This window comes from Tetzosporium hominis (assembly GCF_002265435.1).
GTDB classification, from domain to species: domain Bacteria; phylum Bacillota; class Bacilli; order Bacillales_A; family Planococcaceae; genus Chryseomicrobium; species Chryseomicrobium hominis.
The window spans coordinates 1-42,280 of sequence record NZ_NOKQ01000141.1; the positions used below are offsets into that span (position 1 = coordinate 1).

The 42,280-nt window shown below is 45.1% G+C and carries 42 protein-coding genes and 1 rRNA gene; 9 read left to right on the top strand and 34 right to left on the bottom strand.

Annotated features, from left to right (window positions below; translation table 11 throughout):
• A partial coding sequence (locus CF394_RS03175; protein ID WP_165767438.1) for a helix-turn-helix domain-containing protein occupies positions 1-530 on the bottom strand: 530 nt, incomplete at its 3' end.
• 207 nt (positions 531-737) lie between these two features.
• On the opposite strand from CF394_RS03175, the gene CF394_RS03180 reads away from it, so the two are divergent.
• Complete coding sequence (locus tag CF394_RS03180) at positions 738-1,319, top strand: hypothetical protein (protein WP_094941828.1); 582 nt, start codon at positions 738-740, stop codon at positions 1,317-1,319.
• Between the two features lie 69 nt (positions 1,320-1,388).
• On the opposite strand, the gene rlmH is transcribed toward CF394_RS03180, so the two are convergent.
• From rlmH to CF394_RS03290, 22 genes are all read right to left on the bottom strand, one after another.
• Positions 1,389-1,868: a 23S rRNA (pseudouridine(1915)-N(3))-methyltransferase RlmH gene (gene rlmH / locus CF394_RS03185; RefSeq protein WP_094941829.1), complete on the bottom strand. Its 480-nt coding sequence runs from the start codon at positions 1,866-1,868 to the stop codon at positions 1,389-1,391.
• Between the two features lie 87 nt (positions 1,869-1,955).
• Positions 1,956-2,123 carry a CxxH/CxxC protein gene (locus CF394_RS03190; RefSeq protein WP_094941830.1) on the bottom strand — a complete coding sequence of 56 codons (168 nt, stop codon included), beginning with the start codon at positions 2,121-2,123 and terminating at the stop codon, positions 1,956-1,958.
• Positions 2,124-2,289: 166 nt separating this feature from the next.
• Positions 2,290-3,519: a S1C family serine protease gene (locus tag CF394_RS03195; protein WP_094941831.1), complete on the bottom strand. Its 1,230-nt coding sequence runs from the start codon at positions 3,517-3,519 to the stop codon at positions 2,290-2,292.
• Positions 3,520-3,637: 118 nt separating this feature from the next.
• Complete coding sequence (locus CF394_RS03200) at positions 3,638-4,426, bottom strand: MBL fold metallo-hydrolase (RefSeq protein WP_094941832.1); 789 nt, start codon at positions 4,424-4,426, stop codon at positions 3,638-3,640.
• Positions 4,427-4,432: 6 nt separating this feature from the next.
• Entirely contained in the window at positions 4,433-5,248 is an 816-nt protein-coding gene (locus CF394_RS03205) for a two-component system regulatory protein YycI (protein ID WP_094941833.1), read from the bottom strand.
• Positions 5,235-6,569, bottom strand: a complete 1,335-nt coding sequence (locus CF394_RS03210; RefSeq protein ID WP_165767439.1) for a YycH family regulatory protein — start codon at positions 6,567-6,569, stop codon at positions 5,235-5,237. The genes CF394_RS03205 and CF394_RS03210 overlap by 14 nt, the downstream gene beginning before the upstream one ends.
• Positions 6,566-8,389: a cell wall metabolism sensor histidine kinase WalK gene (walK, locus tag CF394_RS03215; RefSeq protein ID WP_094941835.1), complete on the bottom strand. Its 1,824-nt coding sequence runs from the start codon at positions 8,387-8,389 to the stop codon at positions 6,566-6,568. The genes CF394_RS03210 and walK overlap by 4 nt, the downstream gene beginning before the upstream one ends.
• A 5-nt stretch (positions 8,390-8,394) precedes the next feature.
• Positions 8,395-9,102 carry a response regulator YycF gene (gene yycF / locus CF394_RS03220; RefSeq protein ID WP_094941836.1) on the bottom strand — a complete coding sequence of 236 codons (708 nt, stop codon included), beginning with the start codon at positions 9,100-9,102 and terminating at the stop codon, positions 8,395-8,397.
• 197 nt (positions 9,103-9,299) lie between these two features.
• Positions 9,300-9,494, bottom strand: a complete 195-nt coding sequence (locus CF394_RS03225; RefSeq protein WP_094941837.1) for a hypothetical protein — start codon at positions 9,492-9,494, stop codon at positions 9,300-9,302.
• Between the two features lie 154 nt (positions 9,495-9,648).
• Positions 9,649-11,124, bottom strand: a complete 1,476-nt coding sequence (locus CF394_RS03230; RefSeq protein WP_094941838.1) for a M23 family metallopeptidase — start codon at positions 11,122-11,124, stop codon at positions 9,649-9,651.
• A gap of 290 nt (positions 11,125-11,414) precedes the next feature.
• A complete protein-coding gene (locus CF394_RS03235) occupies positions 11,415-12,701 on the bottom strand; it encodes an adenylosuccinate synthase (protein ID WP_094941839.1) in 1,287 nt (428 codons plus the stop codon).
• A gap of 181 nt (positions 12,702-12,882) precedes the next feature.
• Positions 12,883-13,257: a hypothetical protein gene (locus CF394_RS03240; protein WP_094941840.1), complete on the bottom strand. Its 375-nt coding sequence runs from the start codon at positions 13,255-13,257 to the stop codon at positions 12,883-12,885.
• Between the two features lie 69 nt (positions 13,258-13,326).
• Positions 13,327-14,685 carry a replicative DNA helicase gene (dnaB, locus tag CF394_RS03245; RefSeq protein WP_094941841.1) on the bottom strand — a complete coding sequence of 453 codons (1,359 nt, stop codon included), beginning with the start codon at positions 14,683-14,685 and terminating at the stop codon, positions 13,327-13,329.
• A gap of 12 nt (positions 14,686-14,697) precedes the next feature.
• Positions 14,698-15,144: a 50S ribosomal protein L9 gene (gene rplI, locus CF394_RS03250; RefSeq protein WP_094941842.1), complete on the bottom strand. Its 447-nt coding sequence runs from the start codon at positions 15,142-15,144 to the stop codon at positions 14,698-14,700.
• Positions 15,141-17,117, bottom strand: a complete 1,977-nt coding sequence (locus CF394_RS03255; protein WP_094941843.1) for a DHH family phosphoesterase — start codon at positions 17,115-17,117, stop codon at positions 15,141-15,143. Before CF394_RS03255 ends, rplI begins: the two co-directional genes overlap by 4 nt.
• Positions 17,118-17,129: 12 nt before the next feature.
• Entirely contained in the window at positions 17,130-18,068 is a 939-nt protein-coding gene (locus tag CF394_RS03260) for a YybS family protein (RefSeq protein ID WP_094941844.1), read from the bottom strand.
• 149 nt (positions 18,069-18,217) lie between these two features.
• Positions 18,218-18,454 (bottom strand): 30S ribosomal protein S18, encoded by a 237-nt coding sequence (gene rpsR, locus CF394_RS03265; protein ID WP_094941845.1) that lies wholly within the window; start codon positions 18,452-18,454, stop codon positions 18,218-18,220.
• Positions 18,455-18,505: 51 nt separating this feature from the next.
• Positions 18,506-19,018 carry a single-stranded DNA-binding protein gene (ssb, locus tag CF394_RS03270; RefSeq protein ID WP_094941846.1) on the bottom strand — a complete coding sequence of 171 codons (513 nt, stop codon included), beginning with the start codon at positions 19,016-19,018 and terminating at the stop codon, positions 18,506-18,508.
• A 36-nt stretch (positions 19,019-19,054) separates the two neighbouring features.
• Positions 19,055-19,345 carry a 30S ribosomal protein S6 gene (gene rpsF / locus CF394_RS03275; RefSeq protein WP_094941847.1) on the bottom strand — a complete coding sequence of 97 codons (291 nt, stop codon included), beginning with the start codon at positions 19,343-19,345 and terminating at the stop codon, positions 19,055-19,057.
• 335 nt (positions 19,346-19,680) lie between these two features.
• A complete protein-coding gene (gene ychF, locus CF394_RS03280; RefSeq protein WP_094941848.1) occupies positions 19,681-20,781 on the bottom strand; it encodes a redox-regulated ATPase YchF in 1,101 nt (366 codons plus the stop codon).
• Positions 20,782-20,840: 59 nt separating this feature from the next.
• Positions 20,841-21,044: a DUF951 domain-containing protein gene (locus CF394_RS03285; RefSeq protein ID WP_094941849.1), complete on the bottom strand. Its 204-nt coding sequence runs from the start codon at positions 21,042-21,044 to the stop codon at positions 20,841-20,843.
• Positions 21,031-21,912 (bottom strand): mechanosensitive ion channel family protein, encoded by an 882-nt coding sequence (locus tag CF394_RS03290; protein WP_094941850.1) that lies wholly within the window; start codon positions 21,910-21,912, stop codon positions 21,031-21,033. Before CF394_RS03290 ends, CF394_RS03285 begins: the two co-directional genes overlap by 14 nt.
• Positions 21,913-21,992: 80 nt before the next feature.
• Here CF394_RS03290 and yyaC point away from each other — a divergent pair, with 80 nt between their 5' ends.
• Complete coding sequence (gene yyaC / locus CF394_RS03295; RefSeq protein ID WP_207761670.1) at positions 21,993-22,592, top strand: spore protease YyaC; 600 nt, start codon at positions 21,993-21,995, stop codon at positions 22,590-22,592.
• On the opposite strand, the gene CF394_RS03300 is transcribed toward yyaC, so the two are convergent.
• The 11 genes from CF394_RS03300 to rpmH form a co-directional block, all read right to left on the bottom strand.
• A complete protein-coding gene (locus tag CF394_RS03300) occupies positions 22,531-23,235 on the bottom strand; it encodes a DUF554 domain-containing protein (RefSeq protein ID WP_094941851.1) in 705 nt (234 codons plus the stop codon). The genes yyaC and CF394_RS03300 overlap by 62 nt on opposite strands.
• Before the next feature lie 84 nt (positions 23,236-23,319).
• Positions 23,320-24,165 carry a ParB/RepB/Spo0J family partition protein gene (locus CF394_RS03305; RefSeq protein ID WP_094941852.1) on the bottom strand — a complete coding sequence of 282 codons (846 nt, stop codon included), beginning with the start codon at positions 24,163-24,165 and terminating at the stop codon, positions 23,320-23,322.
• Positions 24,158-24,919, bottom strand: coding sequence for a ParA family protein (locus CF394_RS03310; RefSeq protein ID WP_094941853.1), 762 nt, complete (start codon positions 24,917-24,919; stop codon positions 24,158-24,160). The genes CF394_RS03305 and CF394_RS03310 overlap by 8 nt, the downstream gene beginning before the upstream one ends.
• 124 nt (positions 24,920-25,043) lie before the next feature.
• Positions 25,044-25,928: a nucleoid occlusion protein gene (gene noc, locus CF394_RS03315; RefSeq protein WP_094941854.1), complete on the bottom strand. Its 885-nt coding sequence runs from the start codon at positions 25,926-25,928 to the stop codon at positions 25,044-25,046.
• A 73-nt stretch (positions 25,929-26,001) separates the two neighbouring features.
• Positions 26,002-26,718 (bottom strand): 16S rRNA (guanine(527)-N(7))-methyltransferase RsmG, encoded by a 717-nt coding sequence (gene rsmG, locus CF394_RS03320; RefSeq protein WP_094941855.1) that lies wholly within the window; start codon positions 26,716-26,718, stop codon positions 26,002-26,004.
• 10 nt (positions 26,719-26,728) lie between these two features.
• Positions 26,729-28,618 carry a tRNA uridine-5-carboxymethylaminomethyl(34) synthesis enzyme MnmG gene (gene mnmG, locus CF394_RS03325; RefSeq protein ID WP_094941856.1) on the bottom strand — a complete coding sequence of 630 codons (1,890 nt, stop codon included), beginning with the start codon at positions 28,616-28,618 and terminating at the stop codon, positions 26,729-26,731.
• Between the two features lie 19 nt (positions 28,619-28,637).
• On the bottom strand, positions 28,638-30,023 hold the full coding sequence (gene mnmE / locus CF394_RS03330; protein ID WP_094941857.1) for a tRNA uridine-5-carboxymethylaminomethyl(34) synthesis GTPase MnmE: 1,386 nt from the start codon (positions 30,021-30,023) through the stop codon (positions 28,638-28,640).
• 256 nt (positions 30,024-30,279) lie between these two features.
• Positions 30,280-31,086, bottom strand: a complete 807-nt coding sequence (gene jag / locus CF394_RS03335; protein WP_094941858.1) for an RNA-binding cell elongation regulator Jag/EloR — start codon at positions 31,084-31,086, stop codon at positions 30,280-30,282.
• On the bottom strand, positions 31,083-31,850 hold the full coding sequence (gene yidC / locus CF394_RS03340; protein WP_094941859.1) for a membrane protein insertase YidC: 768 nt from the start codon (positions 31,848-31,850) through the stop codon (positions 31,083-31,085). Before yidC ends, jag begins: the two co-directional genes overlap by 4 nt.
• Positions 31,851-31,868: 18 nt before the next feature.
• Positions 31,869-32,225 carry a ribonuclease P protein component gene (gene rnpA, locus CF394_RS03345; RefSeq protein ID WP_094941860.1) on the bottom strand — a complete coding sequence of 119 codons (357 nt, stop codon included), beginning with the start codon at positions 32,223-32,225 and terminating at the stop codon, positions 31,869-31,871.
• Positions 32,226-32,506: 281 nt separating this feature from the next.
• Positions 32,507-32,641, bottom strand: coding sequence for a 50S ribosomal protein L34 (gene rpmH, locus CF394_RS03350; protein WP_094941861.1), 135 nt, complete (start codon positions 32,639-32,641; stop codon positions 32,507-32,509).
• A 531-nt stretch (positions 32,642-33,172) separates the two neighbouring features.
• Here rpmH and dnaA point away from each other — a divergent pair.
• The 7 genes from dnaA to CF394_RS03385 form a co-directional block, all read left to right on the top strand.
• On the top strand, positions 33,173-34,525 hold the full coding sequence (gene dnaA, locus CF394_RS03355) for a chromosomal replication initiator protein DnaA (protein WP_094941862.1): 1,353 nt from the start codon (positions 33,173-33,175) through the stop codon (positions 34,523-34,525).
• Between the two features lie 168 nt (positions 34,526-34,693).
• Positions 34,694-35,830 carry a DNA polymerase III subunit beta gene (gene dnaN, locus CF394_RS03360; protein WP_094941863.1) on the top strand — a complete coding sequence of 379 codons (1,137 nt, stop codon included), beginning with the start codon at positions 34,694-34,696 and terminating at the stop codon, positions 35,828-35,830.
• Positions 35,831-35,931: 101 nt separating this feature from the next.
• The gene (gene yaaA / locus CF394_RS03365) at positions 35,932-36,153 is read left to right on the top strand and encodes a S4 domain-containing protein YaaA (protein WP_094941864.1); all 222 of its coding nucleotides are present in this window, start codon (positions 35,932-35,934) and stop codon (positions 36,151-36,153) included.
• Between the two features lies 1 nt (position 36,154).
• Complete coding sequence (gene recF / locus CF394_RS03370; RefSeq protein ID WP_094941865.1) at positions 36,155-37,282, top strand: DNA replication/repair protein RecF; 1,128 nt, start codon at positions 36,155-36,157, stop codon at positions 37,280-37,282.
• Between the two features lie 37 nt (positions 37,283-37,319).
• Positions 37,320-39,242 (top strand): DNA topoisomerase (ATP-hydrolyzing) subunit B, encoded by a 1,923-nt coding sequence (gyrB, locus tag CF394_RS03375; protein WP_207761671.1) that lies wholly within the window; start codon positions 37,320-37,322, stop codon positions 39,240-39,242.
• A gap of 82 nt (positions 39,243-39,324) precedes the next feature.
• The gene (gene gyrA, locus CF394_RS03380) at positions 39,325-41,841 is read left to right on the top strand and encodes a DNA gyrase subunit A (protein WP_094941867.1); all 2,517 of its coding nucleotides are present in this window, start codon (positions 39,325-39,327) and stop codon (positions 41,839-41,841) included.
• A 375-nt stretch (positions 41,842-42,216) separates the two neighbouring features.
• Positions 42,217-42,280: ribosomal RNA gene (locus tag CF394_RS03385) — 16S ribosomal RNA — on the top strand; the annotation flags it as partial.

A 42,280-nucleotide genomic window follows, 5' to 3' on the forward strand; every position in this document is an offset into this window, starting at 1 on the left:
ATAGAAAGGACGCACCCAGATTTCGCATCAATGACCACTGTCGCGTAATGATGACCTTTGCGCGTAGCGAACTCATCGACCAAGACATGCTTTGCCGTTTTAGTCTCCAACTGGCACGAAGCGTATTGATAGAACCACCTTTCAACGGTCGTGTACGGAACACCATATTCACGTGAGACATCAGAGATTGTCCTACCATGACAACGTTTTGCAATCTCCACTCTATAATGTCTGGTTGAAGAACGAACAATGCCTAAACCAAAGTCATGAACAAACGTGATACCACATTTTTTACATACCTGTCGTGGGACATCTATCTCGATCCAGATCGTCCCTACGCCCCAGGCGTAGGAATGTCTAAAACGGCGACGTTCCTTTGAGTGGCGGACTGTCTGATTTGAACAGACAACACATGGGACTTGACGGTTCAGCGCAGAAATTCGAAACACGTTTGGTTCGGTGTCGGATGACGGATGAATTTTAAAAAATGATGGAAGTGGAAGGACTAATTTGATAAACTGTTGGGACAAGGCGAAAACTCCTATCGTGGTTTGTCTAGACAACAATTACGATACAGGTGTTTTCGCTTTTTTTCTATTTATTTACATTCTCAAATCAACTTAATGTCAACCACGACTTATGGTGATGAACCCTAATTATACAATATTCAACAAATACCCTTTAATTTTACCAGTATTTTCATATATTATAAAATTAGGAATGAAGGAGGTTTTAAAGTGTCCATTACTACGGTTATAGCTATTGCTGGTTTAGGATTGGGAATTATTAACACTAGTACCACTATTTATAAAGAATTTATTAAAAAAAATCCTTCTCCAAGTTTAGAAGTACATTGCGATAAAGCACTTTGGAGATATTATCCTGGAAATGATAAAACTCAATGCCAAATGTTGATAGATTTAACTGTAATACCAAGAAACTCTACGAATGGAATTAAGAAAATAGTATTTATCAATAAGAAATATGATGAAGTTTTTGGTGGCATGGGGGACAAGCAAAATTGGGTAACATTTTACAAAATTGAAGATAATGTTTACGGAGATAACTTATTTTCAAAGTTTAATCATGATGAATTAAAAGAATTTATAACGGAAAAAAACAAAGGTTATCGTAGGGATGTTAGAAATATAAATCTTCCAAAGGATAATGCATATAGCTTTTCTCTAGTAGAAAAATTTGATGGACAGAGATATCCTGATGGTTATGAAGACATTCCTATTGATGGATGGTGGATAGAAATATACGACTCTTCAAACAAGAAATTTGAAATAGAAATTGAATTTACCCTATCTAAATAGCATTTAACAAACCAAAGACCAAATTGGTCTTTGGTTTACATAAGTGCTATTCTTTACAAAAAACCTCATTTACTTATGGTACGGTTCCCCCTTAATAATCCGAAAACTCCGATAAACCTGCTCCAAGAGCACAAGCTTCATCAATTGGTGAGGCAACGTCATCTTCCCAAACGAGAGCTGCTCGTTCGAACGCTTCAAGACGTCGTCGTGAATACCAAGGGATCCTCCGATCACAAAGGCGATTTTGCTCGTGCCGTAGGTCATTAAGGAATTGAGATGTGCAGCCAGTTCTTCTGAGCTGCGCGTTTTGCCGTTGATGGCGAGGGCGATGACATGGGCGTCTGGATGGATCTTGGCTAAGATGCGCTCGCCTTCTTTGCGTTTGACGATTTCCATGTCGGCATCACTTAAGTTTTCAGGTGCTTTTTCGTCTGGTACTTCGATTTGTTCGATTTTGGCGTAAGCGCCGAGTCGTTTGGCATATTCTTCGATACCCATTTTGAGGTATTTTTCTTTTAGCTTTCCAACGGTCACAATTGTGATATTCACAGGTTATCCACCTTTACAGTTCATTTACAAACACGTTATACACAGAGTTTATCCACATATCCACATGTGTTATCTACATATTGTGTCTTAGTTTTTTCCACCTACGATATATATAGCTGGCTGTTCACAATGCTCACAGCGTGTGGATAAGTTTTCATCAGCTTCGATTTTTTCGAGGATCGGAAATTCTCCTGTCGAAGCCGTCACCTCGTCAAGTACTTGATTTACATGGGTTTCGCATGCGTATTTCTCCATTATTCTTCCTCCTCTGACAATTTTGATTATACACAAAGTTATTCACAATTCGCACTAGTTTATCCACACCCTATTGTAACAAATAAAAAAGAAGCAGGAAAGACGCCATTCCGTCTCCCTGCTCCCTGTGTAAATCTTTTGTGAAGCGAATTTAGTTATCCACATCTTACAATGAGTTGTTGTCGGTCAATTCGAGTGTGAATTCTACAATCTCACCTTGACGGTAGACTTTCACGTTCATGGAGTCTCCAACTTCTTTTTCAGTATAGAGATGTTGGCGAAGCTCGAGCATGTTTTCAACCTTTTCACCGTCAAGTTCCACGATGACATCGTATTGTTGCATTCCTGCTGCTGCTGCTGGAGAATTTTCAATCACGTCATCTACTACGACACCTGTTGTGATATCTTCAGGCAGTTTCAAAGTTTCTTGTTGGTGGAACGATGGTACTTGCTCTACATCCACCAATGTTACTCCCATCGTAGGACGCTGTACTTCCCCGTTCTGCTCCAAGTCTTCGATGATTGGAATGGCAGAATTGATTGGGATCGCAAGACCGATTCCTTCGACTGTTGTTTGCGAAATCTTCATCGAGTTGATTCCAATCAGTTGGCCGGCGACGTTGATTAGTGCACCACCACTGTTACCAGGGTTAATGGCTGCGTCTGTCTGCAGTACTTCTGTCTGCCAGTCTTGCTGACCGTCTTCATTCAAGTCGACTGGGATGACACGTTCTTTACCAGACAAGATTCCTGTTGTCACAGAACCAAAGAAATCAAGACCAAGTGGATTCCCGATAGCAATAACCGGTTCCCCTTGTTTCAAGGCATCGGAATCTCCAAATTCGATAACCGTCTCGACGTCAGCGGAATCCATTTCAAGTACAGCTAAGTCTGTCCAGACATCACTACCAACGAGTTCCGCGTTTACTTTTTTACCACCTTGCAGCGTTACTTCGATAGAAGTCGCTCCGTCCACGACGTGGTGGTTCGTCACGACAAATGCTCGGTCCCCATCGACTTTGTAGATGACACCAGATCCTGTTCCTGCTTCTTGCTCGCCTTGTTCGCTGCTCCAGAATTCATTCACTTCTTGCAAGTTTGTGATCCCGACGACAGCGGCCGAGGTCTTTTCAACTGCGGCGGTCACATCTGAAGTGACATCTGTGCTGACTTGTTCGGTGGATGTAATGTTTCCAGAACTGTTGCGGGTGCCGTTATCCGGAAGAGCGCTTTGCAGGCTCGGCATCATGAACCAAAGTAGCAAGGCTCCGACTAGTACTCCCGAAAGTCCTGCTAAAAAGTAGCCGGCGATGCCTCGTTTTTTCTTCGGTTCTTCTGATCGTTTCGGTGGCTGTGGTTCTTCTGCATATGGATTATATGGTTTGTAATCGTCCATGAATTTCCTCTCCTTTTTGTATTCTATACGTATACTATACCCAAAGAAGATGAAAATTTGATGAAAATCGGATAAAAGTTTGCTAAAAAACCAGCCTCCCAAAAAGAGGCTGGTCCCATTAGACTTCGACGAGTGGTGTCGGGATGTCAGTATCAGTCTCATGCAAGTGCACGAATTCTCCGGTGATGATCCCGCATGAGCGGAGGGTTTGGTCCACGCTCATATGCGCCAAGTCTTTCATATTGTTGTCTTTGCTTAAATGCGACAAGTAGATCTGCGTCGGCTTGATCTCGACGACTTCGCTCATCGCGACGGCTGCATCTTCGTTGGATACGTGACCGACGTCTGAGAGAATGCGGCGTTTGACGGACCACGGGTAGCGTCCCATCTGCAGCATGCCGACGTCATGGTTGCTTTCAAATACGAAGGCATCCGAACCACGGATGTGACCTTTCATTCGGTCACTCACATAACCTGTGTCGGTGATCAGTGCAAGCTTTCTACCATTCTCGTGAAAGACATAGAACATCGGCTCGGCTGCATCGTGAGACACTTGGAACGACTGGATATCGATTCCGCCGAATGACTTCACCGTCTCCATATCGAACTGGAAGCGCTGGTCGGTAGGGATGACTCCTAGATGATGATCCATTGCCTGCCACGTCTTAGCATTCGCATAAATCGGCACTTTGTATTTACGGGCCATGACACCAAGCCCTTTTATATGATCACTGTGTTCATGCGTCACGAGGATGCCGCTTAGTTCGCGCGCATCGCGGTCGATCTGCTGAAACAGCTGCTCCATTTTTTTACCGCTTAACCCGGCATCGACTAAAAAGGAGTGCTCGTCGTTTTCAACGTAAATGGCATTGCCGCTACTGCCGCTCGCCAATACACTAAATCTCATGATGGTCTACTCCTCTGTTTCTTCTGACTCTACTGCGTCAATCGGGATGTCGAGGATCCGACTATCGATTGCGTTGACGAAGTACTCTTCCATTGTACCATCTGCGAGCTCAACCTTCACGGACCAGGTCGGTGAAAACACCTGCGTCTCGCCGAGCTGTGCGAGAGTTGAGTAGCCCAGATTTACTTCGGTCACCGTCGACTGTGGTAACAATAAAGCTCGGTTGTAGAGTACTTCGATGGCACTCATGTAGCTGATCAAACTGCGTTCTTCGTTATAATCTTCGAGATCATCGAGATATGTCTGCGTAAAGCTCGTCACTTCGTTGTTCTCGTTCCAGGTGACGACGATGTTGGCGCGAGAGTTATGATACACACTGCGCTCATTCACTTGTTGGAACAAAAGAGCCGTGCGTTCTTCAGCATCAGTCGACCAAATCTTGTAGTCGTTTCCGCGGAAGGCGTGCTCTTGAATGATTTCTTCAAGTGACGTGTCTTCTGTAACAGCGACAGGTTCGAGTAAGACAGCTTCTAAAATGCCTTCACTCTCTGAACGAGCTGCAACATTTTCAAGCGACTCTAGTTCGTCCTCTGTAAACATGTGAACCGTCCCGGAAACATAGGCGACTTCCTGTGGCATGTTCGTCAATCGAGGGAACTCGATCGATTCGGTGCCTAAGCGGTCTTCAATGGTCGTTGTACCGTCAAGCGTACTCTGTAATCCAACAGATTCGTTGTAGCGGTCTAAGTAAAGCGACATCAAGAAGACGTTCAGGATGGAAAACACTATGATGAAAATCGTCTTCGTTCTACTCCAATCCAATTGCGCCACCTCCTGTTGCTTCCGGTACGATCCGTACCCATGTCTCGCCGACTTGATAGAACCAGTACGGCTCTAGAATGAGGATGGGCTGAGCGGGATCTCGTTTCACATAGTAGCCTGGCTTGATATCGGTGACGAGATTCATATCAACCGTCTGTTGAGTCGCCAAGTAGTCATAGATGAATTGTCCGGATGGCAACTGTTTGCGAGTAGTACGGAATGGTGATGATTGGTTGAGTGTGTAATACGGTCGGATGTAGCGATAGACCTGCTCAATACCCCAGTACTGAATCATATCAGTTGCCATTGTATCGCTGTAAACAGGTAGTCCTTTCAAATGCATCTGGAAAGAGATCTGCTGTCCGACTTCGTTGATACGAGTCAACCGGTAATCGTCCGTCCAGCCTTCATGTTCATTGACGAACTCGATGCTGTTGGCAAGGAGTGTCGCAGAATCCCCAGGTAGTTCGGTTTCTGATGCCGGGTGCACGTAACTGATGCGGCGCGGTCCGTACTCGATGTTCATCAAAGCACTGTCATCTGTGTATTGCTGCGATGAGGTGCCGACCGGATTGCTTCGCACGAGATTCGGATTCGTAAATAGCGCGTTCTTGAATTTTTCAGGTGACACTTCTTCCATTCCAAACGTGTACTCTTCGAGCGGTACTTGAACAGAAGATACGTAAAGGGACTGAATCCCTTCGCGCGTAATCTCATTGAAGATTGGCAGACGGCGGTCCATGTCTTCGACGCGGCTCAAAAATTCCATGACATCCACTTCTAACACGTTCGAGCGGAAAATACGCTGCGAGACTGAGTTCAAGAAGTTAATATGCATATCAATGTCGCCCTCATCGTTTTCCCAGTGGACGATCAAATGGTTAAAGGAAAAGTCGGGAACTGCCTGATCGTTGAACGACAGCACCTGACGGAAACTTTGAATCGGTATTTCTGTAGGGTAGTAAAACACCAACTGGTTCTCTTCGCGAATGAAGGCGTTGATTTCTTCCACAGTCGGTTCGTTGTCGACAAGGCGCGGCATATCGAGAGACCACGTCCGCATGAGGCTTGTCAAATTCTCCATCTCTGTAGATTGCAGGGAACCTTTGACACCGGCTGCGCCGCTGTTGCTGACGAGCATGCGATACGGCTTGATGATGTCACTTGTTCGTTTCTTCTCTGCGATGGCAATATCGACGACAGGAGTATCTCCAACCGTCGCGTAAGGCGGTGTATAGGTCCAGATCGAGAACGTGAGCAACACGCTGAGCGCAATCAGAATGACCAGAACAGCACTTTTCAAATGTTCAAGGTATCTCATTCCCATTCACTCTCCTCTTCTGGTTCGACATGAAGAGTGAAGAAAATGGTCGTTCCGTAGCCTTCTTCACTCTCCGCCCAAATTCTACCGCCATGAGCTTCAATCATTTCCCGGGCAATAGCGAGACCAAGTCCAGTTCCTCCCATAGAGCGGGCACGTGCTCGGTCCACTCGGTAAAAACGTTCGAAAATCTTGTCGACGTTTTCTTTCGGAATCCCCATCCCGTCATCGGAGATCATGACTTGCATCATTTCGTCTTTTACAGTGAATCCGAAACGGACCGTTCCCCCGTCTGGCGAATACTTTAGTGCATTGGAGATGATGTTGTCGATGACCTGAGTCAGTTTGTCCGGGTCAATCGCAACAAAGTACTCTTTGTCGGGAAGCATCCGAGAGAACGACACGTTTTGTGACTTCGACATCTCGAAACGGTCGATGATGCGGTGGAAGAACTGGTTGAAGTTCACCACTTCAATAGTCAAGTCGTAGTCACGGCTGTCCATTTTCGAAAGCTGCAGCAGGTCATTGACGAGGCGAATCATGCGAGCCGTCTCCGTCTGCGTGACTTGCAGGAAGTTCGGAGCAATCGTCTCGTCTTTCCATGCACCTTCCGCGAGAGCTTCTAAGTAGCTGCTCATTGTTGTTAGCGGAGTACGAAGTTCATGCGACACGTTCGCCACGAATTCGCGGCGTTCCATATCGATTTTTTCTTGTTCCGTGACGTCGTGAAGAACGGCAATGAGACCGTTGACGAAGCCCGTCTCTTTTTGAATTACGGAGAAGTTGGCCCGTAAGATGTACGGCATATCTTGTGTGCTGTAATCGAGCGACATCGGTTCTTGCTGATGGATCAAGTCTTCAAAAGTGGCGTCTTCATCAATCGTCAGTACCGAAGTAATCGGACGGTTGAGGACGCTGTCTCGGTTGACGTTCAATAGTTCGAGTGCCGGATCGTTAATGAGGATGACGCGGCCTTTGCGGTCTGTAGCAATAACGCCGTCAGTCATGTTAGCAAGTACCGAGGCGAGCTTTCGTCGTTCGGCATCTGTCGTCGACTGGGCTTCTTGCAAGCGGTTCGTCAGATGGTTGAAGGCGATGGCCAGCTGGCCGATCTCATCGTCTCCATATACTTTAACTTTCCGGGAGAAGTTCCCTCTCGCCATCGCCTGCGCTTGTTTTCGCATGTCCGAAATCGGATGCGTGATCGTCTGAGCAATAAAGATCCCGAGGATGACGGTGATAGCTAGGGACACTGCAGTTCCTCCGGCTAAGATCTGATTGATCTCATCGACTTGGCTAAAGACGCGTTCAATATCCGACTCTACGTAGAGCGCCCCGATGACGTTTCCTTGAGACGTGATCGGTGTTGCGAGGATCCAGATGCGTTCGCGAGTCTGTTCATCAAGAGAGATCATGCTCTCTGCATTTTCTGAACTGATGGCACGACGCACCAAATCATCAACGGACCGCTGCCCAACAATCGCTTGGTTGTCGGAGTCCGAGGTCCCAAGGATCTGGTAGCGGTCATCGATGACGCGAATTTCATTAATATCTGTGGAATTTAAGCCAGCCAAAATAGAACGCAGACTTTGTTCCTTTGTCGCGTCCTCTTCTGTCCGTTCGCGAATCAGTTCTTCCCGCACACTAAATTCCATGAGTCCGACACGCTCGGTGACGGACTCTTGAAAGTTGGTGCGAAATGACTCTTCGAGCTCTCTTACAAAGTACAGCCCGATGATCTGCATCGCGATCATGATTAATAATATATAGATCAACACGATTTTGACGTGGATCGATTTGAAAAAGCCAACTCTTTGCATTGCTCCTACTCCTGTTCAGGACTGCGCAGGTAATACCCGACTCCACGGCGTGTGACGATCCAGTTTGGATGACTTGGATTGTCTTCAATCTTTTCACGTAGACGACGAATGGTCACGTCGACGGTACGCACATCCCCGAAGTAATCATAACCCCATACCGTTTGCAGCAAATGTTCCCGTGTCATCACTTGACCTGTATGTTTCGCCAAGTAGTGCAGCAATTCGAACTCACGATGTGTCAGCTCAATCGCCTCATCGCGCTTCATCACCATATAAGCGTCTGGCTGAATCGTGAGAGGTCCGATGTTAATATCGTTTGAGCTCGGCTCGACGTCTTCTGCAGGAACGACTTGCGAGCGACGCATATTGGCTTTCACGCGCGCAATTAATTCACGAGTTGAGAACGGCTTCGTGACATAGTCGTCTGCCCCGAGTTCCAGTCCAAGGACTTTATCAATCTCGGAGTCTTTCGCTGTCAGCATGATGATCGGGAATTCGTATTTCTTCCGGACCTCACGACACACTTCCATTCCGTCACGCCCTGGAAGCATGATATCTAAAAGCATCAGATCTGGTTGGAACGCCTCAACTTTCTCAAGCGCCTCGTCTCCATCATAGGCACACTCGACCTGGTAGCCTTCTTTTTTTAAGTTGAACTGCAGAATGTCTGCAATTGGTTTCTCGTCATCGACGACTAAGATTTTCTTACTCATAGGTTTCTCCTCCATGTTCCGTTCCGATTTCCCCTGCATTTTCTAGTAATCTATTACCCTTAACAATACCATGACCGCGCTATTTTCGCATTTTATTTCCCATAGCTGTCGAAATGACGCGCTTTATTTCCCTCATTTCGTCGAAACTTATCGGATTATTTCCCGGGAAATACTTCTTAGATGTGGAAGGCGTTCGCTCAGAAATGCTTCGAAAACCAGGCGCCCCAATTGAGGCGCTCTTTGCCTCGGTTGGGGTGAATGGTTTTCGAATGTATTTCTAACGCCTGCAACTCGATTCCATTTAGATGTGGATGGCGTTCTTCTTCATCATCTTTAATTTCTTCTACATGATCTAGAGCGTTCTTCTCCATCAAGCTCCATTTCTTCTCCATACCCTCGATTTCTTCTACAATACTAGTTAATTCTTCTTCATAAACTGTTATTTCATCTGCATCTTAATCCTTTTGTTCTTCAAGGGGAAATAACTTAAACACGCATTCCCCCTACAACAAAAGCCGCCCATGCCGGGCGGCTTTCCAATGAGGTTTAGTTTAAAACAGATAGTGGGTTGATATGCGCACCGTTTTGAATCACTTCGAAGTGAAGGTGAGTGCCTGTTGATCTTCCCGTGTTCCCCATGATACCGATTTGCGTGCCTTGTGGAACCGTCTGACCAACAGCTACATTAATAGAAGCTAAGTGACCGTATACAGTACGGTAGCCGTTGTTGTGATCAATGATTACTCGCTGACCAAGTCCACCGTCCCAACCGGCTGCTACTACGACACCGTTATCCGATGCCAAGATGCCGAAACCGCTTGGGCGGGCAATGTCGATTCCTTCGTGCATGCGTCCCCAGCGTTGGCCACGCTCACTTGAAATGTAGCCACCTTGTGCAGGCCATGCGAATGACCCATTCCCACGAGAAGGCATTACCTTCGTTCCCTTTAAAGTAACTTGATGTTGCACTTGCTTCGTGATTTCTTCTTCTACTAATTCTTTAGACGTTAACACGCCATTTTGTTTCGTAAGTGTATAAGTCGCTACTCGTTCTCCGTTAGCGCCTTTTGTCTTCATTTTTGTGTCCCCTTTGTACATCGTGTCTGTTTCTTCCACGATCTTATCAAACGGGATTTCTTCTTTAGCTCTTTTTTCGTACTGTGCTTCAAAGTTAAGGGCCGGTTTTAGTACCGTCACATTCAGTTCTTGACCGATTTTAAGTGTACTGTCTTCTTGTAGCCCTTTATTTAAATCAAGCAATTGCTTGGTAGAAAGATCATGGGCACTTGCGATTTTTGAAATGACGTCGCCTTGTTTCACTGTGTAGGTCTCTTCTTTCTCCACACCTGTGAGTAAGCGTTTGACCGCTTGGTCGACTGTCACGACTTCTTCTGGTTTCACAGACATCGTTGCACCAGTAACGTCTTGTTTTACAGTTAAATCGACAATCCGGGTTTCACCCGGCTTTAATTCGGGTAATGTATCTGTAGCACTTTTTCTAGCTTCCAAAAAGTTGAGCTCTTTTTCCGAAACGTAGTTCAACTTCACTTTTCGAAGTACTTCATTGTAAGCTTCTAAATCTGTAACGTAGGCTGCCACCTCGTTATCGATTGAAATAGCGAATGCGTTAGCATTGACTTCAATGAGGTCCTCTACTTGTTTTAAAGTAGCGGCGTCATCTGTAGCAGGTGAGAACACTTTCTCTTCAACCACCGAGAAATTGTTGCCAGCTGTTAAAGAGAGACCTTCGAATTGTGATTTGGAAGCTTCTACTTTGTCTTTCATTAGTTGAGTGATTTCTTCTTTATTTGAGACGGCACCAATGTATTGATCGTCCGTGTAGATATGATAGATTGTTGCCAATTCGCTATCCGCTGTTTCGTCAGCGAAGGCAAAGTTAAATGACAAGCCAGAAAGCAATACGACCGAGATGGCTGCTTTCTTTATCACATTGGTCCTCTTCCCCGAAAGCCCGTCTGTTGCTAGAACAGCCGTTTCTTCCTTCGATTTATTCCAAAACATGATAAAGCTCCTTCCGTTTGTAAACACATTATGGCATTTTTCATGCCCTTCTAATTTACCATATTCATTTATACAAAGTGAACGAATAGACCCGTTTGTAATCAAAACGTGAAATTACTTCCAATTACTTCTAATAAATAGGATTATTTGGTTTCACACTATGAATTTCATACTATTTTATATTTCAATTGTTTCAGTAATTATCTAAATTGCGCGAAATTATACATAATTCAACACAAAAAACACACCTGTTCCGCGTGAGAACAAGGTGTGTTTTCATTAAGCATGACTTATCGCCATACACTAGATACGATATTCGTTTGCGTACGGTCAGGACCTACTGAGAAAATCGAGATTTGAACACCCGTCAATTGTGCAATTCGCTCTAAATAGTGACGTGCATTGTCCGGTAGTTCATCCAATGATTTACAGCCTGTAACGTCTTCTGACCAACCTGGCATTTCTTCATAGACTGGTTCACAATCTGCTAGCATACGAAGGTTCGCTGGATATTCTGTGATCAGTTCGCCTTTATAACGGTATGCCGTACAAATCTTCACCGTCTCTAAGCCAGTCAATACGTCAATTGAGTTCACCGTTAGATCTGTTAACCCACTTACGCGACGCGCGTGACGGACTACCACTGAATCGAACCATCCGATACGGCGTGGACGGCCTGTTGTTGTTCCGTACTCTTTTCCGACTTCACGAATCTGATTGCCTACTTCATCAAATAGTTCTGTAGGGAATGGACCGTCTCCAACGCGAGAAGTGTAAGCTTTACATACCCCTACTACATGAGAGATCTTCGTTGGGCCAACACCCGCTCCGATTGTTACGCCCCCAGCGACTGGGTTCGATGATGTAACGAATGGGTACGTTCCTTGGTCGATGTCGAGCATGACGCCTTGTGCGCCTTCGAACAAGACGCGACGGCCTTCATCAAGTGCATCGTTCAATACTTTAGAAGTATCTGTTACATATTTCTCGATTTCTTGCCCGTATGCGAAGTACTCTTCTAAGATTTCTTCTAGCTTGAAGCCTTCTGTCTCATAGAACTTTTCAAACATGCGGTTCTTTTCTTGCAAGTTATGATCGAGCTTTTCTTTGAACGTCTCATAGTCCAATAAGTCCGCCATACGGATTCCGACACGTGCCGCTTTGTCCATGTAAGCCGGTCCGATGCCTTTTCCTGTTGTACCGATTTTGTTAGCACCACGACGCGCCTCTTCCACTTCGTCTTGTTTCAAGTGGTATGGCAAGATGACATGCGCACGGTTTGAGATACGCAAGTTGTCTGTGCTCACTCCGCGATCGTGAAGACCTTTTAGCTCTTTTACTAAAGCTTTCGGGTCTACAACCATTCCGTTTCCGATTACTGAAATTTTATCTTTATAGAAAATACCTGATGGAATCAAGTGCAGCTTGTATGTCTCACCACCAAAGATGATAGTATGGCCTGCATTGTTTCCTCCTTGGTAACGTGCAATAACTTCTGAATGCTCCGAAAGAAAGTCGGTGATCTTTCCTTTTCCTTCGTCTCCCCACTGGGTTCCTACAACTACGACTGATGGCATGATCAGCACCTCCGCTAGACACTGTGTGTCCTATTTCAAACAGTATTAGTGTATCAGCGTATGGCGCCCACGTCAACCGAAAACCGCAGAAAAAGCGAACATCTTAATATTTCGGATATCTAATGTTCGTGTTTAGATACTTATTCTTCATTGAATTCTCATTTTTATGCCGGATTTGGTACTATTCTTCTCCCACTGTAAGGGTGACTCGTCTTGTCTCCTGGTCTCCATCTAGAATGATAATATCCGCTACATTGTCTTCTTTCCATTCCACGTCTGCTGATGGAGTACCATACTCTTCAACAGGAAGGTAGATCATGCTCATAGTCTCTACTTCCTCGTTAATGGGTCCGTAGTACACCTTAAACGGCTCACCACCGCCAGGTTCTCTCACTTCAATTAGCCATTTGCCATCTGGCGAGGTGCTAATGACGCTGGAGAGATAGCCTTCTTCGATTCCTTCCTGAGGTGAGATAGTAAAAAATGCAAAGATTCCAATGATACCTAAAATGATCACGACGACGACGGTAATAAGACAACCTGCCAATCCTTTCATTGCATTCACTCCTTTTTGTTACCTGTCATACGGCTGATGTACTAAAAAGTTACAAAAAAAGCCTCCCTGTTAGGAGGCGGGCGGAGCCGAATGCTGGCTCCAGTCAATATTAACGAACTTGTTGAACTCTTTCACGAACGCGAGCGTCACCGTACCTGTTGGGCCATTTCGCTGCTTCGCAATGATGATCTCAATCATATTCTGATTCTCTGTCTCTTTGTCATAGTAGTCTTCCCGGTACAGGAACGACACGATATCGGCATCTTGCTCAATCGATCCCGATTCACGTAAATCGGACATCATCGGGCGCTTGTCTTGACGTTGCTCTACTCCACGAGAGAGCTGAGACAAGGCAATGACCGGCACTTGCAGTTCACGGGCCAGAGCTTTCAAAGAACGGGAGATTTCCGAAACTTCTTGCTGACGGTTCTCTCCTTTTCCTCCAGACCCTTGGATGAGCTGCAAGTAATCGATCAAGATCATACCAAGACCGTACTCCTGCTTCAGACGACGACACTTTGCACGAATCTCCGTCACTCGGATACCTGGTGTGTCATCGATGAAAATCCCTGCGTTTGACAGGCTTCCCATCGCCATCGTCAGCTTCTTCCAGTCCTCGTTTGTGAGGGCACCGGTACGAAGCACCTGGGCATCGATATTGCCTTCCGCACACAGCATACGCATGACCAGCTGCTCCGCACCCATCTCTAGACTAAAGATGGCCACGTTCTCGTCGGTCTTCGTAGCAACGTTCTGTGCAACGTTCAATGCGAAGGCGGTCTTACCTACAGAAGGTCGGGCAGCTACAATGATCAAATCGTTGCGCTGGAATCCCGCTGTGATGCGGTCGAGGTCCCGGAATCCTGTTGGAACTCCCGTGATGTCCCCTTTACGCGAATGCAGCTGCTCGATGTTGTCATATGTCTCGACTAAAACATCTTTAATATTTTTAAAGTCTCCAGCGTTCTTTCGGCTGGAGACGTCCATCATTTTCTTCTCTGCTTCGGACAGCACCGCTGCCACTTCATCTTCACGTGTGAAGCCGTCTTCTACGATGCTCGTAGCTACGCGAATCAGTCGACGCAACAGCGCCTTCTCTTCTACGATGCGGGCATAGTAGACGATATTGGCTGCAGTAGGAACTGCGTTGGCAAGCTCACTCAAATACGCGATGCCTCCGACGTCTTCTAATTCCTTCTTCGCAGACAGCTCTTCCGTGACCGTGACGACGTCAATCGCCTTTCCTTGGTCACTGAGACGGATCATTGTGTGGAAGATCCGCTGATGGGCTGTACGGTAGAAATCCTCAGGAACGAGGACTTCGGCCGCTGTGATCAGCGCTTGGGGCTCTAAAAAGATGGCGCCGATCACCGATTGTTCAGCTTCGTGATTATGAGGGGGTACTCTGTCCATGAACGGCTCGCTCATCTTGTTCGCTCCTTACTCTTCCGTTACGTGTACTTTAAGTGTTGCAGTCACGTCGTGGTGCAATTTCACCGGTACATTCGTGTAGCCTAGTGTGCGGATGGCATCGTCTAGCTCCATCTTGCGTTTGTCGATCTTCATGCCATGTACTTTTTCAAGCGCTGTTGCGACTTGTTTCGTTGTGACAGAACCGAATAGACGGCCGTCAGCTCCTGACTTGGCTTTCAACTCTACCGTCACAGCCTCTAATTTCTCTTTCAGTGCTTTCGCATCTGCAAGCTCTTGAGCCGCTTGTTTTTCTGTCAGTTTCTTTTGCCCTTCTACTGCAGAAAGCGCAGAAGCCGTTGCTTCTACTGCATACCCGTTCTTAATCAAGAAGTTATGTGCATAGCCATCTGCTACGTTTTTGATTTCGCCTTTTTTTCCTTTACCTTTAACATCTTTTAAAAATACGACTTTCATTGGTCAGTTCCTCCTTGCGTTGCTTGGTCAATACTTTGTTTCACTTGCTCGATCGCCTCTGCTACAGATACGTTCTCAAGCAGTGTGGCCGCGTTGGTCAAGTGACCGCCGCCTCCTAAGGCTTCCATCACCAGCTGGACGTTGACGTCTCCAAGAGAACGAGCACTGATGCCCACTTTGGATTCATCACGGCGTCCGATGACGAAGGAAGCGCGTACGTTGTTCATCGTGAGTAAAATATCGGCTGTCTGTGCCAGTAAGATCTGGTTGTAGACAGCGTCTTCAGGGGCATGCGCGATGGCAATGCCTTCATGGTAGAACTCAACAGATTGGATGATCTTCGCTCGTTCTATATACGTATCCAGATCTTCTTTCAATAAGCTCTGAACGAGGACCGTGTCGGCCCCGTTTGTACGAAGATACGAAGCCGCATCAAACGTCCGGGCTCCGGTGCGAAGAGTAAAGCTCTTCGTGTCTACTGTAATGCCGGCAAGCATCGACGTCGCTTCGAGCATCGTGAGCTTGTCGTGCTTCGGTTGGTATTCAATCAGTTCGGTCACGAGCTCAGCTGTAGATGACGCATACGGCTCGAGATACACGAGTAATGTATTATCAATAAACTCTTCTCCGCGACGATGGTGGTCGATGACGACGACCTTTTCTGCACGCTGGAGCAAACGGTCATCGATGACCAGACTCGGCTTATGGGTATCCACGACGACGAGTAACGTTTTGTCCGTCATACGGTTCAACGCTTCTTCCGGTGTGATGAAACGCGAGTACAACGATTCGTTCTGTTTGATCTCGTGCATCAAGCGCAACACGCTCTTGTCGAGCTCTTGGAAGTCGACGACTACAAAGCCGTCGACTTTGTTCATCTCCGCCATCTTGCGGACTCCGACTGCGGCACCTATGGAATCCATATCCGGTAAGCGGTGGCCCATGACGAGCACTTGGTCGCTGTCTTGGATCAAGTCACGTAAGGCGTGCGAGATAACGCGAGCACGGACACGCGTCCGTTTCTCTACAGGATTTGTTTTGCCTCCGTAGAACTTCACCTTACCGTCAGCTTGCTTGATAGCGACTTGGTCCCCTCCTCGTCCTAAAACGAGGTCTAGACTGGACTGAGCCAGCTCTCCAAGCTCTACAAGCGACGTAGACGACGTCCCGACTCCGGCACTAAGCGTAACACCGTGACCGAATGTAGCCGTGACATCACGGATTTCATCCAAAATGCTAAACTTCGTCTTTTCAAGAGTAAGTAAAATGGATTCATTCAAAACCGCAATGAAGCGGTCGGATGCAATACGTTTCACAAAGATTCCGTACTCGGCACCCCAGTGATTGACGGTCGAGGTGATCAAGCTGTTCAGCTGCCCTCGTACCTGATCGTCCATTCCTTGTGTAATTTCATCGTAGTTATCGATAAACAAGATTCCAATGACTGTGCGGTCGCCGTAGTAGAGCGTCTCGATTTCCACTTGTTCTGTGACATCGAAAAAGTACAAGAGCTTCTCTTCTGGCTTATAGAAGACTTTGTAGTTGCTGTCTCCCATTTCAATCGTCATGTCATTGATTTCTTCTGAATTCAGTACCTGTGGAATCTGGTCAGACAGTTCGTGAACGTCCATACCAATCAGACTCTCTTGTGGCATTTGTTTGGTCATGTACGGGTTGGCCCATTCAATGATTTGTTGGTCATTCAATAAGACAATCCCAATCGGCATCTCGAGGAGTGCTTCTTCCCCTACTTTCTTTAGCCGGTATGACATCGTTTCTATATGTTTTTCGGTCTCTTGGTAGACGCGGTTTTCCGTAGCCCATGCATAGCCTGTGATGACAGCTACGAGGAGTCCGAAAAGCACGCCGATCCAAATCGACTGCGACACGAGAATAATCGTCGCGACAACGCCTAGGACCGCAAACAAAATGATACTGTAGCGCATCGGTCGTTTTCGGAAAAAGGTGGCCATGCTATCAACTCCTTACTTTTTTGGACTGGCGGCAATAAATGCTCGCAAACGGAACCCTAAGTCAATGACACCGAGAATGACGACGAGTGAATAGAACGGCAGCGCCACGATGGTTGTAGCGATGGCTCCCCACTTCGGCCATCCTTGATGGTGAAAATAAAAGTGAATTAAGGAAACCCCTTGTAAAAACAGCATAGCGCGGAAGACAAATACAGCATTGATGACAATCATGTCTCCGAACGAACCCGCTTCAAATGTTCCTAGTATAGACAGAAGCGATACGATTAAATAATACCATATCACTACTCGCGGCAAGTGAAAATGACGGAATGCTGTAAAGCGTGGCACCGGTACTTTCAGCTTGCGTACAAGTGGTAGCGCAACCGCTACATAAGCCCATGCTAAGAGGAACATTGCGGCAATAAAATAGCCCGGCAAGGCGAGCGAAAAGGCTTCTAAGCTCGTATTGACGATTTCATTAAAATTGTTCGGCTGCTGGTCGACGCTTTCCATGACGTCTCCTACTCGCACATAGCTCTGACGAATTTCTTCCATCATTTGCTCAATCAAGTTGATGCCGTATAACCACTTGGCAATCACGACCTGAAGCAGCGAGGTGATCATTAAAGTAATGGCCGTAGAGATTAAAATATAAACTTTGGACTGGCGACGGGACAAGCCGTCTCCGATTAGAAAACCAACCGGTAATGTGACGAGTGCTACAAGTAACCCTAAGTAGCCTCCTAACAAAATAGATGCAAGTAGCGCTAAAATGGCTACAAAAAGAGCATTGCTTCGTGAATACTTGGCGCGGAACCAGGCAATCGGAACGACTGCCAGTAAGAGGCCCACTAGCGAAAGTATAGGCAGATACACGGCAATGAGGAGCAATAAGCTAGTGATAGCAAATGTGCTCAAACCATGAAGCCATATTGATTTTTCTTGTTGCATAGGAACCTTCCTTCTTTCAAGATATCCCTATTATTTTATCATACTGAAGCAGGAAACGCTTTGAACACTCTAGGAACAATCCGTCTTGGTTGCTGGATGCAAAAAAGACACACAGAAGAAATCTTCTGTGTGTCCCTAAATGTATGATCTTATCTCTCTTCAGCTGTGAATGGTAACAAAGCCATGATACGAGATACTTTGATCGCACGTGTAAGTTTGCGTTGGTACTTCGCGCTAGTTCCTGTCACACGACGTGGAAGAATTTTTCCACGCTCAGACACGAATTTTTTCAACAAATCTACATCTTTGTAATCGATGTGAGTGATGTTGTTGCTAGTGAAGTAACAAACTTTACGGCGTCGTTTGCCTCCGCGACGTGGTGCCATATTGGTTGCCTCCTTTTTCGTTATCAAGTAAACCGCACGAGATGCGCATTTTTAGAACGGTAGATCGTCGTCAGAAACTTCGATTGGCCCGCTGCTTGCAAATGGGTCATCATCCATACGGGTATAATTTTGCTGATTCGATGGTTGGTTTGAACCATACTGATTGGAATTGTTGTTGTAGTTATTCGATTGCGGTGCGTTTCCGTAAGGAGCCGCTTGGCCGCGATCGCCACCACCAGATGCATTGCGCGGTTCTAAGAACTGCACGCTATCTGCAACAACCTCTGTCGTATAGACGCGCTTGCCGTCTTGTCCTTCATAGCTTCCTGTTTGAATACGGCCTTCTACACCTGCAAGGCTTCCTTTTTTCAGGAAGTTTGCCGTGTTTTCAGCTTGTTTGCGCCAAACAACACAGTTAATGAAATCTGCTTCACGTTCTCCTGATTGGCTAGAGAAAGTACGGTTCACTGCAAGAGTAAATCGTGCTACTGCTACGCCATTCGGTGTGTAACGCAGCTCCGGATCTTTCGTCAGTCTGCCTACTAATACAACTCGGTTAATCATGCTTACAAACCTCCCTCGTCAGCGATCGTTGAATTCTTATTTCTCGTCAACGCGAACAGCAATGTGACGGATAATGTCTTCATTGATGTTAGCAAGACGTGTATACTCATCGATTGCTTTAGAATCTGCATTTACTTTAACGATTTGGTAGAAACCTTCACGCAAGTCGTTGATTTCATAAGCTAAGCGGCGTTTGCCCCACTCTTTTGATTCGATGATCTCAGCGCCGTTAGAAGTAAGGATTTCGTTGAAACGCTCAACTAGAGCTTTCTTCGCCTCATCTTCGATTGCTGGCTGGATAATGTACATTAATTCGTACTGTCTCATCTATTCTGCACCTCCCTATGGTCTTTGGCCGGTTTTGAGGCCGGCAAGGAGTAAGTAATTGTATTACTCACATCAATGAATTGTATCATATTGGCAAGTGGAATGCAATTGATAATTGAAGGTTGTAGCAGCAGGTAGGAAGCTATGGAACAGAAGTGCTTTTTCCTGAGGAATCAGAGTGATCCAGGAGACCCCGCAGGAGTAAAGCGCAGCTTTGGGTACGACGAGGAGGCTCCTGGACGCTCCCTAGGAAAAAGTGCTTCTGTGGAATAGCTTCTGCCTTTCATCAAAAAAAGAGCCTCTGGGACACAAGGTCTCAGAAACTCTTTGTAGGATTATACGTTAAAACGGAACAACATAACGTCGCCGTCTTGCACGACATACTCTTTCCCTTCAGAACGAACCTTGCCTGCTTCCTTAGCTGCAGGCATTGATCCTGCTTCCACTAAGTCGTCATAAGCAACCGTTTCAGCACGAATGAAGCCACGTTCGAAATCTGAGTGGATGACACCGGCACATTGTGGAGCTTTCATCCCTTTGCGGAATGTCCATGCACGTACTTCTTGAACGCCTGCTGTAAAGTAAGTCGCTAGACCAAGTAAGCTATAAGAAGCTTTGATCATTTGGTCAAGACCGGATTCTTCGATGCCTAGCTCTTCTAAGAACATCGCTTTCTCATCGTCTTCAAGAGCTGCCATCTCTTCTTCGATCTTCGCGCAGATCACAATAACTTCTGCACCTTCAGCTGCTGCAAACTCACGAACTTTTTCTACGTACTCATTTGAGCCGCCGTCCATGATATCGTCTTCAGAAACGTTAGCTACATAAAGCATCGGTTTGATCGTCAATAAGTGAAGACCTTTGATGACCTTCTTCTCGTCGTCTGAAAGATCCAAGGAACGAGCCGACTGACCCGCTTCAAATGCTTCTTTCAATTTCTCAAGGACTGGTTGTTCTACCATAGCCTCTTTGTCTTTTTGTTTTGCCATCTTCCCAACACGTTGCAAGCGCTTGTCAACACTCTCTAGGTCAGCCAAGATCAATTCTAAGTTGATGACTTCAATATCTGAGATGGGATCGACTTTTCCTGCAACGTGAGTGACGTTCTCATCCACGAAACAACGAACAACCTGACAAATCGCATCCACTTCACGAATATGAGAAAGGAATTTATTTCCAAGACCTTCTCCTTTAGAAGCACCTTCTACGATACCTGCGATATCTGTAAACTCAAATGCAGTCGGAACTGTCTTTTTTGGTTCAACCATCTCTGTTAATTTATCTAAACGAGCATCAGGTACTTCAACAATTCCTACGTTCGGATCAATCGTTGCGAACGGATAGTTTGCTGCTAGTGCCCCTGCTTTTGTAATTGCATTGAATAACGTCGATTTTCCTACGTTCGGTAAACCAACAATACCAGCTGTTAAAGCCATGGGTTCTCCTACCTTTCTTGTTTCAACCTATTAATTATAAAGGGCATCACGCCCCCTGTCTATTGTTCCTCGTGATGGACGAGGACCTTCTTCATTTTCTTCTCAAATTCACGGCGGGGAATCATGACGCTATGTCCACACCCTTCACACTTAATGCGAATGTCGGCACCTACGCGGATGACTTTCCAGGCATTGGTTCCACACGGATGCTGTTTCTTCATTTCGACCACATCATTTAAATGAAATTCTTTATTGGCCTGCATTCGCCTTGCCTCCTCCTTTTTGTTCGAACACTACCATCTTCTGATACGGGATCTCGATATTGTGCTCATCTAAGAAGCGTTTGATGTCCCGACGCAGCATACGTCCTACCTTAAAGTGATTCATCGGTAATGTCTCTGCAGAAATTCTCATAACCACGTCAGAAGCACCTAAGGCTTGAACTCCTAATAAATCCGGACGAGCGACAAGTTCTGGGTACTTTTCTAATGTAGTGTCTAAAAATTCATTTATTAAACGTTCTACTTCATCTACATCTGATTCATAAGCAACTGAGACATCTACCATAATCAATGAGTTAAAAATAGAATAGTTGATTACTTCTGAGATATTTCCGTTTGGAATGATATGAAGTTCTCCTGTGTAAGTCTTGATTTTCGTCGTCCGTAACCCAATTTCTTGTACGGTTCCGTTTGACTGATTGATCATCACAGTATCTCCAACCGCAAACTGGTCTTCAAAAATAATAAAGAAGCCTGTGATGATATCTTTCACTAAACTCTGTGCTCCAAAACCGATAGCGAGACCGGCAATCCCAGCTCCTGCAAGAAGACCGGCTACATTGATGTTGACTGTTGACAAGATAGCAAGGATACCGGCGAAATAAACAATATATGTTAACCCGTTTTGCAACAGCTTAATCAACGTATTTTGTCTGCGTTCAGTATATCCAATCGGTGTCTTAGACCGAAGAATCATCACACGTTCAATCGTAGACTTCCCAATTTTCACTACAATCGCCATGAGCACTAAAATCAATAAGATTTTTAAAAGTGCTGTTCCGATTGAAATCCATAACGCTTCATTCATAATAAATTCTAATGTACGTTCCCACATTCTCTCGACACTCATAGAGAACCTCCTTTTTTGTGAATAAAGTTAGTGAGTTCTACATAAACTGATAGAACTACAGCTGGAAAGGCGGATATTCTATGAATCCTACTCCTTATTCAATCCATTTCGAACAATCCAATGTTATTTGGCAACTCAGCACAGCATTTCTTGAAACACTGCCCTTTGAAGATCCTAGACTCACATTCATTTGCATTGGTACCGACCGATCTACAGGTGATGCGCTTGGGCCATTGACTGGATCGTTTCTATCCTTATATAAAAGCTTTCCATTTCGGATTGTCGGTTCATTGGAACAACCCGTCCATGCCCTTAATTTAGCGGATACGCTTGAAAATTTAAAGCAAGACGATGCAACCGCACCAACTGTGGCTATTGATGCCTGTCTAGGTAACTTGCGAGCCATCGGGGATATTTTACTGGAAAACGGACCACTTTGGCCAGGAAAAGCCGTACACAAGGCGCTTCCTCCCGTAGGAACGTATTCCATTAAAGCCGTTGTCAATCATGTCCATGCTGAAGGTGTCGAGACGTTACAGACTACACGACTCCATATCACTCATGACCTTGCCCGAATCATTGCCAATTCTTTATTCCTTGCTTGGCACCGCTACTTAGCTAAAAGCCAAATGTCACAGCAACATAGAGTGCCACAACCAACAGACTTGGCAGCAAATTAGCTACCCGTACTTTGGTGATGCCTATCAGGTTCAAACCGATAGCTAAGATCATGATACCCCCCGTAGCGGTCATTTCACTTAAAAACAGTGTCATGGCCTCATCGGGGACCAGTCGAGTGATTTGAGTAGCAAAGAGAGCAATGCTCCCCTGGTACAAGGCGACCGGTATAGCAGACAGAAGAACGCCAATACCTAACGTTGCGGATAACAAAATTGACGTAAACCCATCAATGATTCCTTTACTGATTAATAGCTCGTGATCATTACGAAGTCCACTGTTCAGTGCTCCTAGGACACCCATCGCTCCAATGACGAAGATTAAGGTTGCCGTCACGAACCCCTGTGCAATAACTCCTTCTTGCCCACCCTTACTCATCTTTTTCTCCAACCATTGTCCAAGACGATTGAGCTGTTTGTCTAAGTCCCACCACTCACCGAGAACAGCACCGATTACGAGACTGATGATAACAATAATAAAGTTGGTACTCTCGAAAGACATTTGAATCCCCATAACGGCTACGGCGAGCGCGATGGCATACATAACGGTTTCTTTCATCCGATCAGGTATCCCTTTTAGCAATCTACCGGCAATTGCACCGACTACAATGAGTAGCGCATTGACCAGTGTTCCCCACAACACCATACTTCATCCCTACTTTTCTTATTCAGTTCGCTGCTTCTATATAAAAAGGAAACCTATTTCCTTAGTGCGGAAATAGGTCCGTGCTTACTTCTCTAATAGTTCTAAAATTCGCTCCAAGTCATCTTTAGAATAGAAGTCGATTTCAATCTTCCCTTTGTCTTGATCTTTAGAATGATTGATTTTGACACCTGTACCAAAGCGTTCACGCAATTCAGATTCCTTCTCGATAGTAAAAATATCTTTTTTATCTTTTTGAATTGTTTCACGTGGAACATTTTCGTTTAACCGTTGAACCAATGCTTCTAACTGGCGAACGTTGAGTTGCTCTTTTGTTGTTTTCTCTAGAATCAATGGGATGTTCTTCTTTTTCTTTAGTCCTAAAAGAGCCTTGCCATGCCCCATCGTAATGACTCCAGATGAAATTGCTTTCTTCGCTTCTTCCGGTAGAACTAGAAGACGCAAATGGTTAGCAATGTGTGGGCGACTCTTCCCTAAACGAAAAGCGAGTTGTTCTTGTGTGAGGTCGAGTGTATCCATCAGTTTTTGATAAGCTTCTGCTTCTTCAATAGCCGTTAGATCTTCACGCTGTAAGTTCTCTAGAATAGCCAGTTCCATCATTTCACGGTCGTCTAAGTTACGGACAACTGCTGGAATCTCGTTTAATCCTGCTAGCTGAGAAGCCCGGAAACGACGTTCTCCCACAACGATTTCATACTTACTGCCTTTCTTACGAAGCATAATAGGCTGCAACACACCATGTTCTTTAATAGAAGCACTCAATTCCTCTAGTGCCTGCTGATCAAAGATTTTTCGTGGTTGATAAGGGTTGGGCTTGATTAGCTTTAACTCGATCTGTTCCACACGTTCTTCTGTGTTGCGGTCTTCTCCCGGAAATAGAGCATTGATTCCTTTACCTAAACCTTTAGCCATGCTTAATCACTTCCTTCGCAAGTTCCAGGTACACTTCAGCACCCCGTGATTTTGGATCATAAATAATAATAGGTTCCCCATGACTTGGTGCTTCTGACAAACGGACATTCCGAGGAATAATCGTTTTGTACACTTTGTCTTGGAAGTATTTCTTTACTTCTTCAATGACCTGAATTCCAAGATTGGTCCGTGCATCAAACATCGTCAACAATACACCGTCAATCGTAAGGTTCTTATTTAAATGTTTTTGTACAAGTCGAATAGTACTGAGCAATTGACTCAGTCCCTCTAATGCATAAAATTCACATTGTACCGGAATGATGATGGCATCCGAAGCTGTGAGGGAGTTGATCGTTAGGAGACCTAATGATGGTGGACAATCAATAATGACGTAGTCATAATATGGACTGACTTCCTCTAAAGAGCGTTTCAACCGGACTTCACGTGAAATGGTCGAGACAAGTTCAATTTCTGCTCCTGCTAATGAAATCGTCGCAGGTACAATATGTAGGTTCTCTACTTTGGTCTCTACAATAATATCTTTTACAGGTACATCATCGATTAACACATCATAGATGCACTGATCGATTTCCCCTTTGTTCACGCCTACCCCACTCGATGCATTGCCCTGAGGGTCAATATCAACAAGTAGTACCTTCTTGCCCAAATATGCAAGGCAGGCACTGAGGTTCACGGACGTGGTCGTCTTACCCACTCCGCCTTTTTGGTTGGCGATGGCGATGATTCTTCCCACTCTTGCACCTTCTTTCTAAGCTCATATCTCTTATTCTATCAAATTTTTTCAATTTTAGTATTACATGTGCGTAACATTCACAAAAAAAGCACCTTTGCACGCTGGGCAAAGATGCTGAAATAGGTTATTTTCGCTTAGGGATTTTGATAACTACTTGGTAATAGTCATCTTGATCTTCTTCTTGTGTTTCAAAATCAATCCCACTTTTTGAAATCATCGTCAGCGACTGTTTTAAGGTATTGAGAGCGATGCGGACATCTTTATTAACCATCTTGCGTCGTTGCTTCGGTGGTGTCTTTTTATTCGGCTCTACTGCCTTTTCCTTCAGTGCTGCGATGCGTTCCTCAAGTTGCTTAACGCTCAGTTGTTCACTGATGGTTTGAGATAAGAGTTCTAGCTGGAGCGGCTCATCTTTCACTTTCATCAGTGCACGGGCATGTCGTTCAGATAGCTCTTTCGTCAAAATCGCATCCTGTACCTGTTGTGGCAACTTCAATAGTCTGATCTTATTGGCAACGGTAGATTGACCCTTCCCTAATCGTTGGGCCAGTGCTTCTTGCGTCAATTCATGTAATTCAATTAACTGCTGGTATGCGAGCGCTTCTTCAATAGCTGTCAATTCTTCACGTTGTAAGTTCTCAATAAGCGCCACGGAGGCAGTCTCTTTATCTGATAAATTTCGAACGATTGCAGGAACTTCTGTCCATTCTAACATGCTCATCGCGCGGAAGCGACGTTCACCTGCAATGATCTCATAGTGACCGGATTCGATTTCCCTTAACACGATCGGCTGGATAATTCCATGCGTCCGAATCGTGCGGGCAAGCTCTTCAATTTTTGAATCATCAAAAACTGTTCGCGGCTGATACTTGTTAGGTACGATGTTCCCAATTGGAATATGTACGACTTCTTCTACTGCTGTTGAAGTTGTCGCCGCCTCCTCAGGAAGCTGTTCTTTATCTTTCCCTTTATCTGTACCGCCAAAGAGCCTGGAAAAAGGACTTTTCATCTAAACGTGCACCACCTTCTATTACTAATCTATCACAAATCACGAGAAGATTAAATGTTTCACGTGGAACATTTTACTGAATTGGAGTTTTATTGGGTGTCCCTGGTTTTCGGGGATATTTTTTTGGTGTTGCTTTTTGTTTAGAAAATACATACAGTTTTCTTTCACTGTTTTCTACAGGTAATTGAAACGCATGATCCTCTTCCAGTTGAGCCCCTAAAACTTGCAAGGCTTTCTTCGCATCCTTTAGTTCATCCTCTGCTGAAGCTGCCTTCATAGCGACGAAGCGTCCTCCTACCTTTACTAATGGTACACATAGTTCAGATAGTACAGACAAGCGAGCTACAGCACGCGCAGTTACCACATCAAAGCTTTCTCGATAAGCTGTATTTTGGCCGAACTCTTCGGCACGTGCATGGACGAATGACACGTTCTCAAGTCCTAACTGGTCACTTAGATGATTCAGGAACTGAATACGTTTGTTTAATGAATCTACGATGGTGACGCGCATTTCTGGGAAACAGATCTTCATTGGAAGACTAGGAAATCCTGCTCCAGCTCCGACATCACAAACAGTTAACGGTTTTGAAAAGTCTACATAAAATGCAGCTGAAATCGAATCGTAGAAATGTTTAAGGTATACATCTTCTAGTTCCGTGATCGCTGTCAAATTCATCTTTTCATTCCATTCAACAAGCAGTTCAAAATACTTCTTGAACTGCTCGATTTGATGGTCTGTTAACTCGATTCCCTTTTCTTTTAAAGCTTCTATAAATTGTTGTTCGTTCATGACGTTCTCCTTAACTTGAGACTTTGGCGATGCGTCCTTGTTCGATATACACCAGTAAGATAGAGATATCTGCTGGATTTACTCCAGAAATACGAGAAGCTTGAGCAAGCGATAGCGGCAAGACTTCCTTCAGTTTTTGTCGCGCTTCAGTAGCTAGGCCTGAGATTGCATCGTAATCGATGTTTTCTGGAATCTTTTTGTCTTCCATCTTCTTCAGCTTGTCTACTTGTTGAAGTGACTTCTCAATATACCCTTCGTATTTCACTTGGATTTCAATCTGTTCTTTCACATCTTCAGATAATTCGTCTTCAGATGGGACCAGTTGTGCCACCAAGTCATAGTTCATTTCAGTACGTTTCAGTAAGTCTGATGCACGAATTCCATCTTTAAGCTCACTTCCTCCGATAGAACGGATCAAGCTTTGCGTCTCTTCGTTTGGTTTGATGATGATGCTACGAAGTCGTGCGAGTTCTTTTTCAATCGCATCTTTTTTCGCAAGAAAACGCTCGTGGCGCTCATCGCTGATTAGACCAATTTGATGCGCAAGTTCTGTTAGACGAAGGTCGGCATTGTCATGACGTAATAGTAAACGGTACTCTGCACGAGACGTTAACAAACGGTAAGGCTCGTTCGTCCCTTTTGTGACTAGATCGTCAATCAACACACCGATATAGGCGTCTGAACGGCTAAGAACGACTTCTTCTTCGTCTTTTGCACGGCGAGCTGCATTGATTCCAGCCATCAGGCCTTGTCCAGCTGCTTCTTCGTACCCTGACGTTCCATTGATTTGACCAGCTGTATATAGATTCTTGATTTTTTTCGTTTCAAGTGTCGGCCATAGTTGCGTTGGTACCATTGCATCGTATTCAATCGCATACCCTGCGCGCATCATCTCTGCTTTTTCAAGTCCTGGGATGCTTTCTAATAGACGGCGTTGGACGTGCTCTGGAAGACTTGTAGATAAGCCCTGTACATACACTTCTTTTGTATTGCGGCCTTCTGGCTCTAAGAAGATTTGATGACGTGGCTTGTCATTGAAACGTACGATTTTGTCTTCAATAGATGGGCAGTAACGAGGACCTGTACCTTTGATCATTCCTGAATACATCGGAGATAAATGCAAGTTTTCTTCAATGATCTGGTGGGTCTTCTCCCCTGTATATGTTAACCAGCATGGCAGTTGATTCATGATAAATTCCGTTGTCTCAAAGCTGAACGCTCGTGGGACATCGTCTCCTGGCTGGATTTCTGTCTTTGAGTAGTCAATCGTGTTGGAATTGACACGTGGCGGTGTTCCTGTTTTAAAACGCACCAAGTCAAAGCCAAGTTCACGTAAGTTGTCAGCTAGCTTGATAGATGGCTGCTGGTTGTTTGGGCCTGATGAGTACTTCAGGTCTCCAATAATGATTTCACCGCGTAAGAACGTGCCTGTTGTGACAACGACTGTCTTCGCGTGGTAGATAGCTCCTACTTGAGTGATAACACCTTTTACTTCGTTATCTTCTACAATTAGCTCTTCTACAACAGCCTGATGTACAGAAAGATTTGGCTGTTCTTCCATCAGACGCTTCATTTCTTGTTGGTATAAGACTTTATCTGCCTGTGCACGTAGCGCACGGACAGCAGGGCCTTTCCCTGTATTCAACATACGCATTTGGATGTGGGTACGGTCGATGACTTTCCCCATAGCTCCTCCAAGTGCATCGATTTCACGGACAACGATTCCTTTTGCCGGTCCTCCTACAGATGGGTTACATGGCATGAAGGCGATCATATCTAAATTTATAGTTAATGCGAGTGTTTTGGCACCCATGTTAGCTGCAGCGAGCGCTGCTTCTACACCGGCGTGCCCAGCACCAATGACGATTACATCGTATGTGCCTGCTTCAAATGTACGCATAGTCTCTTCCTCTCTTCCTTTATTTCCCGAGGCAGAACTGAGCAAAGAGCTGATCGATCAGACTTTCTTCTACTGTATCTCCGACGATTTCTCCTAGTATTTCCCAAGTTCGTGTTACATCTATTTGAATCATATCAACCGGAACGCCCTCTTCTGTGGCATCCAGTGCATCTTGAATGGTTTGTTTAGCTTGATGAAGAAGCGCAATATGACGAGCATTAGATACATAAGTCATGTCCCCACCTTGCATACCGCCTTCAAAGAACAATTTCGCAATTTCTTTTTCAAGCTCATCGATTCCTTCGTCTTGCAAGATTGATGTCGTGACGATACGGCGATGCCCCGCAAGCCCTGCGAGCTGATCATAATCGAGCGCTTGAGGCAGATCCGTCTTGTTGACAATGATGATGGTCTCCATCCCATGTGTCGCTTCGATCAAGCGCATATCTTCCTCACTGAGGGCTTCTGAGTGGTTCATCACAAGAAGGATGAGGTCCGCTTCTTTTAACACTTGACGAGAGCGCTCGACACCGATACGTTCGACGATATCTTCCGTCTCTCGAATCCCTGCCGTATCCACGAGTTTCAGTGGCACGCCACGCACATTGACGTATTCTTCAATGATATCACGGGTCGTTCCCGCAATATCTGTGACTATGGCTTTATTTTCTTGAATCAGACTGTTTAGTAGAGATGACTTTCCGACATTTGGACGCCCTACAATCACCGTAGAAAGGCCTTCTCGCAAGATTTTCCCTTGCATGCTAGTCTCTAGCAGCTTTTCAATCTCTTGCTTCACCCAGGTCCCTTTCTCGCGCATTAAAGGGATGGTCATCTCTTCTACATCGTCGTATTCCGGATAGTCGATATTTACTTCGACTTGTGCAAGCGTCTCGAGTAGTGCTTGACGTAACGTTTGAATCAAACGAGACAAACGTCCGTCCATCTGACCAAGAGCCACATGCATCGCCTTATCCGTCTTCGCACGGATCAAGTCCATGACCGCTTCTGCTTGTGATAAATCGATACGGCCATTCAGGAAAGCACGTTTTGTAAACTCTCCTGGCTCTGCCATACGTGCACCTGCACGCAGGACAAGCTGTAGTACCTGGTTCACGGTAACAAGTCCGCCGTGACAGTTGATTTCCACGACGTCTTCTCGCGTGAACGTCTTTGGACCGCGCATCAAGGACACCATGACCTCTTCGACGACTTCTTCAGTGTCTGGCCGCACTAGATGGCCATAATGGATGGTGTGCGTCGCTTCTTGCTGAAGCTTTTTATGGGAGGGAGAACGGAATATCTGATCAGCAATTGAAACAGCCTCTGGACCACTCAGGCGCACAATTGCGATCGCCCCTTCTCCGAGTGGTGTGGAAATCGCTGCAATTGTATCAAATTCCATAGTTGGTTTCTCTCCTCTATCCGACACTTATCCACACGTGGATAAGTCGTTTTTAGTTGAATTCACTAACACCTTACAATAGCATATTTTTGTGGAAAACTCTAGTTGCGGAACTGTGACGATTCGTCTTCAGCTACAAAAAACTGATGAATAATTTCGAAAGTAGAGTTGGATTCAAAGACGCAGAATTCCCACTTTGGGGTATCCATTCATATGCAAATCAAAAAAAGAAGCCCGCTGATGAGGGCTTCTCGTTTTATGCTTCGATTGGTTCAATGACCAAGTGACGGTGTGGATCGGTTCCGACTGAGTATGTGTCGATATCAACGTGCGTCGAAAGCGCATTATGGATGATTTTCCGTTCGTAAGCGTTCATCGGCTCGAACTCTACTTTTTCTCCAGAACGACGGGCTTTTTCAGCCATTCGCTCTGCAAGCTGTTCCAGTGCGACTCGACGCTTCTCACGGTAGTTCTCCACGTCGATTTTGACGATCATGAAGTTTCCAGAATGTTTGTTGGCTACTAATTGAACGAGCTGTTCGAGCGCATTCAATGTCTGTCCACGCTTTCCGATGAGCTGCGCCGCTTTGGCACTGTTCAACTGGAAATGCACATACTTTCCTTCGATTTCATGAGTGACATCTAGGTCGTGAATCCCCATGCCTCCTGCCACTTGCTTCATATAAAGAATCGATTCTTCGATGGCCTTGTCATTAGAGGCAGCTGATTTCTCTGTAGGCTCCTCTGACACTGGCTCTTCGACTTGTGGTTCCTGCTGCACTGGCTCTGTCGGTTCGGCAACAGGTTCTTGTACCGGTGCTTCTTCAACTGGAACCGGCTCCGGGTCTGAAATCAGAGATGTTAGAGAAGAAGTCGATTTAACGCCTTCCTCATCTTTTACGCTCACTATCACAACTGCAGGCTTCGCTCCTAGACCGAGAAAGCCTTTTTTACCTTCATCTAAAATCTTGATCGATGCTTGGTCACGACGAATTCCAAGCTCTTTTAATGCTTGTTGAATTGCCTGCTCACTGTTTGCTGCAGTTTGTGTAGTGGATCTCATCTCTTTTTCCCTCCCGTTTGAACTGGAACCGCCTTAGGTTTGTTCCAAGGCTTGTAAATCACTAAGTTTTGGATTAAAGAAATAATGTTTCCGATAACCCAGTACAGGGTCAATGCGGATGGTAACACGAGACCGAATCCAACGATCATGAATGGCATGATGTACATCATGATGCGCATTTGCGGATTGTCCATTGCAGGACCTGTCATCAATGTGACGAGTTGGAATACCCCAGCCAAAATCGCTAGCGTAATACTTGGTTCTGCTAATGGGAAGATCAAGAAATCACCTAAGTTGATTTCTGGTGTAGCGTTCATTCGGCTGATTGCGTGATAGAAACCAATCAGGATCGGCATCTGCACGAGTACTGGTAAACAGCCGGCCGCTGGATTGACGCCGCGTTCTTTAAAGAGCGCCATCATCTCTGCTTGATACTTTTGTTGTGTCTGTGCATCTTTTGAGCTGTACTTTTCACGAAGCTTTGCAAGCTCCGGTTGCACTTCTTGCATCTTTTTCGAGCTCTTCGTCTGTTTGATCATTAATGGTAGAATCGCCAAACGAATGAGGATTGTTACCGCAATGATTCCCAGTCCGTAGGTCCCGAGAAGATTTTTAAAATACGAGATAGTTGAAACGAGCGGCCATACGATGAATTCGTTCCAGAAACCAGATGATTCATCATAGATCGGTTCGTTAAATTCTGTACACCCTGCTAAAAACAGTGCTGTGAACACAAGCAGAGTGAGAAGTAACTTCTTTTTCACCTTGTACGTCCCCCTGCATTATCTTTTCTTCATCTTACCACTCGGTCGATAAACTTTCGCGATTTTCAAAACGTGTTCGAGACTTTTTTTGGTCTCATGAAAATCCAGTGTGGCCGCCGGTATCCTGGCGATAATAATATAATTGGCGGGTTGAACATCGTCTTTCAGTTCTAGAAAGGTCTGACGTATGTACCGTTTGACGCGATTGCGTGTGACCGCATTTCCGACTTTCTTGCTGACGGACAAGCCGACGCGGAAATGGGTTTCTTCACTTGGCAACACGTACACAACGAACTGTCTATTGGCATACGACGTTCCTTTTTTAAAGATATGCTGAAATTCTTTGTTGTCTTTGATCCGCTGGTGTTTATTCATGGACCTCCGACCTTCCTATTTCATTCTAATCGAGTTGCGAACGCCCTCTGCATTCAACTTATCGAGTTACGCCTCCGCATCTACTACTGCAATCCAGTTTCAGGCGTTAGAATGCTGCATCTTCATTATCGAGTTACGCCTCCTAGAAATACATTCAAAAATCAGTCACACCCATAGAGGCAAAGAACACCTCCACGGGCATGCCTGATTCCCGAAGCATTTCTGATCGAACGCCTTCCGCATCTTTTAGTAAAAAAAAATCCACTGAGGGTTCAGTGGACTTATGCTGATAATACTTTTCTTCCTTTAGCACGGCGTGAAGCTAATACGCGGCGGCCATTCTTTGTGCTCATACGTGCACGGAAACCGTGAACTTTGCTGCGTTTACGTTTATTTGGTTGGAATGTACGTTTCATTGTGTAAGACACCTCCTGCTTTGACTATTCTTAAATATCTCTAGACAGTCTTGACTATTATACTGAAATCTGTTCCCAACTGTCAATGCCGAAAATCAAATTTGTGTTTGTGATCCCTCTCAAGTTATCCACATCTTCGACAGATACTTGCAAAATTCGATGTGAGTATGTAAAATCACCTTTCTAAGTTATCAACACCCCTTATGAACAGTTTTTGCACATATACCACCCTGTGGACAAATCAAAATGTGTAACTTTCGGGCTTTGTGGATAAGTTTAATCAACTCTTGTCAGTACTAGGTAAAAATGATATGCTAATTGTGTTTTACTCTGTACATAAAAAATTCCGCTATTTCAGTTATCCACATCTGTGAGTAAAGTGTGGATAATATTTTTCACAGTGTGTGTAAAGTTTTATCCACATGCTTTTTATAATGTGTATAACCGTTCTATATTTTTTTCACCATGTCGAATTTCGCCTGGTGTTTTTTCTACCTGAAATGATGACAGAGAAGAAAGGAGTGTACTTCGTTGGACCAACTTGAAGAACTATGGGGCCGTGTGTTGGCTGAAATGGAAAAGCAAGTCTCAAAGCCAAGTTTTGAAACGTGGCTGAAATCTACCAAGCTACTTTCTTATAAGCAGGATACGCTGACCATTGCAGCACCCAACTCATTCGCTCGGGACTGGTTAGAAAACCACTATGTCCATCAGATTGCCGCTATTTTGCACGATCTTACAGGAAAAGAAGCGATGATCTCATTTATCGTTCCTAAAGATCAGAACTTAGAAGATTACGATATTCCCGCACCAAAACCAATGGTCTCGCAGGACGACCAGCCCGACTTTTCACCGGGTATGCTGAATTCCAAATACACCTTTGACACCTTCGTCATCGGCTCTGGAAACCGTTTTGCTCACGCCGCTTCACTAGCTGTAGCAGAAGCACCTGCAAAAGCTTATAACCCGCTCTTTATTTACGGGGGAGTAGGACTTGGAAAGACCCACTTGATGCATGCGATTGGTCATTATGTACAAGAACACAATCCGAACGCTAAAGTGGTGTATTTGTCGTCTGAAAAATTCACGAATGAGTTCATTAACTCAATTCGTGACAATAAGACGGTGCATTTCCGCAACAAATACCGCAATGTAGATGTGCTGCTAATAGATGATATTCAGTTCCTCGCTGGAAAAGAATCGACGCAAGAAGAATTTTTCCATACATTCAATGCATTGCACGAAGAATCTAAGCAGATCATCATCTCCAGTGACCGTCCGCCTAAAGAGATCCCGACGCTTGAGGACCGCTTGCGTTCTCGTTTTGAATGGGGCTTGATTACGGATATCTCACCACCAGATTTGGAGACACGGATTGCCATCTTACGTAAGAAAGCCCGTGCAGACGGCCTGGATATCAGCAATGAAGTGATGGTCTACATCGCTAATCAGATCGATTCCAACATCCGTGAGTTAGAAGGCGCGTTGATTCGCGTCGTCGCGTATTCGTCTTTGATCAACCGCGACATTAATGTGGATTTGGCAGCTGAAGCGTTAAAAGATATCATGCCAAACAACCGCTCTCGCGCTATCACGATTTTAGATATTCAAAAAGTGGTCGGGGAGCATTATCATGTGCGTCTTGAAGACTTTTCAGCTAAGAAACGTACGAAATCGATTGCCTACCCACGCCAGATTGCGATGTATCTGTCTCGTGAATTGACGGATTTCTCGCTACCTAAAATTGGGGAAGAGTTTGGAGGGCGAGATCACACGACTGTGATTCATGCGACGGAAAAAATCTCGACGCTGCTTAAAACAGATGAGACATTGAAGAATGAAATCAAACAGATTAAAAGTCTGCTAGGCCGCTCGTCTGGATAATGTGGATAACTCTAGTAGTTTACCTGTAGTTTATAAACACGTTGTGCACATGTGGATAACCTTTATTCTCTAAGGAAAAATGCACTTATACACATATTCACAGTGCCTATTACTATTGCTGTTATTCTTTAATAAAAATAAATATGTATATAAGGAGCTGATTTCAGCGTGAAATTTGAAGTAATGCGAGATCGCTTACTCGAGGCATTGAATGATGTCATGAAAGCAGTAAGTTCAAAAACCACTGTCGCTATTTTGACAGGGATTAAGATCGAAGCTAAAAAAGAGGGAATCTACTTAACAGGTAGTGACGCAGATATTACGATTCAAACATTCATTCCAGTAGAAGAAGACGGAGAACAAATCGTTCAGCTTACACAAACGGGTTCTATCGTATTGCAAGCCCGCTTCTTTAACGAAATCGTCCGCAAGCTTCCTACAAACGATGTTCTGATTGAAGTGAAAAACGGTTATCAGACAGATGTGCGTTCTGGAAAATCAGAGTTCCACTTGATCGGCCAAGATGCGAATGACTATCCACTGCTTCCTCAAATGGAAGAAGATCAGTCATTCACGATGCCGGCAGAACTTGTGAAATCAATCATTCGTGAAACTGTATTCGCTGTATCGACTTCAGAAAGCCGTCCTGTTCTAACAGGCGTCAACTGGCAGATCCGTGATGGCGAATTGATGTGTGTTGCTACAGACAGCCACCGACTTGCTCGTCGTTCAACGAAGCTTGAGCATGCTCCGGCAGAAGAATACAATGCAGTCATTCCAGGAAAGAGCTTGAACGAGCTCAACAAAATCCTTGAAGACAACTCAGAGCCTGTTGAAATCGTCCTAACGCCTCAGCAGATCTTGTTTAAAGCAGGAAACGTGTTGTTCTATTCTCGCTTACTAGAAGGGAACTACCCGGATACAAGTCGTCTGATTCCTTCTGAACATAAGACATTGGTTGTCGTAAATGGCCGTGCGCTTCACCAAGCGATTGACCGCGCATCTTTACTTGCACGCGAAGAACGCAACAATGTCGTTCGTTTTACAACACAAGGACAAAGTGCAGTCGAAATCTCTTCAAACTCTCCTGAAATCGGGAAAGTTGAAGAGCAGGTACTAGCGGAACAGATTGAAGGCGAAGAGCTTGTGATCTCGTTCAGTGCGAAATACATGATGGACGCTTTAAAAGCCATTGAAGGCCATGACGTCCAGATCCAGTTCACAGGCGTGATGCGCCCGTTCATTTTAAAATCGGTTCACGATGACGCGATTCTTCAGCTGATTCTTCCGGTTCGTACGTATTAATCTCTAAGGAGTCGCTCAGTGTAGCGACTCCTTTTACTTATGTACAAATATAGGGTAAAATGGAGTGATAATGACTTTTAGAAAGAGTAGGTATTCAACCGATGAATGAAATACGATTTGATTCAGAATACATCACACTCGGCCAACTGCTGAAAATGGTTGGTGCGATAGACTCTGGCGGGATGGCAAGACCGTTTCTTCAGATGAACACGGTGTTTGTCAATGGAGAAGCAGAAGAGCGCAGAGGGAAAAAACTGCGTACAGGGGATGTCGTACTGATTCCGCAGCATGGAAAGTTTAAACTGATCGGACCTGAGGCGTAAGATGCATATAGAGACATTGAGGCTTAGCAATTATCGAAATTACGAAGCAGCATCTGCTGAATTTTCCAAGAATGTGAATGTTTTTCTTGGCGAAAACGCACAAGGCAAAACTAACATCATGGAAGCCATCTATGTACTCGCCATGGCAAAGTCCCACCGGACGTCCAATGATAAAGAATTGATACGCTGGGACGCGGAATATGGTAAAATAAAAGGTGATGTTCATAAAAAATATGGGTCTATCCCATTTGAATTGACCATCTCTCAAAAGGGCAAAAAAGCAAAGGTCAATCATCTCGAGCAATCACGTCTCAGTGATTACATCGGCCAGATGAATGTGGTCATGTTTGCGCCCGAAGATCTGAATTTAGTAAAAGGCAGCCCGCAGGTGAGAAGACGGTTTTTAGATATGGAAATCGGCCAGATATCACCTGTCTATTTGCATGACCTTTTGCAATTTCAGAAGATTTTAAAACAACGCAACCATATACTCAAACAGAACCAAGGGAAACCTTCGCTCGATGATGTGATGTTTGCGATTTATACAGAACAATATGTAGAGGCAGCTGTCAAAGTCATCGCCAAGCGTATGCAGTTCATTGAGTTGTTGCAGTCCTGGGCAGAGACCATTCATCATGGTATTTCCCGAGGACTGGAGAAGCTAAACATCCGTTACCACTGTACAGCCGGAATTTATTTCGAGACAACAGTAGACGAATGGAAGCAGCAACTGACAGACAAGCTGGAGAAATCCCAGCGTACAGAATTGCAGCGCGGGACCACGTTATACGGACCGCACCGAGACGATCTGCAGTTCTTCGTTAATGATTATGATGTCCAGACATACGGCTCTCAAGGGCAGCAACGAACTACAGCGTTGTCACTGAAATTGGCAGAGATTGAACTGATCCATCAAGAAGTCGGCGAACCGCCGATCTTGCTTCTCGATGATGTGTTGTCTGAACTGGATGATTACCGTCAGACGCATCTGCTGAATACGATACAAGATAAAGTGCAGACGTTCGTCACTACTACCACAGTGGATGGACTGACACACGACGTTGTTACACAAGCCAAATTGTTTCATGTGGAACATGGAACAATTCAAGAAAAATCCCATGTGGAATAGATGTGCCAAACAGAAAGAGTAGGTGAGTCACTTGGCAATGGAAGAAAAAGAATTACAAACTTCTTATGATGCGGATCAGATTCAGGTTTTAGAAGGTCTTGAAGCCGTACGCAAACGTCCAGGTATGTATATTGGTTCTACCAGTTCAAAAGGTCTTCACCATTTAGTATGGGAAATCGTTGATAACTCAATCGATGAAGCATTGGCTGGGTATTGCGACCATATAACAGTCACGATTGAAAAAGATAACTGGATTCGCGTTGAAGATAACGGACGCGGAATTCCTGTAAGCAATCATGAAAAGATGGGAAAACCTGCTGTTGAAGTCATCATGACCGTGCTTCATGCCGGCGGTAAGTTCGGTGGTGGAGGCTACAAGGTATCCGGTGGACTTCACGGTGTAGGTGCCTCTGTAGTAAATGCATTATCAGAACACGCAGAAGTCATCGTTCGACGTGATGGCAAAATCCATGAAATCAAATTTGAGCGCGGTGCTGTGACACAACCACTTCAAGTGATTGGCGACGCAGACACGACGGGTTCTACAACTCGTTTTAAAGCGGATCCTGAAATCTTCACAGAGACGACGGTTTATGAATTTGATATTCTAGCAAACCGAATCCGTGAACTGGCTTACTTGAACCGTGGGCTTGCTATTACGATTCAAGATGAGCGTGAAGGTGAAGAACAGAAAAAGACGTTCCACTACGAAGGTGGAATCAAATCTTACGTTGAACACTTAAATGCCAAAAAAGAGCCACTTCATGAAGAACCAATCTTTGTGGAAGGTGAAAAAGAAGGCATCACAATAGAAATCGCCATGCAGTATAATGCAGGCTACAATGCAGCCATCTTCTCATTTGCGAACAACATCAACACATATGAAGGTGGTACGCACGAATCTGGATTCAAAACGGCTTTGACGCGCGTTATCAATGACTACGCACGCAAAAACAACTTGTTGAAAGAATCTGAGACCAATCTAACGGGTGACGATGTACGTGAAGGTCTTACAGCTATCATCTCTATCAAACACCCAGATCCACAGTTTGAAGGTCAGACTAAGACGAAGCTAGGGAACTCAGAAGTCAGCCAGATCACGAACAGCTTGTTCTCTGAAGGTTTTGAGCGTTTCTTACTTGAAAATCCTTCAGTAGCTCGTCAAGTCGTTGAAAAAGGCTTGATGGCAGCACGTGCTCGTGTAGCTGCGAAGAAAGCTCGTGAGTTCACGCGTCGCAAGTCAGCTCTTGAAGTATCGAGTTTACCAGGGAAACTGGCAGACTGTTCGTCACGAAATCCGGAAGAGAGTGAACTATACATCGTAGAGGGTGACTCTGCGGGTGGTTCAGCAAAATCCGGCCGTGACCGTCACTTCCAAGCAATCCTGCCACTTCGCGGGAAAATCTTGAACGTAGAGAAAGCACGTCTTGATCGTATTCTTGGAAACAATGAGATCCGTGCGATGATTACAGCTCTTGGTACAGGAATCGGTGGGGAATTCAATCTGGAGAAGGCGCGTTACCATAAAGTCGTCATCATGACAGATGCCGATGTCGATGGGGCCCACATTCGTACGCTACTGTTGACGTTCTTCTTCCGCTTTATGCGTCCGTTGATTGAAGCAGGTTATGTCTATGTGGCACAGCCGCCGCTTTATCAAGTGAAGCAAGGGAAGCATATCGAGTATTGCTACAATGACGAGCAGTTACGTGCCATCCTCGAGAGCTTACCGAAGCAGCCAAAACCGAATGTACAGCGTTACAAAGGTCTTGGTGAGATGAATGCCAGCCAGCTTTGGGAGACGACGATGGATCCAGAATACCGTACGCTCCTACAAGTCAACTTAGAAGATGCTCTTGAAGCGGACGCGATTTTCGAACAACTGATGGGCGATGAAGTAGAACCACGCCGCCAGTTCATCGAAGACAACGCCGTTTATGTGAAAAACTTAGATATTTAATGACACGTTCCACATCTCGTCAGTCGTTTTGGCGGGATGTGTGATTTCGTTTAGGTGAAGAAAGAATGGGAGGTCAACCAGCATGTCGGAAGTACCGAATAAAGGCGTAAAAGGAATTAATATCAGTAATGAGATGAAGACTTCATTCCTGGATTATGCCATGAGTGTTATTGTCTCGCGAGCGTTACCGGATGTACGAGACGGATTAAAACCGGTTCATCGCCGAATTCTATACGGAATGCAAGAACTCGGGAATACACCGGATAAATCGTATAAAAAGTCAGCGCGTATCGTCGGTGACGTAATGGGGAAATACCACCCACACGGCGACTCCTCTATTTACGATGCGATGGTACGTATGGCTCAAGATTTCAGCTACCGCTACATGTTAGTAGACGGTCACGGAAACTTTGGTTCCATTGACGGGGACGGAGCAGCGGCGATGCGTTACACAGAATCCCGTATGTCCAAAATTGCGATGGAAATGCTGCGCGACATCAATAAAGATACGATTGATTACAAAGACAACTACGATGGCCAAGAGAAAGAGCCGGCTGTCTTACCGAGCCGTTACCCTAACTTACTTGTAAACGGAGCTTCAGGTATCGCAGTTGGGATGGCAACGAACATTCCATCACACAACTTAGGCGAAGTCATCGACGGCGTTTTAGCGCTTGCTGAAAACCCGGCGATCACAATCGACGAGTTGATGGAATACATCCCAGGGCCAGATTTCCCGACAGGCGGTATCATTTTAGGACGAAGCGGCATTCGCCGTGCTTATGAGACGGGTCGCGGCTCTATCATCACACGTGCTAAAGTTGAGTTTGAAGAAAAAGCGAGTGGCAAACAAGTCATCATCGTTAAAGAGATCCCGTATCAGGTCAACAAAGCGCGCTTGATTGAAAAGATTGCAGAGCTTGTGCGTGATAAAAAGATCGACGGCATCACCCACTTAGCGGATGAATCAGACCGCGACGGTATGCGTATCGTTATCGAGTTACGTAAAGACGCCAACACACACGTCTTACTTAATAACCTATACAAACAGACCCAACTCCAAACAAGCTTTGGTGTGAACATGTTGGCACTTGTCGACAACCAACCAAAGGTCTTGAACTTGAAGGAAGCTCTGTATCACTATTTAGAACACCAAAAAGTAGTCATCCGTCGCCGTACCCAGTTCGATTTGAACAAGGCGAAGGACCGTGCGCACATCTTAGAAGGTCTTCGAATCGCTCTGGACCATATCGACGAAATCATTGCTCTTATTCGTGCTTCTCAAACAGGAGACGAAGCAAAGCGTGGCTTGATGGAGAAATTCGAGCTGTCTGAGCGTCAAGCACAGGCTATTCTTGACATGCGTCTGCAACGTCTAACAGGACTTGAGCGTGACAAAATCGAAGAAGAGTACAATGCGTTGCTTGAATTGATCAAAGAACTAACGTTCATTCTAGAAAATGATTATCGTGTCATTGAAATCATTCGTGAAGAGCTGACAGAGATCCGTGACAAGTTCTCGGATGCACGTCGCACAGAAATCATGGCAGGCGGAGCAGAAATCATGGAAGACGAAGATCTGATTCCAGAAGAAAACTCTGTACTGACACTAACGAACAAAGGCTACATCAAACGTTTGCCGGTCAACACGTACCGCAGCCAGCGTCGTGGTGGTCGAGGCGTCCAAGGAATGGGTACGAACGAAGATGACTTCGTAGAACATCTACTCAATACGTCGACACATGATACGATCTTGTTCTTTACGAACAAAGGGAAAGTGTACCGTGCTCGTGGATTTGAGATTCCTGAATACGGCCGTACGGCAAAAGGGTTGCCACTCGTCAACCTATTGAATATCGAACGTGATGAGCAGGTCACTGCCATGATTCCGATGTCTTCATTCGAAGAAACGGAATACTTCATCTTCACGACTCGTGATGGAGTGACAAAACGAACGCCAGTGACGGCATTTGCTAACATCCGTACAAACGGTTTGATTGCTGTATCTCTTCGTGAAGAAGATGAACTGATGGCTGTTCGTCGTACAAATGGCGAGAAAGATATCATCATCGGAACGCACCAAGGACGTTCTATTCGTTTCAAAGAGACGGATATCCGTTCAATGGGACGGACTGCAGCCGGTGTTCGCGGAATCAAATTACGCGAAAACGATTATGTCGTCGGCATGGAAATCCTTGAAGACGATCAAGAAGTATTGGTTGTTACAGAGAACGGGTACGGAAAACGTACTCCAGCCTCTGAGTACCGCTTGCAGTCTCGTGGCGGCTACGGTATCAAGACGTGTCAGATCACTGAGAAGAACGGAAACTTAAGTGCTCTGAAAACTGTAGACGGTACAGAAGACTTGATGTTGATCACGCTTCAAGGAATGCTGATCCGTATGGCTGTCGAAGACATCTCTACTACTGGACGTTCTACACAAGGTGTCCGTCTGATGCGCTTAAGTGATGAGGAAAAAATCGCGACTGTTGCGAAAGTAGATAAAGGTGAAGAAGAGCTGGAGTTAGAAGAAGAAGGTTTTCCAACACTGGATGAGTCGGATACTTCAGATGATACTTCTACTATAGAAGAAGAATAAGAACCACCTTTTATAAAACGCACTTATGGTTTCATAAGTGCGTTTTATTTTTTTAGTAAAATAATGTTGACCTTTTCCTTTATAGCTGTTATGATAAGTAGGTCGCTAAGGCAGCACAGCAAAAACATAATAAAGTGTTGACAACGTTTTGATAAGTTGCTATACTTTAAAAGTTGTCTCAAGACGACATATGAACATTGAACATTGAAAACTGAACATGCAAGACGTCAAGATAGAGCGTCACCGCCCCGACCCCCGTTGGGTGTGCGTGACGCAAACAGAACCAAACTACTTCCTATAAACGGTCGTAGTGGACGTTCAAAAATGGACATCATTATGATGCCAGCAACAAAATGAGCTTCTATTAAGTTCTCTTTTATGGAGAGTTTGATCCTGGCTCAGGACGAACGCTGGCGGCGTGCCTAATACATGCAAGTCG

Coding starts and splice junctions, on each gene's coding strand:
- rpsR (WP_094941845.1), bottom strand. CDS start 18,454: ATGGCACCACGTCGCGGAGGCAAACGACGCCGTAAAGTTTGTTACTTC.
- CF394_RS03200 (WP_094941832.1), bottom strand. CDS start 4,426: ATGAGATTTAGTGTATTGGCGAGCGGCAGTAGCGGCAATGCCATTTAC.
- ssb (WP_094941846.1), bottom strand. CDS start 19,018: ATGATTAACCGAGTTGTATTAGTAGGCAGACTGACGAAAGATCCGGAG.
- CF394_RS03190 (WP_094941830.1), bottom strand. CDS start 2,123: ATGGAGAAATACGCATGCGAAACCCATGTAAATCAAGTACTTGACGAG.
- rpmH (WP_094941861.1), bottom strand. CDS start 32,641: ATGAAACGTACATTCCAACCAAATAAACGTAAACGCAGCAAAGTTCAC.
- rnpA (WP_094941860.1), bottom strand. CDS start 32,225: ATGAATAAACACCAGCGGATCAAAGACAACAAAGAATTTCAGCATATC.
- rsmG (WP_094941855.1), bottom strand. CDS start 26,718: ATGAACGAACAACAATTTATAGAAGCTTTAAAAGAAAAGGGAATCGAG.
- CF394_RS03255 (WP_094941843.1), bottom strand. CDS start 17,117: ATGGCCACCTTTTTCCGAAAACGACCGATGCGCTACAGTATCATTTTG.
- yaaA (WP_094941864.1), top strand. CDS start 35,932: ATGAATGAAATACGATTTGATTCAGAATACATCACACTCGGCCAACTG.
- CF394_RS03260 (WP_094941844.1), bottom strand. CDS start 18,068: ATGCAACAAGAAAAATCAATATGGCTTCATGGTTTGAGCACATTTGCT.
- rplI (WP_094941842.1), bottom strand. CDS start 15,144: ATGAAAGTCGTATTTTTAAAAGATGTTAAAGGTAAAGGAAAAAAAGGC.
- dnaB (WP_094941841.1), bottom strand. CDS start 14,685: ATGAGCGAGCCGTTCATGGACAGAGTACCCCCTCATAATCACGAAGCT.
- mnmE (WP_094941857.1), bottom strand. CDS start 30,023: ATGGAATTTGATACAATTGCAGCGATTTCCACACCACTCGGAGAAGGG.
- CF394_RS03285 (WP_094941849.1), bottom strand. CDS start 21,044: ATGCAGGCCAATAAAGAATTTCATTTAAATGATGTGGTCGAAATGAAG.
- yyaC (WP_207761670.1), top strand. CDS start 21,993: ATGAATCCTACTCCTTATTCAATCCATTTCGAACAATCCAATGTTATT.
- ychF (WP_094941848.1), bottom strand. CDS start 20,781: ATGGCTTTAACAGCTGGTATTGTTGGTTTACCGAACGTAGGAAAATCG.
- CF394_RS03290 (WP_094941850.1), bottom strand. CDS start 21,912: ATGAGTGTCGAGAGAATGTGGGAACGTACATTAGAATTTATTATGAAT.
- gyrB (WP_207761671.1), top strand. CDS start 37,320: ATGGAAGAAAAAGAATTACAAACTTCTTATGATGCGGATCAGATTCAG.
- CF394_RS03195 (WP_094941831.1), bottom strand. CDS start 3,519: ATGGACGATTACAAACCATATAATCCATATGCAGAAGAACCACAGCCA.
- CF394_RS03240 (WP_094941840.1), bottom strand. CDS start 13,257: ATGAAAGGATTGGCAGGTTGTCTTATTACCGTCGTCGTCGTGATCATT.
- CF394_RS03210 (WP_165767439.1), bottom strand. CDS start 6,569: ATGAGATACCTTGAACATTTGAAAAGTGCTGTTCTGGTCATTCTGATT.
- rpsF (WP_094941847.1), bottom strand. CDS start 19,345: ATGAGACAGTACGAATTAATGTACATTATCCAGCCAGCAATCGAAGAT.
- gyrA (WP_094941867.1), top strand. CDS start 39,325: ATGTCGGAAGTACCGAATAAAGGCGTAAAAGGAATTAATATCAGTAAT.
- CF394_RS03305 (WP_094941852.1), bottom strand. CDS start 24,165: ATGGCTAAAGGTTTAGGTAAAGGAATCAATGCTCTATTTCCGGGAGAA.
- walK (WP_094941835.1), bottom strand. CDS start 8,389: ATGCAAAGAGTTGGCTTTTTCAAATCGATCCACGTCAAAATCGTGTTG.
- yycF (WP_094941836.1), bottom strand. CDS start 9,102: ATGAGTAAGAAAATCTTAGTCGTCGATGACGAGAAACCAATTGCAGAC.
- CF394_RS03230 (WP_094941838.1), bottom strand. CDS start 11,124: ATGTTTTGGAATAAATCGAAGGAAGAAACGGCTGTTCTAGCAACAGAC.
- noc (WP_094941854.1), bottom strand. CDS start 25,928: ATGAAAAGTCCTTTTTCCAGGCTCTTTGGCGGTACAGATAAAGGGAAA.
- mnmG (WP_094941856.1), bottom strand. CDS start 28,618: ATGCGTACATTTGAAGCAGGCACATACGATGTAATCGTCATTGGTGCT.
- CF394_RS03235 (WP_094941839.1), bottom strand. CDS start 12,701: ATGCCATCAGTCGTAGTTGTAGGAACCCAGTGGGGAGACGAAGGAAAA.
- recF (WP_094941865.1), top strand. CDS start 36,155: ATGCATATAGAGACATTGAGGCTTAGCAATTATCGAAATTACGAAGCA.
- jag (WP_094941858.1), bottom strand. CDS start 31,086: ATGAGATCCACTACACAAACTGCAGCAAACAGTGAGCAGGCAATTCAA.
- CF394_RS03300 (WP_094941851.1), bottom strand. CDS start 23,235: ATGGTGTTGTGGGGAACACTGGTCAATGCGCTACTCATTGTAGTCGGT.
- CF394_RS03225 (WP_094941837.1), bottom strand. CDS start 9,494: ATGGAGAAGAAATGGAGCTTGATGGAGAAGAACGCTCTAGATCATGTA.